Below are 54,440 nucleotides of genomic sequence, written 5' to 3'. Positions count from 1 at the left end.
TCGTCCCAGGAGACCGGCTCGTAGTGGGTGCCGCCCTCGGGCTTGTACATCGGCTCGGTCAACCGGCCCTGCTGGCCCAGCCACCACTCGCTCTGGGCGTGCAGTGCCGCGATGGGGTGACGGGCGAAGAACGCCCGGTCGACCCGGCGGGTGGTCGCCTCCCAGGCGACGGCCTTGGCCCCGCTCTCGCAGAACTCCGCCGTGTGCCGGTCCTCCGGGTCGGGGTCCGGCCAGGCGCACGACGGGCAGTCGAAACCCTTGTCCTGGTTGAGCTTGAGGAAGGTGCGCGCCGTGCGCGCGGCCCCCATCTGCTCCAGTCCCTGCTTGAAGGAGCTGGCGATGGCCGGCACCCCCGTCGCCCAGGTCTTCGGTGGGTGGACCTGGGGCTGCGCCTCTGGATCGACCATGGCCTGACTGTATGCCGCGCCGTCGCCTCCCGCAGGGGGTGCCCACCTGACCAGCGGATGGTCCGACCTGACCAGATCGGGACGAACTGCTTGCATGTTTCTGCTTGACCTAGTGGACTACGCAGGACAGAACATCTCGGTTCGCCGCTCGGCGGGGGACGTCAACAAGGAGGACACGACGGTGGGTGCGACCGCGGAAGCGGCGGCCACGAACGGCTCGGTCGCAAAGCTGGGGTTCGTCTCGGGGCAAGGAGTGCAGGAGTTCGGCTGGGACGAGGACGTCGACGACGAGCTGCGGCTCGCCATCGAGGCTGTCACCGGTGGCGAGCTCGAGGACGAGGAGTCGACCGACGTCGCCGACGCCGTCCTCCTGTGGTGGCGCGAGGAGGACGGGGACCTCGTCGACGCCCTGGTCGATGCGCTGACAAACCTGGCCGACCGGGGGTTCATCGTGCTGATGACCCCCAAGGCCGGGCGTGAGGGGCACGTCGACGCCAGCGATGTGGAGGAGGCCGCGCTCACGGCGGGGCTGCACACCTCGGGGACCGTCAACGCCTGCGCCGACTGGGCGGGCACGCGACTGGTCGCCCCGAAGTCGGCGCGCCGCTGACGGCTGGCACACTGGGCGCCATGAGCCCCTCGGACGTGCACGCCTTCCCGGTCGTGTCGGTGCCCCCTGCTGTCGGCGAGAGCGCACCCGACTTCCACCTCAAGGACCAGCACGGCCAGGTCGTGTCGCTCCAGGACTTCCACGGCAGCAGGAACGTCGTGCTGGTCTTCTACCCGTTCGCCTTCTCCGGCATCTGCACCGGTGAGCTGTGCGAGATCCGTGACAACCTCGCGGCCTTCCAGAACGAGCACGTCCAGGTGCTGGCGGTGTCGGTGGACCACATGTTCACGCAGCGGGCGTGGGCGGAGTCCCAGGGCTATGAGTTCCCGGTCCTGTCCGACTACTGGCCGCACGGCGAGGTGGCCCGGGCCTACGGCGTGTTCGAGGAGCAGGGGGGCTTCGCGCTGCGCGGCACCTTCCTCATCGACACCGACGGCATCGTGCGCTGGAGCCTCGTCAACAAGGTCGGCGAGGCGCGCGACTTCAGCGGCTACCACGCCGCACTCAAGACCCTGGTCCAGGCCTAGCGCCGGACCGGGTGGGGCCTGTAGCTCAGTTGGTAGAGCACCGCGTTTACACCGCGGGTGTCGTCGGTTCGAGACCGGCCGGGCCCACATGCAGGAGCTGACCCTCGCCGAGGTCGTCCACGCCCTCGACGGGCTCTACCCGCCGTCCACCGCGGCCTCGTGGGACCGCGTCGGCCTGGTGACCGGGGACCCCGAGCAGCCGGTGCGGCGCATCCACCTCGCCGTCGACGCGACGCTGGCCGTGGTCCAGGAGGCGCGGGACGCCGGTGCCGACCTGCTGGTCACGCACCACCCGCTGCTGCTGCGCGGGGTGCACAGCATCGCCACCACCACCGCCAAGGGCGCGACGGTCACGGCGCTGGTCGTCGGTGACGTCGCGCTCTACGTCGCGCACACCAACGCCGACGTCGCCACCCCAGGGGTCTGCGACGCGCTCGCGACCGCGATCGGTCTGCACGACCTCACCCCGCTGGCGCAGGTCGAGGGCCAGGCCCTTGGCCGGGTCGGTGAGCTGCCGGCCGAGGAGTCCCTCGGGGACTTCGCCCGGCGGCTGGCCGGGGCGCTCCCGGCCGCGCCTGGCGGCATCCGCGTGGCCGGTCCGGCGCAGGGCCGGGTCCGCCGGGTCGCGGTGGTCGGCGGCGCGGGCGACGACATGTTCGACGCGGTGCGGGCCAGCGGGGCCGACGTCTACGTCACCGCCGACCTGCGCCACCACCCCGTGCTGGAGGCCCGCGAGGAGGCCCGCGGGGGCACCCCCTACCTCGTCGACGCCGGGCACTGGGCCACCGAGTCGCTGTGGCTGGGCAGTGCCCGCGAGGAGTTGCTGCGCGCCCTCGGGGAGCGGGGCACTACGGTGGAGGTTCACATTTCCACACTGCGCACCGACCCCTGGGACTTCGTGGTCGGCGCCGAGTCGTCCGGAGGTACGTCCTGAAAGCCGACACCAGCCGTCAGTGGCGACTGCTCGACCTGCAGGCGCTGGACACGCGCCTCGACCAGATCGCGCACCGCAAGGCCACGCTCCCGGAGCTGAAGGAGCTGGCCGCACTGGAGGTGCAGACCGGCGCCCTGGACAGCGAGCTCGTCCGGGCCCGCACCGCGCACGGCGACGTGCAGCGTGAGGTGGCCAAGGCCGAGGCCGACGTGCAGCTCGTGCGTGACCGCGCCGCCCGTGACCAGGCCCGCCTGGACTCCGGGCAGGGCACGGCCAAGGACCTCCAGGCCCTCCAGCACGAGGTCGCCTCCCTGGCCCGCCGTCAGGGCGAGCTCGAGGACGTCGAGCTCGAGGTCATGGAGCGGGCCGAGGCCCTCGAGGCGCGCGTGCGCGAGCTCGAAGCCGCCCGCGCCGAGCTGACGGTCAAGGTCGACGCGCTGGAGGCAGCCCGGGACAAGGCGCTGGCCGACCTCGACGCCGAGGCCGCCCAGGTGAGCGCCAACCGCGCCAACGTCGTGCCCGGTGTCGGCGAGGACCTCGTCGCCCTCTACGAGAAGATCCGCGCCAACAGCGGCGGCGTCGGGGCCGCGGCCCTGCATCAGCGCCGCTGCGAGGGCTGCCGGCTCGAGCTCAACCAGGTCGACATCAACCGCATCGCCGCCGCGGCCGACGACGAGGTGCTGCGCTGCGAGGAGTGCCGTCGCATCCTCGTGCGCACCTCCGAGTCCGGCATCTGAGCCCGGTGGCGCGCAGGCTGGTCGTCGAGGCCGACGGCGGGTCCCGGGGCAACCCCGGAAACGCCGGCTACGGTGCCCTCGTCCGTGACGCGGCCACCGGTGCGGTGCTCGCCGAGCGGGCCGAGTCGGTCGGTATCGCCAGCAACAACGTCGCGGAGTACTCCGGGCTGGTCGCCGGCCTGCAGGCCGTCCTGGACCTCGAGCCCGGTGCGGCCGACGTCGAGGTGCGGATGGACTCCAAGCTCGTCATCGAGCAGATGGCGGGCCGCTGGAAGATCAAGCACGAAGACATGCGCCGGCTCGCGCTGGAGGCTCGTGACGTGGCCGCCCGGATCAGCGACGCCGGGGGCTCGGTGCGCTTCACCTGGGTGCCGCGCGCCGAGAACTCCGCCGCCGACAAGCTGGCCAACGCCGCGATGGACGGGGAGTCGATCAACCGGCAGGTGGGCGCCACGTCCACCGAGTCCGTCGCGGCGACCTCCGGGGAGTCCACCACCACCGCGCCGGACCTGGGCGTGCCGACCCGCCTGGTGCTGGTGCGCCACGGCGTCACCGACTTCACCGTCGCGGGCAAGCTTGACGGGCGCGGCGGCACCGACCCCGCGCTCAACGCCGCCGGCCAGGCGCAGGCCCGGGCCGCCGGGCGTGCCGTGGCCAACCTGGTGGGGCACGGCTCCGCCCGGCTGGTGACCTCCTCGCTGACCCGGGCGCGCCAGACCGGCGAGGCCATCGCCCGGACCCTGGGCATCGAGGCCGAGGTCGACGCCGACTGGGACGAGCAGTCCTTCGGCGACTGGGACGGCCGCAGCATGGGCCAGATCTCCGCCCGCTGGCCCGAGGAGCTGGGCCGGCTGCGGGGCGACCTCGACTACGCCCGCCCGGGCGGGGAGAGCCACGCGGCACTGGCCGAGCGGGTGCTCGCCGCCTACCGCCGGGCGGTCGAACCCGGCGGCGTGGTCGTCGTGGCGACCCACCGCAAGCCCATCCTCGTGGTGCTCACCGAGCTGCTCGGCATACCGCACGAGCGGATCTGGCGGCTGCTGACCGCACCCGGGTCGCTGTCCGCGGTCGAGGTGTGGGCCGACGGCGGCGCGTCGGTGGCGTTCGTCAACCACACCGCCCACCTGCGCCAGGGCTGAGCACGGGGGGCAGCTGTCCCACGTGCTGAGCCCGGCCATCCGCCATGCGGACGCCTGTGGCAGGGTGCGGCCATGGACGAGCGACTTGCCTACCGGGTCCTCACCGGACCGGACGACCGGGCCTTCTGCGAGCGGGTCAGCGCCGCGCTGGCCGAGGGCTACGAGCTGCACGGGCCGCCGGCCGTGACCTTCGACGGCCAGCGGGTCATCGTCGCCCAGGCCCTGGTCCTGCGCCGGGAGGGGGAGTGGCGGTGAGCTACGCCGGGGACGTCCCGCCGCAGGAGGCGTATGCCGCGCTGGAGTCCGACCCCGCGGCCGTCCTGGTGGACGTGCGCACCTCCGCGGAGTGGAGCTACGTCGGGCTGCCCGACCTGACCGGGCTCGGCAAGCGGGTGCTCCCGGTGGAGTGGCAGCGCTTCCCCGACGGCTCGGTCAACGAGCGCTTCCTGGACCAGCTGCGCGACGCCGGCGTCACCGAGGGCGCCCCGATCTACTTCCTGTGCCGCTCCGGGGTCCGGTCCGCGGCCGCCGCAGAGGCCGCGACGCGCGCGGGCCTCGGCCCGGCCTACAACGTGGCGGACGGGTTCGAGGGGCCGCTGGACGGTCACGGGCACCGCAGCGTGTCCGGCTGGAAGGTCGCCGGCCTGCCGTGGAGGCAAGGGTGAGCGAGCTGCGTCCGGACACCCTCGCGGTCCGGGGAGGGCTGGCCCGCAGCGGTTTCGAGGAGACCGCCGAGGCGCTCTACCTGACCTCCGGCTTCGTATACTCCAGCGCCGAGGAGGCCGAGGCGGCCTTCAAGGAGGAGGTCGACCGCTTCGTCTACTCCCGCTACGGCAACCCGACCGTGGCCATGTTCGAGGAGCGGATGCGGCTGCTGGAGGGCACCGAGGCCTGCTTCGCCACCGGCTCCGGCATGGCCGCCGTGTTCGTCGCGCTGGCCGCCCTCCTCGGCAAGGGCGACCGCGTGGTGGCGGCGCGCGGGCTGTTCGGCTCGTGCTTCGTGATCCTCGACGAGATCCTGCCGCGCTGGGGCGTGGAGACCGTCTTCGTCGACGGCCCGGACCTGGACCAGTGGCGCGAGGCGCTGGCGGTGCCGACGACGGCCGTGTTCTTCGAGTCGCCGAGCAACCCGATGCAGGAGCTGGTCGACGTCCGCGCGGTGTGCGAGCTCGCGCACGGCGCGGGCGCCCAGGTCGTCGTCGACAACGTGTTCGGCACGCCCGTCTTCTCCCGTCCGCTGGAGCAGGGCGCCGACGTCATCGTCTACTCGGCGACCAAGCACATCGACGGCCAGGGCCGCACCCTTGGCGGGGCCGTGCTGGGGACCGCGGAGTTCATCAACGGCCCGGTGCGCAACCTCATGCGCCACACCGGCCCGTCGATGTCCCCGTTCAACGCCTGGGTGCTGCTCAAGGGCCTGGAGACGCTGCGCCTGCGCGTGGAGCGGATGGCCGCCTCGGCGCTGGAGATCGCCCGGGCGCTCGAGGCGCACCCGCGGGTGTCCCGCGTCGTCTACCCCTGGCTGGAGTCGCACCCCCAGCACGAGCTCGCCCGGGCGCAGATGCTCGGCGGCGGCACGGTGGTCACGTTCGAGGTCGACGGCGGCAAGGACGAGGCGTTCGCGTTGATGAACGCCCTGCAGGTCATCGACATCTCCAACAACCTGGGCGACTCCAAGTCCCTCATCACCCACCCGGCGACGACGACGCACCGGCGTCTCGGCGAGGAGGCACGGCGACGGGTCGGCATCACTGACGGCGTGCTGCGCGTCTCGGTCGGGCTGGAGGACGTGCGCGACCTGGTCGACGACCTCGTGCAGGCGCTCCAGGCCTGACGCCAGGGCCCGGAGGAGGCAACGGCGTCGGCACCTGTGGCAGCACCGGTGCCGACGCAGGTGGGGCGGCTCAGGCCAGGCTGAGCGCCAGGACCGCCGCCGCCATGGTGGCCGCGGCGCACAGGGCCCCCTGCCAGGCGAACGTCCGGGTCGGGACGCTCACGCCGGCGCTGCGGCACCGCTCGCGCCACAGGATCGTCGCCAGGCTCGCCCACACGGTCACCAGCGGCCCGCAGTTGACGCCGATGAGCAGCGCCATGAGCCGGTGCGGCTCGGTGTCGGTGACCGACTCCAGGGCCAGGTAGGCCGGCAGGTTGTCGACCACGTTGGCCGAGGCGGCGCCCACGCCGGTGACCCGGGCCAGGGCCGGCAGGTCGGTGCCGCCGCCGACGGCCGAGGCGAGCAGGTCCTGCAGGCCGTGGCGCAGGGCGACGTCCACGACGACGAACAGCACGCACACGCCGGCGACGACGAGCCAGGGCACCTTCAGCTCGCGCAGCACCTTGGGCTGCCGGACCAGGGTGGTGCCGGCGAGCACGAGCGCGGCGACGGTGGCGGGGATGGCCGGGGTGATGCCGGTGACGAACGCGGGGCCGAGGGCCAGGCACACGCCGCCGGCGACGCCGAGCAGCACCCGGTCGTGCGGCTCCGGTGGGGCGTCGAGGGTGTAGCGCCCACGCAGCGCGCGCCGGTGCAGCAGGGCCAGGACGCAGACGGTGGCCAGGATCGCCGCGGCCGCCGGCAGGGCGGCCAGCCGGATGTATCCCGCGTGGCCGAGCCCCAGCGACTCGAACCGGTGCAGTGCGAGCAGGTTGGTCAGGTTGGACACCGGCAGCAGCAGTGAGGCGGTGTTGGCCAGCCAGACCGTGGTCATGGCGAAGGGCACCGGGCTGACGTCGAGCTGGCGGGCGACGGCGATGACCACCGGGGTGAGCAGCACCGCCGTGGTGTCCAGGCTCAGCACGACCGTCGCGCCCACCGACAGGGCCACGACGAGCAGCCACAGGGCCCAGGTGCGGTGCCGGCCGGCGCGGGCGGCCCAGTGGCCGGCGACGTCGAACACGCCTGCGGCCTCGGCGATCTCGGCCACGACGGTGATCGCGACGAGGAAGACGAGGACCGGCCCGACACGGGCGGCGAGGTCGGCCAGCTCGGCTCCGCTCATCTGGCGGTCGTCTCCAGCACCCAGGGCTGGCCGGCCCGCCTCGGCTCGTGCAGCGCGGTCTCGAAGTCCGCGGCGAGGACCTTCTCCAGGGCGGAGGGGGTGCGGGCGTCAACGCCGGCGACGCAGAGGGCGCGGGCCACCAGGCCCCGGGTGTGCTTGGCCATGTGCGTGGCGCCGGGCACCTTGACCTGCACCCAGCGGCGGGCGAGGTCGCCGCTGGGAGTCCAGGCGGCGGCATACGTGCTGGAGCGGCAGTCGACGATGACGCCGCGGCCGGCGGCGTCGGGGAGCACCCGGGCGAGGGGCTCGCGCCAGACCGAGGCGAGCGGGCCGAGGCCCTCGAGGTTGACCCCCATCGAGAGCCGGTAGGGGGCGACCTTGTCGCCGGGCCGGACCGCGCCGTAGAGGGCGGAGACGACCAGCAGCCAGCGCCGCGCACGGCGCAGGGCGGCGGCGTCCAGGGAGGCCAGGTCGAGCGCGTCGTAGAGGACCCCGGTGTAGAGGTCCGCGGCGGGCAGGGCCGGGGCGGTGGCCAGCCGGGTGTTGCGGGCGATGTCGTCGGCCAGGTTGGCGCTGACCCCCAGTGCCTCCGCCGCGTCCGGGCGGGCGCTGGCCCGGGCCACGGCGGCGGCCACCTGCTCGCGGGTGCCGGTCAGCTCGGGGAAGGAGAGGCGCTCCAGCCTGGTGGGTGCGCCGCGCGGGCGGCCGCGCTTGGACTCGGACGGCGGCAGCAGGATCAGCACGGGGGACAGCGTAGGAGGCGACACCGCTCGCCCTCGCTTCGGGCGCGCAGGCGGCCGCGCGTGCGTAGTGTGAGGGCCATGTCGATGCGCAGGATCACGCTCAGGCCGACCGACCGCGTCGAGGCCGCCGGGGTCGACGGGACCGAGCTGCGGGCGGCGTTCGACGCCGTCCGCGCCGAGCTGGACGTGCCGGCCGAGTTCCCCGCCGAGGTGCTGGCGGAGGCCGACGCCGCGGCGGCCGCGGTGCGGCTGCCGGAGCGGGACGCCACTGACGTCGCGTTCTTCACCATCGACCCACCGGGCTCCAAGGACCTCGACCAGGCCATGTGCCTCGAGCGCGCCGGCACCGGCTACCGCGTGCGCTACGCGATCGCCGACGTGCCGGCCTTCGTCGCCGCCGGGGGAGCCATCGACGCCGAGGCGCGCCGGCGCGGTCAGACGATCTACGCCCCCGACCGGCGCACCCCGCTGCACCCCGAGCGCATCGCGGAGGACGCCGCGAGCCTGCTCCCGGACCAGGACCGGCCGGCCTTCGTGTGGGACCTGCGCCTGGACGAGGACGGGGAGGAGGTCTCGGTCGAGGTCTACCGTGCCATGGTGCGCAGCCGTGAGCGGCTGGACTACGCCTCGGTGCAGCAGGCGGTCGACGCCGGGTCCGGCGGTGAGCGGCTGGCCCTGCTGCGCGAGGTCGGCGAGCGGCGGATCGCGCTGGAGCAGGGACGAGGCGGGGCCAGCCTGCCGCTGCCCGAGCAGGAGGTCACCGTCGACGAAGACGGCCGCTACCACCTGCGCTTCCGGCCGCCGATGGTGGTCGAGGACTGGAACGCCCAGATCTCCCTGATGACCGGCATGGCGGCCGCCGAGATGATGCTCCACGGCGACATCGGCATCCTGCGGACCATGCCCGAGCCTGACCACCAGGCAGTGGCCCGGTTCCACCGCCAGGCCCGGGCTCTCGGGGTGGTGTGGCCGGCGGAGTGGCTCTACGGCGAGTTCCTGCGCTCCCTGGACCGCAGCGACCCCCGCCAGCTCGCGCTGATCCACGAGGCGACGAGCCTGTTCCGCGGCGCCGGCTACACCCCGTTCGTGGGGGCCCTGCCCGAGGTCGGTATGCACGCCGCGGTGGCCGCGCCGTACGCCCACGTCACCGCACCGCTGCGCCGGCTCGTGGACCGGTTCGGGCTGCTGGTGTGCGAGGCGCTGTGCGCGGGGGCCGAGGTGCCGGGCTGGGTGCGCGAGGCCCTGCCGGCGCTGCCGAAGGCGATGGCCTCCTCCGACCAGCGGGCTGCCGCCGTCGAGCGCGCCTGCACCGACGCGGTCGAGGCCGCGGCGCTGCGCCACCGGATGGGGGAGATCTTCGACGCCGTCGTCGTCGACCTCAACGCGCACGGCGGCATGGTCCAGGTGGCCGACCCGGCCATCCTGGCGCCGTGCAGCGGCCGGGTGTCGCTGGGCGAGGCGCTGCAGGTGCGTCTCGTCGAGGCCGACATCGCCCGGCGCTCGGTGCGCTTCGAGCCCGTCTGACCCGAATCAGGTAGGCGGCCACCTGCAGCGTGCGGACCGCCGGTGCGCCATTGGGTGGAGGACTGCGCCGGTCTGCCAGAGCAGCGTGGGATGCGTCGGGTTGGACTTGCGACGAATGAGGGAAGCCATGGTGCACAGGAGGCTGGCGGCTCTGGCAGCGGCGACGGGGGTGGCGGCGGCGATGGTGCTGGGCGCCGCACCGGCACAGGCGTGGCCAGGGGACTCGACCGTCATGACGTACGGCGACGACGGGTGCGATGGTGACCAGCTCGCCACCATCTACGCCCTTGCCCCCAACGGTGAGTGGCTGTCGGGGAACTTCGGTCCGTGGGGTGGCTACGCCCTCACCTTCACGCATGTGCCCGCGCACGGTGAGTCGGTGCGCTTCGACGTCTTCTGCGGCACGACCGGCTACCACTCGACCCAACGCTGGGTGAACCGTCCGAACGTCGGGACCAGCCTGCACGTGGACCTCTAGCGCAGGCTGCCCGGCGGGCGCGGGATACGCGCCGCGGGCGCGGGAGTGTCCGGCGCGGCGGACTGATGGGTACCGTGGTGGGCTCCTGACGGTGATGGAGGCCCCATGGCAGAACCGGCACCCGGCACCACCTCGCGGCGCCAGCGCTACACCACGAGGGCGGTGCTCGTTGCCGTCGCCTTCGCCCTGGTGGCGGTGCCGTTCGCGCTGCTGGTCCTCCTGGTCGAGGACCGGTGGGGGCCGCTGTCCGAGGCTGACCTCGGCGCCCGGGACGGCCTGCACCGCTTCGCGTTGACGCAGCCGGCGTTCGTCTGGCTGATGCGCGCGTTCAGCGAGTCCGGGTCTGCGCTGGCGTGGCAGCTGGTGATGCTCGCCGTGGTGGTGTGGCTGCTCTGGCGCCGGTTGTGGCGGCTCGCGCTGTTCGTGGTCGTGACCACGGCCGTGTCCTCCCTGCTGAACACCGCGGTGAAGGCGATGGTGGACCGTCAGCGCCCCGTCGTGTCCCAGCCGTTCGTCCACGAGCCCGGGGCCAGCTTCCCCAGCGGGCACGCCCAGGCGGCTGTCGTCGGGTATGGCGTGCTGCTGCTCGTGTTCCTGCCGGTCCTCAAGGGGGTCTGGCGCCGGGTCGCGGTCACGGTGGCGGTCGTCATGGTCCTCGGCATCGGCTTCTCCCGCGTGGCCCTGGCCGCCCACTACGTCTCCGACGTGCTGGCCGGGTTCGTCCTCGGCGGAGCCTGGCTGGCTGCGATGGCCGCCCTGTTCAGCGCGTGGCGGGTGCAGCGCGGGCGCCCGGCGGTCCACCCGGAGCAGGGTCTGGCGCCGGAGGACAGCGAGCGGCTCAACCCCGCGGCCAGCGCACCGGTGCCACCGTCCCGGGAGTAGCCGGGAGAGCGCAGGGAGGTGCCCGTCCGACGGCGGGAGGCGCGCGGCATACCGCGTCCGGGGAAGCCGTTAGGATCGTCGGCGGATGAGTCGGTCAGACGGCCGCGTCGGTGCCCTTCGGGGCGCCGCCGAGGAACGTCCGGGCTCCACAGGGCAAGGTGGTGGCTAACGGCCACCCGGGGCGACCCGCGGGACAGTGCCACAGAGAGCAGACCGCCTCGGCGAACCACCCGGCTCCGGCCGGGCAGGCGCCGCGGTAAGGGTGAAACGGTGGTGTAAGAGACCACCAGCACGCCAGGTGACTGGCGTGGCTAGGTAAACCCCACCTGGAGCAAGGTCAGACAGGAAGTGTTCGAGGGCGGCCCGCCCGAGCTTCCGGGTAGACCGCTGGAGGTGTCCGGCAACGGGCACCCGAGATGGATGGCCGTCGCCCGCAGTGCCGGTAACGGCCGCGGTGCACAGAACCCGGCGTACCGACCGACTCATCCACCCCACCGTGAGGGCCGAGCCCGGTGGCGAACGACGCCGTCACGGACGTGACGCTGGTCTCAGGCCAAGGCTGTTTGCGCAGGTGACGGGCTTCCTGCGTGGAAGCAACCGTTGCCATGCTGAATACTCTGGCGGCGTATGACTTCCGCCACCGTCACCGACGCAGAGATCGCCGCCCGACCGAGGAGGCGACCACAAGCACGCTTCCGCAAGGACATCGAGGGGCTGCGGGCCGTCGCAGTCATACTCGTCGTTGCCTTCCACGCAGGGATCGGCTTCGTGGGCGGTGGCTTCGTCGGCGTCGACGTGTTCTTCGTCCTCTCCGGATTCCTCATCACCGGGCTGCTGGTGGACGAGGTCGGCCGCACCGGCAGCATCTCGCTACGCGGTTTCTATGCGCGACGTGTGCGTCGGCTGCTGCCCTTGTCGACGCTGGTCCTGGTTGCCACAGCGATCGCCTCGTTCCTTCTCGTGCCGCCGATCGACCGCAAGGGCATCGCCGGCGACCTCGTCGGTGCCGCTCTGTGGGGCGCCAACTGGCGGTTCGCCGCTGCCTCGACCCAGTACATGGCGGACACGGACAAGAGTCCTGTCCTTCACTACTGGTCTCTGAGCGTTGAGGAGCAGTTCTACGTCGTCTGGCCACTCCTGCTCCTGCTTCTGGTGTACACGCTGAGGTACTCGAAGCGGCGTGCGCCATTCGCGACGCGTCGTCGGGTTGCTGTGACGCTCGGGGTGGTGACGACGGGCTCGTTCGTTGCCTCCTGGCAGCTGACCGCGGCGGGGAGCCCGTTCGCGTACTTCGGTCTTCACACTCGTGCGTGGGAGCTCGGCATCGGCGCGGCTCTGGCGCTTGCGCGACCGGTCCTCGGGTTGTTGACGCGAAGGGCCGCTCTGGCCGGCTCGCTCGTGGGGCTCGGCATGGTGGTCGGCTCGGCGTTGCTGATGGACGAGACGACGCCCTTCCCCGGAACAGCGGCAGTGGTTCCCGTCCTGGGCGCTGCCCTGCTGGTCGCCGCTGGGGCAAGAGTGCCCGACGAGGGCATCTCGAAGCTGCTGTCCCACCCGGTCCCGCGTTACATCGGCCGGGTCTCCTACGCCTGGTACCTGTGGCATTGGCCGGTGCTCATACTCGTCAACGATCGCTGGGGCCAGACCGCGGCAGCTGATGGGACCAGCGCCCCGCATGCAAGCGGCCCGGTGGTGCTTGCGGCGGTTGTGGCCTCGTTCGGGCTTGCCGTTGCCAGTCACTACATCGTCGAGGAACCGGCCCGCCATGCCGCCTGGTTCCAGCGCTCCCGTGCGCGCTCCCTGCAACTCGGTGGTGGCCTCGTCTCTGTCTCCCTGGTGAGCGCCGCCTTGTTGGTGAGCTCAACTTCCCTGGCGTCGAACGAAGGAGGCGCCAGCAGCCTGGCGGCGTCGGCACGCGCAGACACGCCCACCAACTCTGCCTGCCATGCGGGTTTCAACGGCTCGGAAGTGCCGCCTGCGAGCGAGTGCCGAGTCGGCTCGGGACATGGCAAGCTCACCATCGCGGTCATCGGTGACTCGCACATGCAGGAGTGGCGACCCGCGCTGGACCGTGCCGTGAAGGAGCGCGGCTGGACGTACTACTACTTCGGCAAGAGCTCGTGCGATGTCAGCGATGTGCCTGTCTGGGTCGCGCAGCAGAAGAGCCGCTACCGGACGTGTGATGAGTGGCGCAACAAGATGCTCGACCGCGTGGCCTCCATCAAGGGACTCGATGCGATCGTGATCGGGAGGTGGATGGACTACCGCACGCTCGCCCTGAAACCTGACGGAAGTCGCGTGGACGTGGCCTCCATCGAGGACGTCTGGCGGGCCGGCTCCGCGCGTTCGTTTGCGCGCTTGCGCAAGGCGGCGCCTCGGATTGTCGTACTGCGTGACACGCCACGCCCGATGTCCGACGTGCCGGCGTGCCTGTCTCGCAACGGGGGCAGCGCGGCCGACGCGTGCTCGTTCGATCGACGAACCCGGACCCATCTGGACGCCCCCCTCGTCGCAGCGGAGAAGGCAGCTGCCCCGGCTGCAGTGCGCTTTGCCGACATGACGTCCGTGCTGTGCCCCACCGATCGGTGCCCGGTGACCACACCGCAGAACGTGGTCATCTACAGGGATGGGCACCACATCACGGCTCGGTACAGCGAGCTCGTGTGGCGGGAGTTCTCAGACGCGGTCGAACGCGCCATCCAGGGCCCCTGAACCCCGCCTGTCAGCGCTGAGGGAGTCGGCCACTCGCGCTGGGCTGGCTCCGTCGTGGAGTGGCCTGACGTGGTGGGGCGTCTCGATGCGGACCACAAGGCCGGCGCGGCTGGCCGGCTGTTCGGTCCCCGGCCTGCGCGGCGTCAGCGTGCGCCCGATCACAGTGACCCGACCCTGACAGGCCGCGGTGATGTTGTCGTGGCCGCCCTGCGTGTCGGCCCAGGACACGAGCTCCTCCGGCCGGGACGGCGATTGTCGGCGGTGCACAGAACCCGGCGTACCGACCGACTCATCCACCCCACCCCTCTGAGCTGCGGTCTCAGGATTCGGCCAGTGGCCGACTGGACGGCCTCACAGGCAGGGCGAGGTCTCCTGCGTAGGACCAGACACCCCACGACGGAGGGGTGCCCGCGAGCAGGAGTCCTTGTCCGGACACAGAGCCGCAGGTGAGGTGGTTGCCATCCCCGTCGGCCGGGTGGATGTTTCATGGAGGAAGCCGTGGCGACGAATGACTTCTGGTCATGCACCTGAAAGACCAGCTCGCGCCGTACGCCATCGCTGGGTAACGACTCGAGGAGCGGATCCATGGCCAGCCTGCAGCACTTCACCATCGCCACGGTCGCCGAGCAGAGCGGGGACTTCAGGCGTGTCCTGTGGACCGGGAAGCACACCCAGCTGGTGATCATGACCATCCCACCGGGCGGGGAGATCGGGCGGGAGACCCACCCGGACACCGACCAGATCCTGACGTTCGTCAGCGGAACCGCAGAAGCAGACGTGGCCGGCCAGGTCCGCCGCCTGGCCCAGGGCGACCTCGTGGTGGTCCCGGCCGGTACTCCCCACAACTTCCGCAACATCGGTGTCAACCCGCTCGTCCTGTACACCGTGTACGCGCCGCCGGCCCACGCCAGGGACGCCCTGCACGTCACCAAGGAGCAGGGGGAGGCCGCCGCAGCCGCGGGGGAGGACGAGCCACCCGTGGTCTGACCCGTGCCCGCCGGTGACGATCGGGCCCCGCACGCTCAGTCGTTGCCTGTCGTCAAGGCGAGCAGATCGCCGGGGCGTGGACTCCGGGATCGGGCTAGGTCCGCCAGCGGGCCCATGCTGCCTGCCTGGTGGTGCCCGAGAGGTCGGCCACCTGGCTCCAGGAGCCGTTGGCCGCCAGCGAGCGCGCCGCCTCAGCCAGGCACTGACCGACATGGGCGTTCATCGCCAGCAGCTCGGCGAAGGACTCCTGGCTGCCGCGGCTCGCCAGCGCGGAGAGAGCCTGGCGGGCCAGCTCGGCCAGCTCTGCCGCCGGCAGCTGTTCGAGGTCCGTCCGCTGACCCTGACCTGCCATGGCACCTTCCTGTTCAGCCCTGCCTGAGCTCGACGTCCGTGGTCTCGTCGGGGGCGTCGAACGTCCGCGTCCAGGTCTTTCCCGGCCAACGGTAGTCGACTCTGCCCTCGAGAGGCCGGTAGACGGCGGTGTAGAGCGTGCCGAAGCCTTCGGAGTACGAACGGCTGTGCAGCGGAGGGAGAAGGAAGGCCTCGGCCACCTCGTCCGGCTCGAGGGAACGCTTGAGGAGGTCGCCCAGGTGGCGGTGCCGTTCGACACTGCGGAACCGACGCGCGTGGTCAGGGTCCTCCGGTGTGCGCCCGCGGTGGTTCGTCGCCACGGGGGCCGGGGAGTGCTCCGGTGCGCGTCCGGGTGCGACGAAGGCAGTACCTGCCTCTCCCGTCGCGTCCGTCATGGTCAGGTTGTAGGCCATCGCGACCGGTATGCGGTCCAGGGCTGCACGCGCCTCGCGCACCGACCCGGCGACCTCCAGCAGGTAGCGGACCACCAGGGGGATCGCGAACCCCGGCGCCGACACGGGGACGCCGCCGAAGGCCAGCGACACGACGAGCCGTCCTCGTTTCATACCGTCCAGCAGTCCCCACAGGCAGTCGCTGGTGCCGATCACCTTCCGGCCGGTGAAGGCGCTGGAGAGGACGACCTGCTCGAACAGGTGGGGGCTGTAGTCGTAGTTGCGCACGAGGGCGGGGGACTCGCCGGTCACGACGGCCTGGGAGCACCCCGGCAGGAAGGCCGGGAGGTCCCACTGCGTCAGCATCCGTGCAGCGGTTTCGTCGCCTCCCGCGAGCGAAAGCATCGCCTCCCATGTGGGGACCAGCTCAGGCAGGTGCCGGGTCAGGTGGGACCGGGCAGTCGCGAGGTCGGGCCGCGTCTGGGAACCCTCACGCAGATACCAAGCCCGGTATGCCGGCCAGGTCGCCTCGAACAGCGCTTGCCAGCGAGGGCCCGGGGTGGCCTCCTTCAGGCTGTGCAGCGTCATCGGGAACGTCCCGTCTCGATGCCACGCTCGAGATCCTCCGCGGAGAGGGACTCCAGGCGAAAGGGGCCATCGGTGACTACCGACCCCTGCACGCCATGGACCAGGCGGTGCAGGACTTCCGGCCGGACCTCATCATCATCTCCACCCATCCGGAGGAGCGGTCCGTCTGGCTGAGCCAGGACATCGTCGAGAGGGCGAGGAGGAAGTACTCGGTCCCTGTACGGCACGTGGTTTCGTTCGTGCCAGCCGAGATCTTCGGGGCGTGAGCCTCAGGGACTCACCCGCTCGGACGCCGTGTCCGACGCCCTGAGGTTGGCCCGCTGGGCACGTTGCACGGCTCGCCGTTCGCGTTCACTGGACACGGTCGTCCGGTATGGCTTGAGCGGTGCCGAGGCGAGCGAATCGAGAAACACCGACGCCCATCGCTGCACGTCGTGGTGGGCGACCTGCCTGCGCAGCGCCTTCATCCGGCGCCGCCGATCGTCCTCAGGCGCCGTGACCGCGCTCATGATGGTCTGCTTCAGGCCCTCGATGTCGTGCGGGTTGCAGGTGAAGGCCTGGTGCAGCTCGTGCCAGGCGCCGGTGAACTCCGACAGCACCAGGGCGCCACGCAGGTCGTGCCTGCAGGTGACGTACTCCTTGGCCACGAGGTTCATGCCGTCACGCAGCGGGGTGACGAGCATGATGTCCGCGGCGAGGAACATGGCCACCATCTCGGCCCGCGGATAGGAGTGGTGCAGGTAGTGGACGGCGTCCGAGCCGAGCACGGAGTACTCGCCGTTGATCCGGCCGACGGTGCGCTCCACCTCCTCGCGCAGCAGACGGTAGGGGCCCACGCGTTCGCGGCTCGGCAGGGCCAGCTGGACAAAGGTGACCGTGGGCGGGCTGATGGCGCCATCCTGCAGCAGCTCCTCGTAGGCCTTCAGCCTGTGCCGGATTCCCTTGGTGTAGTCGAGCCGGTCGACACCCAGCATGAGGACCTCCGGGTTGCCGAGCGACGCCCGGATCTGCTCGGCGCGGGCGCCGATACCAGGGGTGCGCGCGAGGGCGTCGAGTCCCTTGAAGTCCACCGAGATCGGTATGGCGCTGGCCCGTACCGTCCTTGGTGGTTGTCCTGCTGCTGAAGCGAAGGTGACCGTGTCGCCCTTGATGGACATGCCCAGCAGCCGTCGGCAGGCCCGCAGGAAGTTCTCGGCATCCGCGGTCTGCTGGAAACCCAGGAAGTCGGCGCCCAGCAACCCCTCCACCAGGGACCGGCGCCACGGCAGCTGCGCGAAGAGCTCGACCGGCGGGAAGGGGATGTGGTTGAACCACCCGATGCGCAGGTCGGGGCGCAGAGCACGGACCATCGCGGGCACCAGCTGGAGCTGGTAGTCGTGAACCCAGACGGTGGCACCCGGCGACGCCACCTGGACGATCGCGCGGGCGAATCGAAGGTTGACCGAACGGTAGCTGTTCCACCAGTTGCGGTGGAAGGACGCCTGCACGATGACATCGTGGTAGAGAGGCCACAGCGTCCCGTTGCTGAAGCCCTCGTAGTAGTCCTTGACCTCCGCGAGCGACAGGCTCACCGGGTAAAGACAGACCCCATCGTCATGGAACGGTTCGAGCGCCAGCTCCGGCTCACCGGCCCACCCGACCCACGCCGCGGCACGGTCCCGCATGACGGGCTCCATGGCGGTGACCAGACCCCCCGGGCTCCGTTGCCACGAGGGGGCACCGTCCGGACCGACAACGCGGTCGACGGGGAGACGGTTGGCGGCAACCACCATTCCGAACGTCGGCCCTGCTCCGGTCACGAGACATCAGCTCCCGCCTGGACGGTGAAACCGCAAACGCGCGCCCCGCTCAGCCCTGCGGGCCGGGTGAGCGACCTCCGGACGGTGCGGGTTCGGCGGCGGGGTGGCCGTTGCTGACCGGGGCTGTGGTGGCCGGCGTCACCATCTCCGCGGATGTCACCGCCTCGGAAGCCACAGCGGCCGCGGCGCGTGCCCGGTCTGCCGGGGTGACGGCATGGTCCAGGAACCGCAACAGCTCCACGGGGAACGGCATCACCAGCGTGCTGTTCTTCTCCGCGGCCACCTCCACGACGGTCTGCAGAAGCCGGAGCTGCAGCGCTGCTGGGTCAGCAGCCATGGCCGCCGCCGCCTGTGCCAGCTTCTTGGAGGCCTGGTACTCACCGTCGGCGGCGATCACCCGGGCGCGTCGCTCGCGCTCGGCCTCGGCCTGCCGCGACATCGACCGCTTCATCGCGTCCGGAAGGGAGACGTCCTTGACCTCGACCCGCATGACCTTGACGCCCCAGGGCTTTTCGGTTGGCGCGTCGATGATCGAGGTCAGCTCGGCGTTGAGCTTCTCCCGGTTGGACAGCAGTTCGTCGAGGTCGGCCCGGCCGATGACCGCTCGCATCGAGGTCTGCGACACCTGGGAGATGGCGTACTCGTAGTCGCGCACGTTGACCAGCGCCTTGACCGGGTCGACCACCTGGAAGTAGACGACGGCGTCGACCCGGACCGACACGTTGTCGCGGGTGATGCAGTCCTGTGCGGGCACCCCGAGTGTCGTGATCTGCAGGTTCGCCTTCTTCAGGCGCTCGACCACCGGCACGATCACGGCGAGCCCGGGCCCACGCACGTGCTCCCGGACACGGCCGAAGCGGAAGACGACTCCCCGTTCGTACTGCTGGACCACCCGAAGGGCGAACAAGGCCCACAACACCACGACCACGACGAGAGCGATGAGGATGGCGATGATGGTGCTCATGGCGACGGTCCGTCCCTGGCCGTGCGGGCCAGCCGATGCAGTGCGCCGGGGGCGACGAAGGCGGAGCGTCCTCGTGAGGGGGTCCTCGGTGGTTCAACTCTACGCCTGGTCGAACTGAGGGGCTCCGGGCGCACGCGCCGGCCACCGGGGCCTTCGGGGTCCATGTCACCTCCTGGTGAAGACCCGGACGTAGTCGACGCTCACGGTCTGCGGCACCAGGACCGGAGGAGAGATCGTGCTCGACACGGCGAGGTTGAGGATCAGGTAGTGGGGGTGCGTCGCGGGCTGGGCCACGGACCCCTGGGACACCCCGTCGTAGTAGAAGGTCATCGACCCGGGCTCCCAGTCGACGCCGAACGTGTGCCACCCGGTCGCGGTGTGCGGCATGGAGTTGTGCCACGCGGACGTGAGGTTGGTGACCTCGTGGTGGTAGTGGTCCCAGCTGTAGTGCCACTGGACGTCGCTGCCCAGGCACTCCATGACGTCGATCTCCTCGATCGGGGCACCCTCGTTGCCGTTGACCCAGAACGCCGGCCAGTTCGTGCAGGCCCCGAACACGTCACTCGCCGGCAGGAACATGCGCGCTTCGGCGTAGCCGTAGGTGAACTGGAACGTCCTCGCCGTCTCGACCAGTCCAGAGGCGTACTGCCACTTCAGGCAGGGGCGCTTGACCGCGGTCAGGTGCAACGCGCCGCCGGACTCGGTGACCTGACGCGGGTCGTAGCAGGACAGCTCCGCCGTGTTGACCGGCTTGGTGACCGAGGAGTTGGAGGCACCGCCCCAGTTCGGTTGCCACTTGCCCAGGTCGACGCTGCTGCCGTCGAACTCGTCGGCCCAGTGGAGCGCCCAGGTGCCGGACGGGCCATGCGGCGCTGGGGTGCTCGGCGGTGCCACGGCCGCCCGTGGAGTGTTCGGGTGGCTGCAGCTCGCCGCGGCGGTCACCAGTACGGCGGCGACGACCAGGTGCGCGAGCCTCCTCATTGCTGGGTGACCCCCTTCCGCCGGCGTCATGGCCCCCGACCAGCATCGGTCCCCGGGCTGAGCGCTGCCTGAGGTCCGGACCGGTCAGGCCACACTCTCGTGCCCTGGCCGGCCACGTCGCCTCATCCGTCGGGGATGCCGCGGGCGGACGGGGTGCTCCGGCCCCGACCGGTGCCCCGCGGCGCGCCGACGAGCCGGCTCGGCCGTTCGGTCGTGGCGAGGGAGCACGATGAGCAGGTGCCCCTGTCGCGTGGAAGCGCGTTCCCGAGGGGGATGACCACCCTGACCTCGCGATGGAGGGGGACCGCCGGTGACCTTCATGCTCCTGTCCGTGGTCTGCCTGGCCGGGATCGCCGGGCCGTTGCTGGCGATCTCCCACCGGTGGGGCCTGCCCGTCGTCGTCGGCGAGCTGCTGGTCGGCGTCCTGCTCGGGCCGATGGTGCTGGGGGCCGCGCGGGCCACCGAGCCCACCTTCGCGTTCCTGGCCGAGATCGGGTTCGCGCTGGTGATGTTCGTCGCCGGCTCCCACGTCCCCATCGGCGACTCCCGGCTGCGGGCGGCCTTGCCGAAGGGGCTGCTCCGGGCCGCCCTGGTCGGGGTTGCCTCCGTCCCGGTCGCCATCATGCTCGCGCAGGTCTTCGGGACCGGCCACGCCGTGTTGTATGCCGTCTTGCTGGCATCGTCCTCGGCGGCCCTGATCCTGCCGATCATCGATGCCCTCCGCCTGTCCGGCGGCCCGGTGCTGGAGCTGCTGCCCCAGGTGGCCGTCGCCGACGCCGTCTGCATCGTCGCGGTCCCGCTGGCCATCGACCCCGCCCGCGCCGGTCGGGCCGCCCTCGGTGCGCTGGCGGTGGTCGGGTGCGCCGTCGTGCTGTTCGTGGTGCTGCGGGCGACCGAGCGGCGCGGCTGGCGGCACGACGTGCACCGCCTGTCCGAGCGGCGCAAGTTCGCCCTCGAGCTGCGGATCAACCTGGCCATCCTCTTCGGCCTCGCCGCCGTCGCCCAGACCACGCGGGTCTCGATCATGCTGGCCGGCTTCACCTTCGGGCTGGCGGTGGCCGCCATCGGCGAGCCACGCCGCCTGGCCCGTCAGCTGTTCGCGGTCACCGAGGGCTTCTTCGGCCCGCTCTTCTTCATCTGGCTCGGCGCCTCCCTCGACCTGCGCGCCCTCGGCCAGCACCCTGCCCTCATCGGGCTCGGCGTGGCCCTGGGGGTCGGAGCCCTCGCCACCCACCTGGTGCCCCGGCTGGCCGGGCAGCCGACCACTCTCGGCGCCCTGGCCTGCGCTCAGCTCGGTGTCCCGGTTGCGGCCGCGGCCCTGGGGGTGCAGTCACACCTGCTGGCCGCGGGGGAACCGACCGCCCTCGTCCTCGGTGCCCTCGTGACGATCGCGGTGGCCGCCGTGGCAGGTTCCCTCGCCGCCAGGAGCCGGGACACCGCGGCCGCCGCCGACAGCTCCCGCAGCTGAGGCCTGCCCTGTCCGCCGACTCGGTCATCGCGACCGCAGCCCGGCTGCCCGGTCGGCGGGCACGCTGAGATCCCCTGGCGCGGTCAGACGGGCGCGCCCTCCAGGTGCGACTTGAGCCCCGCGAGGGTGCTGGCGACCAGGCCGCGGATGACCCGGGAGCGGATGAACCCCGGCAGCGGGAGGTTGTGGTGGATCGTCAGCGCGTAGGTCACCTGGACGCGCCCGGATCCCAGCGGGGTCAGGGTGTAGAGGCCCTCCTGCCCGGTCTGCAGCACCCCGGAGAGCATCGTCCAGCTCATCGCGTCGTCGGTGTGCTCGTAGGAGAGCGTGTAGCGGTCGGTGCCGACCGTGGCCCTGGCCTTGAACCGAGCGGTCCGGGGCAGCCCGGTGTCGAAGGTCGAGAGAACCTCGGCCTCCAGGATCTCGGGGATCCACTCCGGCTGGCTGGCGACGTCACGGATCGTGGCGAGCACGTCCTCGAACGCCGCGTCGATCTCGACGCTCTGGGTGGAGCTGTCGGTCGGCATCCTGCCCCTCCTGTCCTGCCCGAGCGCGCCGGGTGAGCCGGCCGTTCAGGCGGTCCGCGCCACGCTGATGAGGTCGGCGACCTCGCGTTCCACGGCGTGCAGCAGCTTCTCCGGCTCGCGGACGCGGTCGGCGTCGGCCATGAACCCCACCCGCAGCGTGTCCGCGTAGGTGAAGATGCTGACGCCCAGCGTCTGGCGACCCGACCCGGGCACCCAGCCGAGGGCCCCGGAGATCCGGACGCCGCAGAGGTAACGCACGCTGGCCGGGCCGGCGACGTTGGTCGTCACGCCGATCACCTTGTCCGCGAAGAAGTTGACGACGTAGTGCTCGAGCTGGCGCGTCGTCCGCCCGATCGCGGTGATCAGCCCGAACGTCACGGTCGCCTCGGGGGACCGCTTGAGCCAGTCCATCCGCCGCTTGGTCTCGGCCAGGCGCTCCAGCGGGGGCTGGATGCTGGAGGGGAAGGTGAAGAACACCAGGGCGAACTTGTTGCCCAGCTCGCGCGGCAGCGGCTGGTCGAGCCGCCGGATGTTGACCGGCACCATCGTGGGCAGGTCGGCCGGGACCGCGCCGTGGTCGAGCTGGTAGCGGCACAGGGCGCCGGCGACGGCGCTGAGCAGGACGTCGTTGAGGGTGGCCCCGGCCAGCCGCCCGACGTGCTTGAGGTCGGCCAGCGGCCAGGGCTGGGACCACACCGCCCGCTTGTGGATGCCGGGCGTGCCGCTGAGCGGGTTGTCGGGAGTGCTGGTCAGCAGGAGGTCGTCGAACACCTGACCGGTGCGCAGCACCTGGGCCACGGCGCCGGCGACGCCCGAGGGGGTGGTCAGGGCGAGTATGCCGGTCATCGCCTGCCTGGTCAGCCCGGCTCCCGCGCGGGTGGCGGACAGCGCGGAGTCCACGAGGCCGGCCAGGCCCCCGGGCCGCGGCGGTGCGAGGGCACCCTCTGCCTCGCCGAGGTCATCGTCCGGGGCCTCGTCGGTGAGCGAGAGCATCACCTGGGTCAGCGCGATTCCGTCGGCCAGGGCGTGGTGGAACCGGCAGAGGAGCGCGGCCCCGGAGCCGTAGCCGTCGACGAGGTGGATCTGCCACAGCGGGTGGGCGCGGTCGAGCGGCACGTGCAGGTGCTGCTCCAGCAGGCGCTGCAGGGCCGCGTCGTCACCCGGCCGCGGCAGCCTCACGCGGTGCACGTGCCGCTCCAGCGAGAAGTCCGGGTCGTCCTCCCAGTGCGGCAGGCCCAGCGGTGTCCGCGGCGGCACGGGGCGCTGGTGGAAGACGGGGAACCGCTCGACCATGCGCCGGCGCACCACGTCGACGAGCCGGTCCCAGTCGGGGGCTGCGTCGAGGAACATCACCGACTCGATGACCATGAGGTTGTTCGGCCGGTCCATGTTCAGCCAGATGGTGTCGACTGGCCCGATGCGTCTGCGCTCGCTCATGGGGCCGCACCACCCGACCCGTAGTAGCCCTGCCGCAGCAGGTCGGTGATCTCCTGGACGAGCGGCATGCGCGGGTTGGTCCGGTTGCTGAGGTCCTGGAACGCGGTCATCGCCAGGTCGGGCAGCGCCGCCAGGAACTCCTGCTCCGCAACGCCCGCGTCCTGGAGGGTGCGCGGCATACCGAGCGTGTCGAGCAGGTCGTCGACCGCCTGGAACAGGCGGCGCCGGCTCTCCTCGGCGCCGCGCCCGCCGAAGATGACCCGGCCGAGCTGGGCGTACTTCTCGGGCGCGACGTAGGCCGAGTAGCCCGGCGCCGGCATGAACTTGCTGGGCAGCGCGGCGTTGTAGGCCAGCACGTGGGGCAGGAAGACGCCGTTGGCGCGGCCGTGGGCCAGGTGGAAGTGTGCGCCCACGGCGTGGGCGAGGGCGTGGTTGGTGCCGACGAAGGCGTTGGAGAAGGCCAGCCCCGCCAGCGTCGCGGCGTTGGCCATGTCGGTGCGCGCCTGCAGGTCGCCGGGGTCGGCGTGCACCCGGGGCAGGGCCTCGAAGATGAGTCGCGCGGCCTGCACGCAGAAGGCGTCGGTGTACGGCGAGGCGAACACCGACACCACCGCCTCGAGGGCGTGGGTGAGGGCGTCGACCCCGCTGTCCAGCGTCACCGCGTCGGGCATCGACAGGGTCAGCGTCGGGTCGACGATGGCCAGGTCCGGCACGAGGCTGTAGTCGACGAGCGTCTCCTTGCGGCCGTCGACCGTGACCACCGCGGCCGGTGACACCTCCGACCCGGTCCCGGACGTGGTGGGCAGTGCGACCAGCTGGACCGTGTGCGCGTCCGGGGGGTACTCGGCCACGCGCTTGCGGGGGTCGAGGAACGGCAGGGTCAGGTCGGCCAGGCGCAGCTCGGGGTGCTCGTGGAACAGGCGCATGGCCTTGGCGGCGTCGATGACCGAGCCGCCGCCGACGGCCACGACCAGGTCGGGCCGGGCCCGCCGCAACAGCTCGACGCCGCGACGGATGGTGGCCTCGTCGGGCTCGGGCGTGACGTCGCTGAACACCTGGACGTGCGAGGCCCGCAGCGTGCTGCGCACCAGGGCCACCACGCCCCGGTCCTCGCTCGGCCCGTCGGTGACGATGACCGCGCTGTCGGTCTCGACGTCGCGCAGGTTCTCGAGCGCACCGGCGTTGAAGTAGGTGTTCGCCGGCACCCGGAACCACTGCGGCGGGGTGCGACGGCGCGAGACGGTCTTGATGTTGAGCAGCTGCAGGTAGTTGACGTTCTCGGTGGTGCTCGACCCGCCCCACGTCCCGCACCCGAGGGAGAAGGTCGGCGTCAGGTTGTTGTAGACCCCGCCCAGGGCACCGACGGCGGTCGGCGCGTTGACCAGGATCCGGCCGGTGCGCACCGCCCGGCTGTAGGCGTCGACGACGGCGTCCTCGCGGGCGTAGATGGCCGACGTGTGCCCGAGACCGCCGTGCTCGGTGACCAGCACCGCGGTGTCGATGGCGTGCCGCTCGTCCCTGGCGCGCACCACGCCGAGCACGGGCATGAGCTTCTCCTGCACCAGCGGGTGCCTGCCCAGCTCGGCGAGGTCGGCCGGCAGGGGCGCGAGCAGGACCTTCGTGGCCGGGGCGACACGGAAGCCGGCCCGCCGCGCCAGCTCCGGGGCCAGCTGGCCCAGCGCGGCGAGGTTGGCCCGGTCACCGACGCCGAACGCGAACGTCGCGAGCTGCTCCTCCTCGGCGGGGGTGAGCAGGTGCGCGCCCATTCGCTCGAACTCGGCGATCGTCTCGTCGTAGATCTCGTCGTCGATGATGCAGGTCTGCTCAGCCGGGCAGATCACCGAGGCGTCGAAGGTCTTGGAGATCAGGATGTCGACCACCGCCCCCTTCACGTCGGCGGTGCGGTGCAGGTAGACCGGCGCGTTGCCGGGCCCGACGCTCAGGCCCGGCTTGCCCGCGGCGTTGGCGAGGGCGACGATCTTCTGCCCGCCCGTGACCCAGATGAAGTCGACCTGCGGGTGCGTGAACAGGTAGTGGGTGACCCGGTGCTCGGGGTCGGGGAGCACCTGAAGGGCACCGGGCGGCATACCGGCCTCCTCGGCGGCCCGCCGCAGGATCTCGACGCTGCGCTCGCAGCAGCGGGTCGCGAACGGCGAGGGCCGGAACACGATGGCGTTGCGGGTCTTGGCCGCCACGATCGCCTTGTAGAGCACCGTCGACGTCGGGTTGGTGACGGGCGTGATCGCCAGGACCACCCCGATCGGCTCGGCGACCCGCACGATGTTGCGCTCGACGTCCTCGTCGACGACCCCGACCGACCTCTTGCCGCGCAGGTAGTCGTGGAGGAACTCCGTCGCGACGTAGTTCTTGACCACCTTGTCCTCGAAGACGCCGAAGCCGGTCTCCTCGACGGCCAGGCGGGCCAGCTCGGTGGCCGCCCTCACCCCCGCGCGCACCATCGCCTCGACGATCCGGTCCACCTGCTCCTGGTCGAGCTCGCGGAAGGCCCGGGCAGCCTGCGCGGCGCGCTCGACGGCGACGTCGACCGTGGCCCGGCGAGTGCCGTCCAGCGCCTCGGTGTCCGTGGAGGGTTGGGTGCCCGTGGAGTCGTGCACGGGGGCCTTCGGCGTCACTGTCCTCGTCGATGCCATCGTCGCTTCCCTTGGACGGTTGCCTCGGCACCCACCGTGCCCGGGCAGGCGTGGGCCTGGAAGAGGCGTTGGTCCCCGGGGTGTGACGGTGCCGCGACGAGTCCCTGCGGCTCAGGCCGGCGTGCAGAACGAGGCCGACGCGCGCAGCCCGGGCGCGCTGAACGCCGGCAGCTTCAGGCTGGTCACCTCGATGGTGACGTCGGTGAGGACCACGTCACCGAGGTCGGCGGCCGGGGGAGGGGTGTCCGGCGTCCAGGTCACACTGGCCCCCGCCACGGTGGCCGTGACCGACCGGGCATACAGCGTCAGGCCGTTGGCCGAGGTCGACGCGCTGTCGGCCGGCGTGACCGATGCCGCCGTCAGCCCGGTCCCGAGGGCGGTGACGGGGGTGCACGGGGTGTGCAGCTCGAGCCCCGTCAGCGTGGCGGCGGTGCTGCGCAGCTCGATGGTGGACACCGTGCCGGCCGTGGTCGGGACGGTGACGACACCGTCGTAGGCCAGCCCGGCGAGCGTGGCCTTGGCAGCGGTGAGGGTCGCGACCGCCCCACCGGGGGTCCCGGGGGGCAGCGAGGCCTGGCCGAGGGCGATGCCCGGCGCCTGGCTCAGCACCAGGGCCACAGCCATGAGCGCGCCCGCGGACCAGCGGATGGACGGCTGCCGCCGCCCCACGGATGAGCTGCTCATGCCCGGCTGGGCTCCGGTCCGGTGCCACCGGCGGCGGGGCCAGGGTCGCGGTCGTCCGGCAGGTCGGGCGCAGCCGCCGGCGCGGAGTCCCCGGCGGGGGTCCGGTCGACGACGATCCAGGCGAAGCCGAGCGCGCCACCGACGATCGACAGCAGGCCGCCGAGCAGGAAGCCACCGACGTTGCTGGTGACGAACGACGCGACGCCGAGCAGGATCGCCAGCAGCCCATAGAGCTTGTTCTGGCTCGGTGTCATCCACATGAGCAGGCCCAGTATGGCGATCACGGCACCCACCAGGGCCGCGATGACGACCGAGGGGGTCACCAACATGATCTTGTAGGCGGTCAGCGGGATCGTGGCGATCTCCAGGCCGCCCAGGAGGGTGAACAGGCCACCCCAGAAGGGCCGCGAGCGCCGCCACCGACGGAACCGTCGTGGCCTGGCCGCCGGGGGTGGCAGGGCAGAGTCCACCTCCGGCGGCCGGTCATGCGATTCGCTGGGTCGTGACGCGTCGTCATCAGGCATGAGAAGTTCCCCTGTTCATGCGTGCCGGCCCGTGGGGACGCTGCGTCCCACCGGCCGCACGACTTCCTGGTGCCCCCAGCGATGTGTGGTCCGGGTCGGCGGCTGCCGAACCCTCAGCAGCTGGAGACGAACTCGGCGTAGAGCTTGAGTCCGCTGATGTTGAAGCTCCCGGCCTCCGTCCCCACGCCGACCTGCTTGATGCTCGTGAGCGTCACGCGGTCGGCGCCCTGGGCGAAGCTGCCGCCGATCGGCTGACCGGACAGCGCGCCATACGGGTCGGTGAAGTCGTTGTTCGGGGCGAAGCCCTGACCGGCCAGGGCCGAGCCCACGGACTCGCCGATGGTGAAGTTGTTGAAGTTCGCGCCGCTCGCGGTCAGCGCCGGGGCCTGGATGACCAGGTTCGAAGCCGTGGTGTCACCGGAGCCGGCGATGGTGACCCGGATGGCGTTGCCGAGCGGGGTCGGGGCGCAGATGCTCTGCGCGAGGTTGGAGATCGTCGCCGACCCGAGCTGGGTCACCGTGTCGGACGCATAGGTGCTCCCGCCCGCACTGGCGGTGTTGTTGATCGATCCGGACCCGTTGATGAGCGCGCCGGCACCGTTGTTGAGGGCGCTCGCGCCCGCGCTGCTGGCCAGCTTGTCCGGGAAGGCGTACTGCACGAAGTGGGTGCCGCTCAGGCTGTCCGCGGACAGCTGGAACGGAATGCCCGAGAACGAGAACGACAGCGCGAAGGCGCCGGTGGCGCCGAGGTACCCGATGAGGCCGACCGCGCCGACCCCCGCTCCTGCTGCCAGGCCGAACCGACGCCAGCGCGTGCGGCCAACCGTCGCGGCAGCTTCTGGAGAACGTGCCATGAGTGCCCCCAAACGTGGGCTCCGGATGGCCTGCACGGCCATCGACCTGCTTCCTTTCCCTTGTGGTAGCAGACGTTTTCGGCCACCGGATCCCCAATCGGCCGGGGCTAGTACCAAGGAACGGGGTCGAGGTGGTCTCACAATTCGCCACACAGGCACCGGTATGCCGTCAAAGCGGCTCCCCGGCGCGCGGCCGGCTTCCGTGGTGTCCGGGGCGGTTCGCCGCCCCTCCGGGTCAGGACCGGTAGCGGGTCCGGACGTGGTCGGGGACCTCGATGCCGGGCGTCAGGTCGGGGGCGGGACGGGGCCTCCCGGCCGTCGTCCGCAGCGGCAGCACACCTGCCCACACGTCGGCATCGAGGTCCGCCGGGTCATCCTCCGGCGGGCCGTCGCCGACCTTGACCGACCACTCCTGCAGCGGCAGGGCGAGCACCATCGTGGCGGCCAGCTCCTTGCGCTGCGGCGGCCGCAGGTGCTCCCAGCGCCCCGGCAGGAGGTGCTCGGTCAGCACCCGCAGCGCGTCCACGAGCTCCTCCTGCGGCACGACCGAGGCGCGCCCCAGGATGGTGGCGCTGCGGTAGTGCATCGAGGACTCGAAGGCCGAGCGCGCGTAGACCAGCCCGTCGAGGAGGGTCACCGTGGCACACGTCGGCGCGCCCGATGCCAGGGCGCGCATCAGCCGGCTGCCGGTGGAACCGTGCAGGAGCAGCCGGTCCCCGTCCCGGGCGCAGGCCATGGGCAGCACGAACGGCTGGTCGCCCTCGGTCACCGCGACGTGGGCCACCAGGGCCCCGTCGAGGACGGCGTCCAGCGCCGTCCGGTCCGTCACGGCCTTCTCGGGCAGGCGCCGGACCGTGGTGCGCTCGGTCGGCTGGCTCATGGTCGCGGCTCCTCGGGTCCGGGCGGCTGGGGCGTCACCCCGTATTCAGCCACACCGAGGTGACGCCGTGCCGACGACAGCCCGATGCCCGTGCCCGGGGACGGTGGCGGTGGGGCCTCAGGCCCGGTCCATCGCCCTGCGCGCCTCGTCGAGGAGCGCCGCGGCCCGGGTCAGCGCCGCGTCCGCCTCGTTGACCCGGGAGCGGGCCTGCGCCAGCTCTGCCCGGCGGGCGCCGAGCTGCTGGTGGAGCTCCTCGACCGCGGCGGACAGGGCGGCTTCGCCCTCCCGGGCCGCCTCGAGGTCACGCCGCCTCTGCTCGACGCCGGCCTCGGCCTCGGTGACGTCCTGTCGGGCCCGTTTGCGTGCCTCGGCTGCCTCGGTCGAGCCGGCCGGGCCGGTCGCGGCGGCACGGTGCGGCGAGAGCGCGGCGGCCGTGGCGGCGGTGACGTCGACGTCCCCGAAGCCGGAGTAGCTGAGCGACCGGGTGAGCACGCCCGAGGTGGCCGCCGCGCACGCCTCGTCCGAGACCAGGGCCGCGGTCAGCGTGGCGGCCAGCTCCTGACGGGCCGTGCCCTCGAGGAGGTGGCCCTTCTCCTGCGCCCGCGCTGCGGCCGCGGCGGTCAGCTCGTCCACCAGGTCACGGCGCCGCGCGGTCAGCTCGCGGATGCGACCGCCCGCCATGGCTGCCTGCGCCTCACGCATGGCCCGGCCGAGGTCGGCCAGCTGCCGTGCCCTCCCGGGGTCGGACCGGAAGAGCAGGTTGGTGGCCCAGGCGGTGAGGGAGGGGCGTCGCGCCGTGCCCACCTGCCTGGCGAGCTCCGCCTGGCCGGACTCCTTGAGCCGGCCCACCAGCGCAGCGCGGTGCGCGATGAACTGTTCCGGTGCTCGCTCGTAGAGCTCGGTCATCGCCTCGGCCAGGTCCATGCCGGCATCGTGCACCGCGCGGCGCCGGCTCACCACCGCGACGCCCCGTGACGTAGCCGCACCCCCTCCGGACGGTGGAGTCGACGGGTCCCGGGTCTGCCTAGGTTCGGGGGTGCGCCGCAGTCCCGGCGCACCCAACGATGGGAGAAGGCCATGGCATACGGGATCGTCCACTTCTTCCCGGGCGGCACCAAGGAGCAGTACGAGGCGTCCATCGCCGCGGTGCACCCCGGGCCGGACAAGCTGCCCGACGGCCAGGTGTTCCACGCGGCCGGCCCCTCCGCCGGCGGCTGGACCATCATGGCCGTGCACGAGTCGCAGGAGAGCTGGGAGCGCTTCCGCGACCAGATCCTCATGCCGCGCATGCAGGCCGGCATCGAGGGCGGGTTCCCCACCCCGCCGGAGGAGACGGCGATCGACCTCTACAAGGTGGTGGTCTAGCAGTCCCTCAGGCGCGGGCCGCCTTCTCCTCGTCGGTGGCCCGCCGGATGACCAGGCGGGTCCAGGCGCCGATGTAGACCCGCTGGTCCTCGTCGACCTCGTGGCGCTGCCCCGGCGGCAGCGGGTTCTCCGGCAGCGGGCCGCTCGCCGGTCCGACGTAGGTGCCGTTGGAGGACTGCAGGTCCTCCACCCACCACCGCTGGCCGTCGGTGGTCAGCTGCGCCTGCCGGCGGCTGACACCGGTGTCGGCGGAGCAGTCCACCTGCGGGTGGATGTTGCGGCTGACGGAGCGGCGGCCGACCAGCACCGACTGCGCCGTCAGCGGCACCACGGTCGGCGGGCCCGGTGACGGGCACGCGTCCTCGGACTCTTGGGCGGCGTACCAGTCGGGGTCGACCCACACCTCGGCGACCCACTCCAGTGCCACCGGCGGCGGGACGGGGGAGGCCATGGCCGCCGGTTGCTGGCCGTCCGGGGCCGCGTCCGGCCCGGGTGCGCCGTCGGGTGGCCGGGGCATGGCACCGGTGGTGAAGTCGTAGCCGCACGCCTCGCAGAACAGGGCGTCGGCGTCGTTCGGCGCCGAGCAGCTCGGGCAGGTGCGGGGGCCGGCCGGGGCCGCCGTCACGGGGGCAGGCGCACTCGGCGCGCCACCGGTGCCTGCGCTCGCGGACGAGCCGCCCGGGGCCGCCGCCGCGCTGCCGGAGCCGGCCGCCACCGCGCCACCGGCACCGGAGGGGCCGGCCGCGATCGGCGCCCCGCAGGTGTCGCAGTAGTCGCCGGCCTCGGAGGTGTGCCCCTGCGGGCAGGTGTAGGGACTCATGCGTTCCGCCGCCTCGCTCTCGGTGCGGGTGTCACTTCTTCACCCGGGTCGTCTTGGTCGACGAGGTGTCCAGGGCCATCTCGTCCAGCCGGTCGACGCTGCTGCGCAGGCGCACCTTGCCGGTCACCGCGTCGTCGACGTCGACGACCTTGCGCAGGCGGTCGGTGGCCTCGTCGTTGCCGGTCTCCGCGGCGAGCTGGACCGCTCGGCCGAGCTTGGCCGTCGCGGTCGCGTCGTCGCCGGCGGCCTTGGCGGCCAGCCCCTCCTGGATGGTCTGGGCCAGCTCGGCCTGGCCTGTGTAGTGGGCGACCGCCGGGTTGATGCGGGTGGTCAGGGTGTCGTCGTCGGTCCACATCGCCTTGACCAGACCCTGCGCCACGACGTCCCCGCCGACGGCGAGCTGCACCCGCGCGGCGAGCTGCTCCTGCCCGATGCTGCGGGCGGGGAGCCGCACGGCGACGTGGTAGTCCCGGGACTCATCGCCCCACGACCCGGTCGGGTAGGCCCCGGTGAGCGGGTTGACCGCGGTCCGCCGCCCGGTGAGGTCCTCCACCGTGGGTGCCACCTGGCGCACGAACAGCACCTGGGCGCCCTGCGGCGACCACACTCGCAGGTCGGCTCCGGCGACCCCGCGCCCCATCGACTGGCGCATCAGCGTCTCGAACACGGCCGGCATCTCCTCGGCCCGCGGGATGAGGTCGACGGTGCCCAACAGGGCGGTGGCGATGCGGCGCAGCTCGGCCACCACCCAGTCGGCGCCGACGCCCCGGCAGTCGCACTGGAACTGCCCCTCGGCCGCGCTGATCGCGACGGAGAGCTGCTCGGGCGTCTCGTGCTGGTTGTTGCCGTCGGTGAGCAGGATGGCGTGCTTCTGGGTGACCGGGACGGTGGCGAACACCTGCCGGGCCTTGGTCAGCCAGGTGCCCATCGCGGTGCCGCCGTCGGCGTGGAACGTCGCGATCGCCGCCTTGGCCGCGCGCCGCATCACGTCGTCCATGCGCACCATGCCGACCCCGGACTCGGGCGCGATCGGTCCGGAGGGGAACGCCAGGCGCGCCTCGTGGTTGCCCGAGATCACGGCGAACCACGTCCCGTCGAGCACCTGGTCCAGCGCCGCGGAGGCCGCGGCCTGGGCCGCGCGGATCTTGTCCTCGCCCATCGAGCCGGAGGTGTCGACGATGACGATCTCCGCGGCCTCACCGGCCCCGGATCGCCCGGCCTCACCGGCGCCCTGGCAGGTGACCGTCACGATCGCGTGCACGTCCGTGCCGCCGTCGGGCAGGAACTCGTTCTGGTAGACCTCAGCCGTGAACTCGGCCATGTCGTGAGCCTTCCTCTCGTCCGGGGCGGTGCGGGGACGGGTATGCCGGGTGGCCGGGTCCCCGGCCCGGCCGCGGCGTCAGCGGGTGTGCGGTCATGGCGACCCCACACGGGCCAGGGCCACGGTGATGTTGTCGTGGCCGCCCTGTGCGTTGGCCCAGGCGACGAGCTCCTCGGCCAGCGCCAGCGGGTCGGCATCAGGGTTGGCAACCGGCTCTGGATCGCGGTCGGCGACCGGGTCGGGCTCAGGGATGGTGACGTCCGGGGCGATGCCGGCCGGCGCGAGGGACGGCGACCGGACCGCCGCGCACCGGCGGACCAGTGCCGCCAGGTCCTCGGCCTCGGAGCAGTAGTTCCACAGGCCGTCCGAGCAGACCAGCACCCACCCCGGGCCCTCGAGCTCACGGCTGGCATGGCTCGGCGTCGGATCGGGCGCGTCGACCCCGAGCCAGCGCGTGATCGCGTGGGCCTGCGGCCCCTCCTCGGCCTCGCGTCGCGGGACGCCCCGGGCGATCTGCTCGGCGGCCCAGGAGTCGTCGACGGTCAGGGCCGTGGCGGGACCGGCATCGGGCAGCCAGTAGGCCCGGCTGTCACCCACCCAGCCGACGACGAGCAGCTCCGCGTCGAGCACCGCGGCCACCCAGGTGCAGGCGGCCGGGTTCTCCCCGCGGGCGACGGTGGTCGACTCGATGACCGCCGCGTTGGCGGCGGCCACCGCGGACTCGAGCAGCCCGGCCGTGGCGGCGACGCGCGCGGCCACGGTGCCGGCACCGCGTGGCCGGGAGCCGGTGAGCACCTCCCGGGTCGCCCGGGCCGCAGCCAGGCTGGCGCGGTCGGAGTCGGTCGAGGAGGACACGCCGTCACACACCACCAGCAGGGCCCGCGAGGCGGCCGCCGCGTCGGCCGCCAGGGCCATGGCGTCCTCGTTGCGGTGGTGCCGGATGCCGCGGTCGCAGACCCCCGCCACCCACGGTGCCGGCTGCTCGCGGAAGTGGTCGCGCGGCTTGACCGCCGGGGTGCCGCACGTCTGGCAGTAGCCGTCCTCAGCGACGACCCCACCGCAGGCGGCGCAGGCAGGTGCGGGCGGCGCCACCCGCACCGAGTCCAGCGGGCTGGCTGTATCCACCGCGTCCGGGACGGGCGCGACCGGCATACCAGGGTTGACCTCGTGCCCGCACGCTTCACAGAACCGCGCGTCCGGGGCGGTCTCGCTGTGGCAGGCGGGGCAGGTCACCACGTGGTCCACGGCCGGGTCCGGTTGGCGGAGTCGACGAGGCGCACGCGTTCCTCACGGGACTCGGTCACGCCGGCCAGGTGCCGGTAGGCCGACTCGAGGCCGGCCCGCAGGGCGCGCTCCCGGGCCGGGATGCCGTCGATGAGCACGTCGGGACGCTCGCCGTGGTCGATGACCTCCTTCAGGGCCAGCCCGAGCACGGTCGCCGTGAGGCCGAACCGGTCGGCCGCGTCGACACTGACCGCGTCGATGCTGCCCATCGCCTCGGCGAGGGCGGCCAGCCCCCGCCCCGAGCCGGCCAGCAGTCCGGCGCGCAGGCGTCGCGCCTGCGGGAAGGCCCGGCTGGTCGGGGGCACGAGGTCGAGCGCCGCGATGCCGCCGTCGAGGTCGTGCCGGGCGGTGTGGATCCGGGCCAGGCCGAACGCCGCAGGCGCGGTGTAGTTGGCGTCGGTGCGGGCACAGGTGGTGTAGAGCGACTCGGCCACGTCCGCCTCACCGCTGAGCTCGCAGGCCAGGGCGAGGGCCAGCTTCGGGGCCAGCTCACCGGGGACCTGGCCGTAGACCGCGTTGAAGGCGCTGCGGGCGGTCGCCGGGTCGTCCTGGGCGAGGGCGGCCAGGCCGGAGAGCCAGACCGCCCGCCACTCCCACGGGTCCTCAGTGAGCAGCGCGGTGACCGCGCGGTCGACCAGGTCGAAGCGTGACGCTCGCAGCGCGGTCCGGGCGGTCGCGAGGAGCACCTCGGCCGAGGGCTCCGGCGCCCGTGCCAGGACGGCCAGCCGGGCCTCCGGCTCCTCCACGCTCACGGTGCGCAGCCAGCCGGCCATCGGGTCGCCGTCGTCGACCCGCAGCGCGGGCAGCTGTCGCCAGTCCAGGGTCTCGCCGGCGGCCGAGGGCACGTCGAACAGCAGGGAGGACGCGGAGTGCGTGGCGGCGCCGGACCCGGCGCGTTCGGCGACGACCTCCCGCAGCACGCCGAGCAGCTGGACCCGCAGCTCGTCCGCGGTGGCGAACCGGTCCGCCGGCTCGGGGGCGCAGGCCTTGACCAGCAGTCGGTACAACGAGTCGTGGTGCTGGAACAGCGGCGTGTCCTCCACCGGCGGGAAGGACGCGACGTAGGTGGACTGGTAGCCGCGCAGCTCCATCGCCAGCACGGCCAGGGTCCGCCCGATGGTGAAGATGTCGGAGGCCACGGAGGCGCCCACCGTGGGCACCTCGGGGGCCTGGTAGCCGACCGTGCCGTAGATCGGGGAGTCGAGGTCGTCGGCGCGGCGCACCCCGCCGAGGTCGATCAGCTTGACCGCGTCGCCGACCTGGATGATGTTGTCCGGCCTGAAGTCGCAGAAGAGCAGGCCCAGGTCGTGCAGGTACTGGAACGCCGGCAGGATCTCGACGAGGTAGGCGATCGCCTGGTCGACCGGGATCGGGTCGTAGCGCCCGCCGGCCGCCCGCATCCGGGCCTTGAGCAGCGCCTTGAGCGAGGTCCCGCCGACGTACTCCATGACGATGTAGCCGGCGTCGCGGTGCGTGACGAAGTTGTAGATCTCGACGATGAGCGGGTGCTCGACCTGGGCGAGGAACTGCCGCTCGGCGATCGCCGCGGCCAGCGCGTCCGGGTCGCCGGAGTTGAGCAGGCCCTTGAGCACCACCCAGCGGTCGGAGACGTTCTTGTCGCGGGCGGCGTAGATCCAGCCGAGGCCGCCGTGGGCCAGCGCCCCGACCACTTCGTACTGCCCACCGACGAGTTCGCCGGGCTGCAGCTTGGGGGTGAAGGAGTAGGGCGCCCGGCACTGCGGGCAGAAGCCCTCGGTCCGGCCGGGGTGCCCTTCACGCGAACGACCTACGGCCGCACCGCAGTTGGGGCAGTTGCGCCGGTCCTCGGGTACCTGCGGGTCGACCATGATCGCCGCAGCGGCGTCGACCGCCGGCACCGGCGGCACCGTGGTCAGCCCCGCCCCGAGCCGGGCCCCGCGCAGCCGCGTGGAGGACGTCCCGACCCGGCGGGTGACGTGGGTGCCGCCGTTGGCCCGGGCGGAGCCGAGCGGCGAGGAGGGCAGCCGGTTGGAGGCGCGGGAGACCGCCGACGGTGACGGGGCGAGGCCGGCCGGCTGGGCGGCCGCCGAGGTCGCGGACACCACCGGCGCCGCGCCGGCGACGGCTGACGCGCTGACCACGCCGGCCGCGGCAGGGGAGCCGCACACGTCGCAGTAGCCGTCGAGGACCTGGCCGGTGCAGCCGGGCTGGGTGCAGGGGATCGTGCTCACGGCGTCCCTCCGTGTTCGGCGCGGCTGCCCAGGTAGGCCTGGTAGGCCGCGACGAGCGCGCGGCCGCGCTCGAGGTCTGCGGGCCGGCTGCCCAGCTCGTCCACGGCCCGTCGCCGCAGCTCCGCCAGGTCCCCGGCCGCGTCGGGGCGAAGGCCCGAGCCGGCCGCCTTGGCACCGTAGGCCTCCAGCCGTCCGAGCAGCTCGTCGCGCTCGTCGAGCGCCGACTGGTAGGCCGTGTGCGCCTGGGTGAGGGCGCGGCCCACCGCGTCCAGCCGTGCCAGGTAGGCGTCCACCGCCGCCGCGTCCTCCGGGACGGGCCCGAGCGCAGCGACGTCGGGGACGGCCAGGCGCGGGGCCGGACGCAGCTCGGCCACGCACCGGTCGGCGAGGGCGCGCAGGGCCTGCCCGCGGGCCTCCAGCTCTGCCCGCTGGGTGCGGGCGCGGGCGGCGTCACGTCGGGCCGCCCGGCGGGTGGCGGCGCCGACGATGAGGTCGCGCTCGAGGCGGGCCGCCTCGACCTCGGCGCCGGGGACCCGGCCGCCGACGTCGGCGCCGCGCTGGGCGTCCCCGACCAGGTCGGTGACCGTGGCGTCCAGCGTGGCCAGCCGGCGCGTGGCCCCGTCGTGGGAGGGCCCGGCCGGCTCCTCGCCGACCAGGTCACGCACCCGTTCGACCTGGGCGCGCAGCTGGCGCAGCCGGTCGGCGAGGTCGGCCTGGACCGGGTCGAGCGAGAGCCGGGTGCGCAGCGCGCCGACCAGGGCGTCGGAGAGGCGGCAGGCCTCCGGCAGCGAGACGCTGAGCCCGCCGGCCGGCAGCCGCCGGCCGGTCGTTGCCGGGTCGACGGTGGTGTCGAGGCGCCCCCAGATCAGGGCGGAGAGCCGCTCCCGCTCGGCGACCCCGGCCCGGCCCGAGTCCCACGTGGTGACCAGCAGGTCGTAGCGCTCGGACACCGACTGCCACAGCGCCATCGACAGCTGCACGTCCCCGGTGAGCGCGTCTCGCTCGGGGGAGGCCAGCGCCGCCTCGTCGAGGTGGGCGAGCTCGGCCCGGCGCTGGTCCCGCCAGGCGCCGAGGGCGTCGAGGTAGGCCAGGGCATCCTGCGCGGCGATGGGGACGCCGAGCCGGCCGACCGGCTCCGGTGCCGTGCTGGCCACGGTGGGCGCCGTCACGGCTGCCGCCCGTAGACCGGGGCCGGCGGGGTGGGGGCCGGGCCCAGCGCAGCCCGCAGCCAGGTGTTGTATGCCGCGGCCCACTGGCCGTCGGTGCGCATCTTCTCGAGCACCGCGTTGACGTAGCGCACCAGGTCCGGGTGGGCCTGGGAGATCCCGAGCCCGTAGGGCTCGGCGGTGAAGGCGGACCCGACCACCCGCGCATACGGGTCCTGGGCGACGAGGCCGGCCAGGACGGTGTCGTCGCCGGTGATGGCGTCGACCTTGCCCTGCTGGAAGAGCACCAGGCAGCCGGTGTGCGTGTCCGACCCGACGGGGATGACGCCGGCGAAGGTGCGCAGCTTGTCCATGCTGGTCGAGGAGTTCGGGGCGCAGACCCGCTTGCCCTTGAGGTCGCCCATCGAGCGGGCCGTCGAGCCGAGGGGGACCAGCACCTTCTGGCCGGCGCGGTAGTACTCGGTCGAGAACGCGACCTTCTGCCACCGGTCGCAGTTGATCGTGAAGGCCCGCGCGACGATGTCGACGCTGCCGTCGAGCAGGCTCGGGATGCGTTGGCCGGCGGTGATGACCTTGAGCTCGATGTGGTCGGGGCTGCCGAACAAGGCGGTGGAGACCGCCTGCAGCATGGAGATGTCGAAGCCCTCGATCCGCCCGCTCACCGGGTTGCGCGCACCCAGCAGCAGGGTGTCGGCCGACACCCCGGCGATGAGTCGGCCGCGGGCCTTGATCCGGGCCATCGTGCTGCCCGCCGGTGTCGCCAGCGGGTCGGTCGCGGCGGGGGCGTAGGAGGCCAACGGGTTCGCGCAGGCCGGCGCGGACGTGCTGGGGGAGGGAGAGGGTGCCGTGGTGGCGGTCCGGCTGGGCGACGGCACAGGGGTGTCGGCGTAGACACCGGCCGAACCGCAGCCGGCCAGGGCGAGCAGACCGGTGAGGGCGAGGAGCACGCCGAGACGGTGGTGCGTCGCGCGGGGGGCGCTCATCGGTACTCCTCCAGCCGCTTGCTGACGCCCCACCAGCAGGCCAGCGCGCCGAGCAGGCCGACGAGCAGGCCAAACGCACCGGCGAAGGGCAGGTAGGGCCGCGGCGCCGACAGCCCGTCGGCCGTGTCCCGGCCCACTGCTGTGAGGGCCCGGGAGGAGGCCGTGTCGAAGGCGTCGAAGGCGGCGTTGGAGGTGTTGGCGCCGGATCCGGTCGCGATGGCTACGGCGTCGTCCCACCGGCCGGCGTCGTCGACCGCGCGGATCGAGGCGTGGATGCGCGCGTAGTGCGCCCACGGGTCCGAGAGCCCGCCGGCGCGCGAGGAGTGGCCGGCCGCCTGGCGGGCCTGCGCCTGCACCACCCCCGAGGACGCCTTCCACGCCGTCTCGAACGTCGAGCCGGAGCCGCGGGCGATCAGCGTGAGGCTCTCGTTGGACTTGGCGTCGAACCCGGCGATCCGCGCCCGGGCGGTGGCCAGGGTGGCGGCGTACGGGCCGTCCCGCACGTCGGCGACCTGACCGCGGACCCCGCCCAGGACCAGGGCCCCCACGATGAAGGTGAGCAGGACCGCCACCGTCGCGGCGACCATGGGCAGGTTGAGGTAGCGGTGGGTGCGCCGGGCCAGCCAGACCATGCCGAACACGAGCACAACCAGGGACAGCAGCCCGACCAGCATCCACGCCGAGGCGCCGGCGGCGTTGTCGAGCTCGGCCCGCACCCGCAGCTGGTTGGCGGTCACCAGCGCGTTGACGATGGGCAGGGCGTTCGCGCGCAGCCCGGCGCTGGCGTTGCGCAGGTACTGCGCCCCCAGCGGCAGGCCCTGCCGGTTGTTGGCGCGGGCCTGCTCGACCAAGCCGGTGTAGGTCACCAGCTGGGCGTTGAGCGCGGAGAGCGCCCGGCCGTCGGCGGGCTGGGCGCGGGCCGCCTCGGCCACCAGACGGCTGGCCTGACCGATCGCGTTGTCGTAGTCGGCCCGCGTCGAGGCCGGCTCGATGCCGCCGACCAGGAAGGCGTTGGTGGCGTTGGCGTCGGCCTTGACGAGGTTGGTGTGCAGGGCCTGGATGCGCACCAGCTGGGCGGTGTTGGCCTCGGCCCGGGCCAGCGCGCCGTCCGTGGCGTTGAACGCCTGGCCGGCCGCGAGGCCGAACACCAGGCACGCCCCGGCGGTGAGCAGGGCCAGCACGCGCAGCCGTCCCGGGGTGCCCTCCAGCCTGCGGCGCAGCGCGGCCCGGGCGGCGGAGGTCCTGGTCGGCCTGGCGGGCGCGGGTTGGGCGTGGCCGGCCGGCGCCGGGGGTGCCGCGGCGCGGACGGCCGGCACGCCGCTCCCGGTGCTGACGGCGGGGCTCGCGGACGACGTCACGGCGTACCTCCTGGCTGGGGTCCTGCCGTTTCGGACGTCCGGTCGGGGGCGGACGGCTCCGTGTCCGTGGCGTCGTCCTCGCCGGGGTCGCGCAGGTCCTCGGGCAGCAGCAGTCGCAGCTGCTCGGTCGTGGGCGTGGCGACGTCCCGAAGCCGCCAGGCGTGCCGCCCGATCGCGCCCTCGAGGACGTTGCGCGCGTAGCGGCCGTTGCCGAACGCGGACCCGCGGGGGACCGCGCCGAGCAGCGCGGTGAACGCGTCGACGCAGCCGGGCCCGAGGGTGTAGTCGGCGCCGTCGGCCAGCCGGGTGAGGATCTGCCGCAGCTCCTCGTCGGTGTAGTCCTCGAAGGTGATCGTGGTCCGGAACCGGCTGGCAAGGCCGGGGTTCGCCGCGATGAACGCCTCCATCGGCGCGGGGTAGCCGGCGACGATGACCACCAGGTCGTCGCGGTGGTCCTCCATCTCCTTGACCAGCGTGTCGACGGCCTCCTCGCCGTACTGGTCCCCGGTGAGGCTGTAGGCCTCGTCGATGAACAGCACCCCGCCGATCGCGGAGGAGACGACCTCCGCGGTCTTGACCGCGGTCTGGCCGAGGTAGCCGGCGACCAGCTCGGAGCGGTCGACCTCGACCAGCTGGCCCTTGGTCAGCAGCCCCAGCGCCTGGTAGATGCCGCCCACCAGCCGCGCCACGGTGGTCTTGCCCGTGCCCGGGTTGCCGACGAAGACCAGGTGCCGCGTGATGGTGGGGCTGTGCAGTCCGGCCTCGGCGCGCAGCTTCTCCACCCGCATGAGCGCGACCTGCCGGTGCACCTCGCGCTTGACCCGGGACAGGCCGACCAGGGCGTCGAGCTCGGCGAGCAGGTCCTCCAGCGACCGCGCCGGGGCGGGCTCGGCGCTCCGGTCCGGGGCGCCTGTCGCCTCCGCCCGGGCGGCGACGTCCCCGGTATGCCGGGTGGTCGGATCCGCGGCCGGCCGGACATCCGCGGCCTGGAGCTGGGCGGCCGCGGCGACCGAGGCGTTGCCGATGACGCGCATCGTCGGCTCGCCCAGGCCGCACGCCGCCGACGAGACGTCGGCGAGCGCGAGGGCGTAGTCGGCGGCGTGGGGCGACCCCTCGGCGGCCAGACCGGACAGGGTGGCCGTGGCCGCCGCGCGCCAGCGGCGCCCACGCGCCGCGGCATCGAAGAAGTCGCGAGTGCCGGCGCCATCCCCTGCCACAGCCGCCCAGGCCGGCGCGGCCCCCGGGGCGGACTCGGCGACGGCGGCGGCCAGCGACAGGCCCTCCGCACGGGCCACCTCATCCGCCACCCCGGCGGCGGCGGCGACGTCGACGAGCCGGTCCAGGGCCTCCCGCAGGGTCGGTGACCGGTCCACGGTGCGGGTCATGCCGGCCCGGTCCCGGTCGGTGGCTCGAGCGCACCGGGCACCCGCGGCGTCGCGGTGCCGGCGTCCAGGGCAAGCCCGCCGCCGCCCGCGGCGGGCCCGAACTTCTCGGCCAGGAACCGCCCGTGCGCTACGAGCGCTGTGGCATCGGCACGGCATACGGCGTCGAAGACCTTGTCCATGGTGGAGCCGAGCAGGTCGAGCTGGTCGATGAGCACCATCAGCGAGGTGCGGCCGCCGTCCACCGGGCGGCTGTCGGCCCACTCGCGGGGCAGGCGCAGGTAGCCGCCGATGGCCTCGGGCAGGTAGTCCGTGGCCGTCGCCATGACCGAGTAGGCCTGGGGGCTGCCGGCGCCGAGGCTGGGCAGCCGGGGGATCGTGTCGCGCACCGTGGCGCAGACGCGGCCGACGCGGGAGGCCACCACCGCGGGGACCGCGCCGTCGGCCACCATCGCCTCGACCCGGTCAAGGGAGTCCAGAAGGTCCTGGCTGGTCGGCACGCGCGGCAGCTCCACGCGACCGGCCTCCTCGCGGTGACCGGTGATGCGTGCCAGCAGGTCGCCCAGCCAGGCCATGACGGTGTTCTCCCTGGTGTCGCCGCTCAGCGCCGGCCGCCGGGCAGGCCCAGGTCCAGCGAGCCGTGGGTGATCCGCTCGTCCTGGCGGGACACCCGGTCGAGGTACTCCCTCGACTTGGTGACCTCGTTCTCCAGCGTGCCGATGGTGGCGGCCATCGTGTCCAGGGCCTGCACCTTGAACGTGTCGATGGCATCCATGGTCTGGTAGATGTTCTGGAACGCCGCCTGAAGCTGCGGCAGGCCGATGGTCGCCGAGGCCGCCTGCTGCTGCACCTGCACCGAGTTGTCCCGCAGCATCTCCGAGGTCCGCTGGATCATGTCCGAGGTCGTCGTGTTGAGCGCGGTGATCTGGTCGAGCACGAGCTTCTGGTTGCCCAGCGCCTGGGCGACGATGACCGCCGTGCGCAGCGCCGCGACCGTGGTGGTGGAGGCCCGGTCGACGCCCTTGATCAGCTCGAGGTTGTTCTTGATGACGATGTCGATGGCCAGGTAGTTCTGGATCGACACGGCGAGCTGGGTCAACAGGTCCTGGTGCTTCTGGCGGACGTAGAACAGGACGTCGTCGCGGACCGCGGCGGCCTTGTCGGGGTCGCTGGCCTGCAGGTCCGCGATGGCCGCCGCCAACCGGGAGTCGAGCCGCTCGGCGACGTAGACGTACTGGTTGAGCCGGGCCATCGCGTCCCAGAGCTGCTGCTTCTCGAGGTTCAGCGCGGCGTTGTCCTTGCCGAGCTCGTCCTGCCCGTCGCGCAGGGCGTGCAGGATCGCCTCGAGGTGGCTCTGGGCGCTCTGGTAGCGCCGGAAGTAGTCGGTCATCCGGTCGCCGAAGGGGATGACGCCGAGCAGCCGGCGGGCACCCTGGGCCTGCTTCGGGTCCAGGTCCTCCACGGTGCGGCGCAGCTCGAGCAGCGTGGACCCGACCTTGGAGCCCTCGCTGAGCCCTCCCTCCTTCATCGCCCGCACCGGTGAGTTGAGCAGCCGGTTGGAGGTCTCGGCGGTGCGGCGGATGTCCTCGTCGCCCATGGTCCGCACGTCGGTGGCCTTGGCCGTGAACTCCGGGGACCGCGGTGCGGCGGCCATGAGCGAGCCCAGGTAGGCGTCGACCTTGGCGTCCAGGCCGGGCAGGGCTGCGGGCTCCACCGCTGGTGCGAGCCGCGGGGCGGCGGTTGCGGCCACCGGCTGGGGCGGCGCAGGGGCGGTCAGTGTCAGGACCGGCTCACCGGGCACGACCGCGGGCGGCTGGAGCGGGGCCTGGCTCGGTTCGGTCATCGTCGTCCTTGTCCTCGCGCGGTCACCGACCGCTGCCGATGTGCGATTCCCCCTGTAGACGCACAGTCAATCTACGCGGATCCCCTGCGGCGGAGGCCGTGATTGGCAAAGCCGCCGGGAGCCGTGCAGTCAGCGTCCGTCGCCGGGTGCCGACCCGATCCGGGACCTCCGTCCTTGATCAGGCCCGTCTACGTCATCTGGTGGAGAGCGGGCTCCTCGGTTGTGCGCACCATCCTTGGCATGGCTCCCTCGACCCAGACCCGCACCCAGACCCTGCGCCTCCGCCGTGTCGTCGCGCGCTACTGCGCGGCGTGCAAGAGCCCCTTCTCCCTGACCACCGTGCGGACCTCCGCCGGCTGGCACGCGACGTGCACGACCTGCGGGCGCACCACTCCGCTGGCCCGCTCCGCGATCTGAGCACCTCCGGCCGTCCGCCGGGCGCCTGCGACTGACCGGTCCGGGCGATCGCGCGGCCGCGACACGGCATACCTCTCCACCACTTCCCCGCCTGGGCGCGCGCCCCACCACTACGGTGGCGCGTCGAGGCAGACGAGGGGAGTGGGCCGTGGCCCAGCTGGTGATGGTCGAGGGGCTGCCCGGGTCGGGCAAGTCCACCGCGTCGGCGTTCGTCGAGGGCTGGCTGGTGCAGCGGGGCGTGCCGGCCCGGCGATACGCCGAGGGCCGCACCGACCACCCCGTCGACTTCGAGCAGGTGGCCGTCCTGACCGGCGCCCAGCTCGAGCAGGTGCTGGCGGACTTCCCCGACGAGCGCAGCGAGCTGGCGTGCGCTGCGCAACGTCGCGACGAGGTGTGGCTGGTGCGCGACCGCGAGCGGGCGCACTGGCCGGCCCGTCTGCGTGAGCGGCTGCGTGCCCTGGACGCCTACGACGGCGACGTCCCGCCGCAGGTCCACACCCGTGTGCTGCAGGACAGCTGGCGGCGCTTCGCCGACGAGGTCCGCGACGAGCAGGCGGTCTACCTCGTGGAGTGCGTGTTCCTGCAGAACCCGGTGTGTGCCCTGCTCGCCCGGCACGACCGTCCGGCCGCCGAGCTCGCTTCTCACGTGCGTGCCCTGGCGGAGGCCGCGGCACCGCTGGACCCCCTGCTTGTCCACCTCGACGCCGGGGATCCCGCCCCGGTCCTGGCGGCGGCCGCGGCGCAGCGGCCACCGGAGTGGCTGGACTTCGTCATCGACTACCACGTGGGGCAGGGCTATGGGCTGGCCCACGGCCTGGACGGCTTCGACGGGCTGGTCGAGTTCATGCGCCACCGGCGTGAGGTGGAGCTGGCGCTGCTGCCCTCCCTGCCGGTGCGAACGCTGACGCTCGACGTCTCCGACGGCGACTGGTCCGCGCGGTATGCCGAGCTGGTCGCCTTCCTGGAGGCGCGCCTCACCGTCACGGCCCGGACCGAGACCGCCGCGCGGTAGCCGGCGGGACCTCCGGCACTGGGTCGGGTCCCGCCCCCGGCACAGGCTGGGCCGCACACGTGTGGCCGACCGGTGAGGGTGTCATGTTGATCGACAACGAGCTCGGGACCTGGGAGCGCCGGGTGGCGCTGGCGCGGGTCGTCGAGGCGCCGCCGGAGGCGACGTTCGGTGCGATCCGGCGGGTGGACTTCCTCGAGTCGCCCGTGGTCGCCGTGCCCAACCGGGCGCGGGCGCTCTTCGACCGGGTCGTCCGGCCCGGGGCGGCTGATGCCACCGTGCCCGCGCGGTTCGGCTTCGAGCAGCTCGTGGCCGAGGACGGCGGGTTCCAGCTGCTGGCCGAGGAGCCGGGGGAGGAGCTCGTGCTGGGCTTCGTCGGGCGCTGGTGGGAGCGCGGGTACGGGCGCATCGACTGGACGCCGGAGGAGTTCCGCGAGCTGCGCCGACCGGGGTGCGCCGTCGGCGCCTGGGGCTTCACCGTGATGCCGTACGGCCCGGGCGGGTCGGTGCTCGTGACGGACGTGCGGGTGCGGTGCACCGACGACGAGGCGCGCCGGCACTTCCAGCGCTACTGGGCGCTGGTGGGGCCGTTCGTCACGGCGATGGGCCGGCCGGTCCTGCGACTCGTGGCGCGGGAGGCCGAGCGGGTCTCCGCCCCGGCTGCCGCCTGAGACGGTCAGGGACCGCCCAGCCGGCGGGCTGCCGGAGGCAGACGTGAGGTGGGCCACGGCGCCTGATCCGGGAACAACGGCCCCGGCTGTGGTGTTATGTCCTGTGCGCGGACCATCTCGGTCCGCCTCCGTCTGCCGGGCCTGGTTGTGGTCCCCGCCGCCGGCCGGCATCGACGGGTCAACGCGCTGAGTGTCGCCGGACCGGTTCGCCCGGGTCCTCGCGGTGGCACCGGAGCCTGCTCCCCGGAGTCCGGGGACGTATGCGTCGCCTACCGGAAGGATCGTGCATGTCGAAGACGAAGACTGACGCTGTTGAGGTCGAGGGCACCGTTACCGAGAGCCTCCCGAACACCATGTTCCGGGTCGAGCTGAGCAACGGTCACAACGTGCTCGCCCACCTGTCCGGCCGGATGCGGCGTCACCGCATCCGTGTGATGCCGGAGGACCGAGTGGTCGTCGAGCTCAGCACCTATGACCTGACTCGCGGACGACTCGTCTACCGGCACCGCTGAGCCCGGTCACCCCGACAGCCCGTCGCGCCCTGCGCGACGGGCTGTCGTGCGTCCGGACGTCCATGGGGGCCCCGTCGACGCCGCTGGCTGGCTTCACTGCGCGGCGTGGAGCCCTCGGACGTACTGCGCCTGCCCGAGGTGGGCCATGTCGTCCCCGATGACGCTGACCAGCCGCACCGCCAGGGTCACCGGCGGGTCCCACCTCGTGTCGACGACGCGGTCCAGGTCGGCTGCCTCCGGGCTGCCCAGGAAGCGGACCGTCCGGGCGTACACGGCGTCGTGGTAGTCCGCGAGCAGGCGACCCGAGGCGGGGCGCACCGCGGCGACCTGGTCGGCGTCGTGGCCGTAGCCGGTGTCCCGCCGGTCGAAGGGCAGCGCGAACCTCTCGTGCCAGCCGCCGGTGGTCCACACCTGGTCGGTACCGGCGACCCCTGCGACGTGGTCGTCCTGGATGCGGGTCAGGTGCCAGACCAGCCACGCGACCGGGTTCGCCTTCGGCCCGGGCCGCCAGGCCAGCTCCTCTGCCGTCATCCCGGTCACGAGGTCCGCGACCCCGTCCCGGACGCGACCGAACGCGTCGAGCAGCAGCTCCTGCGGTGTCATGTCGACCTCCTCGGCCTCAACCGTCCCAGATCCCGGTCAGCGGTGCAGCCCCGACGGCCCGGCCCACCGGGCGGGCGCCGGCGACGTCGCTGAGCAACCGCAGCACCCGGTAGTGGTCCACGCGCCCGGCGTAGGGTCCGGGGCGCACGTGGGCGCCGACCACCAGGGTGGCGATGCGGTTGTCGTGGTTGTCGTCGTCCTCGTCCCAGGTCACGACGAGGGCGCTGTTGTGCGTGCGAGCCCACTGCGCGTAGCCGCCGAGGTGGCCGGCCAGCCAGGCGTCTCCCTCGGTGACGGTGCCGTCGTGCATGTCGTGCGCGAGGTTGGGCACGACAAAGGCCACGGCGGGCAGCCTCGCCGGGTCGGTGGGGAACCGGGTCATCGGCTGGTTCGCCGCGGGCGGCACGGTGGTGAAGTCCACCCAGGGGTTGTGCTTGCGCGCGTAGTCCCCGGCCCTGCAGCCGGTGAACCCGGCCGAGGGCAGGTCCTCGGAGTACCCCGCGAACGTGCGCCCGGCGGCCCGCAGCGACGTCGCGAGGTTGGGCCCGCTGAAGGTCAGGGGGCAGCGGTCGCTGGCCACGCCCTGGGTGGAACCGGAGAACAGCGCGAGGTAGTTGGGCTGGCTCGGGTGCGCCACGGCATACGACTGGGTGAGGGTGGCGCCCGTGCGTGCCAGGCCGTTGATGAACGGCCCATCGGGGTTGCCCAGGACCGCGATCGCGGTGTGGTTCTCCATCACCACGACCACGACGTGGTCGAGCCGGGGGACCGCCTGGCGGGGAGGGGCCGTCGACGGTGAGGCGCCAGTGCCAGGGGACGTCGCGGCGGAGGTGGCCTGGTTCGCGGCGGGGGGAAAGGCCGGCGAGGTTGCCCGCGAGGAGACAGGCGTCGAGCTCGTCGCCGTGCCGCTGCAGCCCGCCAGCACCACCGTGCCCAGCGCCAGCCCCACCAGGAGTCCCACCCGCATCCCGGCACTGTAACTACGCGGCCGGCACGGCAACGAGGACCCAAGGGTCGGTGAAGTTGGCGCAAACGCCGGTGGCGCGCCGGTCCCGGGGGACATACTGCCGACGGGCGGGACTTCGGGGACACGTGTTCGTGGGAGGCGATGACGTGCGTACTGACCTTGCCCTGCTCGACAACCACCAGCTGTTGCTGGAGCTCGGCCGGGAGCGTGCCCGGGCCGAGCGGCGTGGCTGCCCGACCCTGGAGATCGACCGTGCCCGCATGCCGGCCGATCCCGGTCCGGGGTGCACCTGCCACCGGCTCCTGGCCATCGAGGCGGAGATCGAGCGGCGCCTGGGGGAGGCGCCGGCGCGGCCTACGTCATCAGGCGTAGGCCCCGTCCTGTCCTAGGACGTCTGGGGGAGGTTGGCCTCCTTCAGGGTGCCTACTTTCGGGAGACAGGGCCGCCCGGCGGCGGCTTGCGGGGAGGTCGCGCAGATGCCTGAGGAACACCGTCTGCTGAGCAACAGTCTTCTGAGCAACGGGGAGCTGCTCGTCGAGCTGGCCCGGGTCCGCAGGGAGCTCGAGCTGGGCCGGTGCCACGCCACGGAACCCGGGACGGCGCACTGCGACGCCGCAGCGCCGGGCCAGGAGTGTGCGTGTGCGCGGATGGCCGAGCTCGAGCGGGAGGTCGAGCTGAGGCTGACCGCCCGGATGGACGTCACGCCGGTCCGGCCCCACCGGGGCCGGGTCGCCCGTGCCGGCTGAGGTCGGCGCTATGTTGCCGGCATGCGACTGACCCACCTCGGACACGCGTGCCTGCTCGTGGAGACCGCTGACCAGCGGATCCTCATCGACCCCGGCTGCTTCAGCCCCGGGTTCGAGGAGCTGGCCGACCTCGACGCCATCCTGGTCACGCACCAGCACAACGACCACGTCGACGTCGAGCGCCTGCCGCGGCTGCTCGAGCTCAACCCGGGTGCGCGGTTGCTGGTCGAGGCCCAGACCGCCGAGGTGCTGCTGGAGTCCGACATCGCCGCGCAGCACCTCGTCCCCGGTGAGCCGACGCGCGTCGGCCCGGTCGAGGTCACCCCGGTCGGGCAGCTGCACGCCGTCAACCACGACCGGGTGCCGCGCGTCGGCAACACCGGTGTCGTCCTGCGCGCCGACGGCGAGCCGAGCCTGTTCCACCCCGGCGACGCCTACGACGTCGAGCCCGGGGACGTCGACGTGCTCGCCCTGCCGCTGTCCGCGCCGTGGTGCGCGGTGCGCGACACGCTCGCCTTCGTGCGAAGCGTCGCCCCCCGGTATGCCGTGCCGGTGCACGACGCGACCCTGAGCGAGGTGGGCCGCGCGCTGTACCTGCACCACGTGAGCAGCTTCGGCCCCGAGGGCATGGAGGTGGTCGACCTCGCGGGAGGGTCGCCCCGCGAGATCGGCTGACCCTCACGGGGCCTCGGGCCGACGGGCGCCGACCCACCGCCGGCCCGGGGCGACGGGCCACGGTCGGTCAAAACCCCTGAGCGGACAGGGGTTTGTTGTTAGCGTCGCCGTCATGGACCCCCACCCGCCGGACCCCGACGCCGCCCTGAGCCTGCGCGCCCTGACCAAGCGGTTCGGGGCCACCACCGCGGCGGACGGGCTGGACCTGGACGTGCCGCGCGGCTCCTTCTACGGCCTGGTCGGCCCCAACGGCGCCGGCAAGACGACCACGTTGTCGATGGCGACCGGCCTGCTGCGCCCGGACGCCGGCTCGGCGCACCTGCTGGGCGTCGACGTGTGGGCCGACCCCGTCCGGGCCAAGGCGCTGGTGGGGATCCTGCCCGACGGGCTGCGCCTGTTCGACCGGCTCACCGGCGAGCAGCTGGTGACCTACTCGGGGCTGCTGCGGGGCATGGAGCGCGACGTGGTCACCTCGCGTGCGCGCGAGCTGCTGGAAGCCCTTGGCCTGGCCGAGGCCGCCAGCACGCTGGTCGTGGACTACTCGGCGGGCATGACCAAGAAGGTCGCCCTGGCCAGTGCCCTCGTGCACGCCCCGCGCGTCCTCGTCCTCGACGAGCCGTTCGAGGCGGTCGACCCGGTGTCGGCGGCAACCATCCGGCAGATCCTCGCCGGCTACGTCGGCTCCGGCGGCACCGTCGTGCTGTCCAGCCACGTGATGGACCTGGTCCAGCGAGTGTGCGACCACGTCGCCATCGTCGCGGCGGGACGGATCCGGGCGGCCGGCACGCTGGAGGAGGTCCGGGGCGGCAGCTCGCTGGAGGACCGCTTCGTCGAGCTGGTCGGCGGGCGCACCGACGTGGGGGAGGCGCTGGCGTGGTTGCGTCCATCCTCCGGCTGAAGCTCACCCTGCTGCGCAACAGCCTGCGGCGCAGCACGGCGGTCCTGGTCGGCATGGTGCTGGGAGCCCTCTACGCGCTGTTCCTCGTCGGCCTGGCGGTCGCCGGCCTGGTCGCGCTGCGCTTCGCCGCCGACCCGGGCACCGCCCGCGCTGTCGTCGTCATCGCCGGCGCCGCGTTCATGGTGGGCTGGGTGCTCGTCCCCCTGCTCGTCTTCGGGGTGGACCAGACCCTGGACCCGGCCCGGTTCGCCACCTTCGCCGTGCCGCGACGCGACATGGTCCTCGGAAGCCTGCTGGCCGGGCTGGTCGGCGTGCCCGGCGCTGCGGGCGCGCTGTTGTGCCTCGCCACCGTCATCACGTACTCCCGCACCGTCGCCGCGGTCCCGGTGGCGCTCGCCGGGGCGGTCATCGGGTTGCTGACCTGCGTCGCGCTCAGCCGCGCCGTGACCACGGCGGCATCCGCGCTGCTGGAGAGCCGCCGTGGCCGTGAGGTCGGCGCCGCGCTGGGTGTGTTCGCCGCCATCGTGGTCGGACCGACGGTGTCGGTGGTCTCGCAACGGGCCGGCTCGTGGGGTGCCGTCACCGACCGCGTCGTGGCGGTCGTGGCGTGGACCCCGCTCGGGCTGCCGTGGGCGGCCGGGGGTGACGCCGGAAGCGGGCACCTCGCGACGGCCGTGCAGCGGCTCCTGCTCGCGGCGGCCGTCCTGGCGCTGGTGCTGCTCTGGTGGTCGCGTGCGTTGCAGCGGGCCGCGGAGGAGCCGCGGGTGAGCAGCGGCGGTGGCACCGTGCATACCGGTCTGGGCTGGTTCGCCCGGCTGCCGGCGACCCCCACCGGTGCCGTCGTGGCGCGCACCCTGACCTACTGGCGCCGCGACCCGCGCTACATCAGCGCGGTGGGCATCCTGCCCTTCCTGCCGCTGGCCATGGTCCTGCCCTCGCTCATCGGCGGTCACGGCCGTGGCCTGGTCCTGTTCATGGGTCCGGCCGTGGCCTGGCTGATGGGCTTCAGCCTCCACAACGACCTGGCGTACGACGGGACCGCCTTCTGGGCGCACGTCGCCTCGGGGGTCGGTGGGGTCGCCGACCGGGTCGGGCGCCTGGTGCCGATCGCCGCGCTGGCCGTGCTCCTCGTCCCGGCCTACTCGGTCCTGGGGGCTCTGCTGGCCGGGCGCGCCGACGTGTGGCCGGCTGTGCTCGGGGCCGCTGCCGTCATGCTGCTCGCCGGCTTCGGGCTGGCCAGCGTCGCCAGCGCGGTCAAGCCCTACCCGGTGCCGGCCGCGGGCGAGAACCCCTTCTCCTCGCCGGCTGGCGCGTCCGGCCTGGCCTTGCTGGTCCAGCTCGTGACGAGCGCGGCCACCGTGCTGCTGGCCTCCCCCGTGCTCGTGTTGGCCGCGTTCGCGGTCTGGGGTGGGCGTGCCGGCCTCGGCTGGGTGGCGCTGCTGCTCGCCATCGTGCTCGGCGCGGCATACCTGGTCGTGGGCGTGCGCCTCGGCGCGCGCCTGTTCGAGCGCCGTGCCCCGCTGCTGCTGGCGGAGCTGACGCGGGCCCGCTGACCTTCGCGGGTCAGTGGCCGGGGTTGGCCGCGTGCCAGGCGGCGCCGACGATGCCGGCGCGGTTCTCGAGCTGGGCCGCGACGATCGGGGCGCGCAGGTGCAGCAGGGGCAGGAACTTGTCGGCCTTCTTGGACACGCCGCCGCCGACGACGATGAGGTCCGGCCAGAGCAGGTCCTCCAGGTGCGCGTAGTAGCGCTGCAGCCGCAGGGCCCAGTCCTCCCAGGACAGGTCCTCGTTCTCCCGCGCCGCGGAGGACGCCCTCTTCTCGGCGTCGTGGCCGTCGAGCTCGAGGTGGCCGAGCTCGGAGTTGGCCACGAGCACGCCGTGGTTGAGCAGCGCCGTGCCGATGCCGGTGCCGAGCGTGGTCATGACGACGAGCCCGGCGACGCCGCGGGCCGCGCCGTAGTGCAGCTCACCCACCCCGGCCGCGTCGGCGTCGTTGACCACGGTGACCGACCGGCCGAGCTTGTCCGAGAGCAGGTGCGCCGCGTCGGTGCCGATCCACGACGGGTCGATGTTGGCGGCGGTGCGCACGACGCCACCAACGACGACGGCGGGCACGGTGACGCCGATGGGGGAGTCGCCCGTGGCGTCCTCGAAGTGCTCGGCGATCTTGGCGACCACCTCGGCGCACGCCTCCGGCGTGGAGGGCTCGGGGGTCTCGATGCGCAGCCGGTCGGCGGCGAACTCACCGGTGGCGAGGTCGACGGGGGCACCCTTGATGCCGCTGCCGCCGATGTCGATACCAAGCGGGTGGTGCGTGCGGGACATCGTTGTCCTTTCTCGCGCTCAGGGCAGGGTGAGGATCTCGGTGCCCGTGTCGGTGACCAGGATCGTGTGCTCGAACTGCGCCGACCGCTTGCGGTCGCGGGTGACCACGGTCCACTGGTCGTCCCACATCTCCCACTCGTGGGTGCCGAGGTTGAGCATCGGCTCGACGGTGAACGTCATGCCCGGCTCGATGACCGTGTTGTAGGCCGGCGCCGCGTCGTAATGGGGGACCACCAGCCCGGAGTGGAACGCCGTGCCGATGCCGTGGCCGGTGAAGTCACGCACCACGCCGTAGCCGAATCGCTTGGCATAGCTCTGGATCACCCGGCCGATGATGTTGATCTCCCGGCCCGGGACGGCCGCCTTGATGCCGCGCATCATCGCCTCGTGGGTGCGCTCGACGAGCAGCCGGGACTCCTCGTCGACGGCGCCGCACAGGTAGGTCGCGTCGGTGTCGCCGTGCACGCCGTCGATGAAGGCGGTGATGTCGATGTTGACGATGTCGCCGTCCTCGAGCCGGCGGTCGTCGGGGATGCCGTGGCAGATGACCTCGTTGACGCTGGTGCACAACGACTTCGGGAAGCCGCGGTAGCCCAGGGTCGAGGGGTAGGCGCCGTGGTCGAGCAGGAACTCGTGGCCGACGCGGTCGATCTCGTCGGTCGTGACGCCGGGCGCGATGACCTTGGCCGCCTCGGCCATGGCCTGGGCGGCGATGCGGCCGGCGACGCGCATCTTCTCGATCGTCTCGGCGTCCTTGACCTCCGGGCCGTCGTACTTCGCCGGTGCCGGCCGGTCGACGTACTCCGGGCGGGCGATGGAGGCGGGCACCGGACGACGCGGACTGATCGTGCCGGGTGCGACGGTTGCGTAGGTCAGCGGCATACGGTGGAGTCTAGGCACGGCCACCGCGGTCGGGCGCACACGGGAGGGTGACCAATGGCTTACTGGTTCAACGTCGACAAGGGCACGGTCGAGGACGACAGCAACAAGAGCCCCGGCGACCAGCTGCTCGGGCCCTACACGACCCAGGACGACGCCACACACGCGCTCGAGCACGCCCGGGAGAACACCGAGAAGTGGGACGCCGAGGACAAGGCCTGGGACGACGCCGGCCTGGAGGACTGAGCCGGCGCCCTACGTGAGCGTGTGGACGCTGACCGCGTAGCCGGCGTCCGCACGCCAAGGCTCCCGGTCCCACGTGGCGAACCGGTCGACCAGTTCCAGGCCCGCGTTGGCGCAGGCCCGGTCGAAGTCCGCCAGCGGGGTGACCGGGCAGCGCGGGGGCAGGTGGGCCGCGTCGAGGCCGAAGCCGGTGACCAGCAACCCGTCCAGCACCAGGTGGGCGCACAGGCGGGCCACCGCGGCTGTCAGGGTGCCCGGCGCCAGTAGCGGCACCACGTTGCCCGCCACGACCGTCAGGTCGAAGGGCTGGGCCTCGCCCTCGGCCGGCAGGTCCAGCGTGGCCAGGTCTGCGAGCACCCACGGCAGGGCGGGTGCGGTGCGCCGGGCCACCGCCAGCATCGAGGCGTCCACGTCGGTGCCGACGCAGTCGTAGCCGAGCCCGGCCAGCCGGATGGCCACCCGGCCGGTGCCGCAGCCGGCGTCGAGGACGCGGGCCGGCGGCGGCAGCAGGGTCGCGCAGAACGCCGCCTCGCCGTGCACGTCCTGACCTGAGGCGGCCAGCGCGGCGAACCGGGCGGCATACCCCTCGCCGGTGACGTCACCGGCGATCTCGGACCAGCGGGTGCGGGGTGTCTCGCTCACCCCGCCCACTCTAGGTGGCTGCCTCCGCCGCGGGGCCGGCCTCGCGCGCCTCCCGGACCCGGCGCTCGTGCACCGCGTGCTCGTCGGTGCGGGCGTCGTAGGCCCAGAACCCGCGCAGCCACGCCGCGGTCAGGGCGACGCCCGCGACGCACAGGACACCCCCGCTGGTGATCGAGGCGCGCACCCCGAAGCGGTCGGCCACGAGGCCGGCCCGGGCCTGGCCGCCGAGCGGGCCGAGGGAGTAGGACAGCATCTCGATGCCGGCGAGGCGCCCGCGCATGGAGTCCGGGATCGTCTGGTGCCAGATGGTGCCGCGGAAGATGCCGCTGACCATGTCGGCGGCGCCGGCGAGGGCGAAGCACGCCAGGACCAGCCACAGGTTGGTGGTCAGGCCGGCCAGCGCGACCGCGGCGCCCCACGTGGCGGCCGCGAAGACCACCGCGCGCCCGTGGTGGTGGACCCGGGCGGTCCAGCCGGACGTCGCCGTGGCCAACAGGCTGCCGACCGTGCCGACCGAGATGAGCAGCCCGTAGGCGCTCGGCGCATGCAGCACGGTGGCCGCCAGCGCGGGGTAGAGCACCGTCGGCATCGCCAGGAACATCGCCACGATGTCGATGAGGTAGGTGCCCATGAGGTCCTTGCGCCGGACCGCGTAGTGCAGCCCCTCGACGATCCCCTTCAGGCTCGGCGGGTTGCTGCGGTCGGTCGCCGGGTAGCGCCCGAGCCGGGCGAACAGCAGGCAGGCGATGACCATGCCCGTGACGTCGATGGCATAGCACCACGTCACGCCGACCGCCTGGATCATCACACCGCCGAGGGCCGGCCCGGCAAGCAGACCGATCTGCATGCCGAGGGAGGACAGGGCGACCGCGGCGGACAGCTGCTGGTGCCGGACCGTGCGCGGGATCAGGGCCTCGCGCGAGGGCCGCTGCAGCGACTGCGCCGCGGAGAGCATCGCGCCGATGAGGTAGATGGTCCACACCTGCGGGTGCGGCAGCGACGCGTTGAGCACCAGGCCCAGGGTCAGCACGGCCTGGGCGATGCCGGTGCCGAGGACCATGGTGCGCCGGTCGACGTGGTCGGCCAGCGCGCCGCCGTAGAGGCCGAAGACCACCAGCGGCACCAGCTCGATGATGCCGAGCAGCCCGACGGCGAAGTTGGAGTGGGTCAGGTGGTAGAGCTGGAACGGCACCGCGACGTAGCTGACCATGCCGCCGAGGTAGAAGACCGTGCCGGCCCAGAACAGCAGCCGGAAGTCGCGCGACTCGCGCAGCGGTGTCGTGTCGACCCGCAGGCGGGCCAGGCGTTCCCGAAGACTCACGGCCGCGATGATCCCAGAGAG

57 protein-coding genes, 1 tRNA gene, 1 other RNA gene and 1 pseudogene (1 of these 60 running past the window's edge) are annotated in these 54,440 nt (G+C 73.0%); 28 read left to right on the top strand and 32 right to left on the bottom strand.

Features of this window, described 5'->3' with window-relative positions; all coding sequences use genetic code 11:
- Positions 1-407, bottom strand: partial view of an FdhF/YdeP family oxidoreductase gene (locus tag ACXVGS_RS04645; RefSeq protein ID WP_458536673.1) — the 5' portion only. 1,864 nt of this gene lie to the left of the window's left edge; the window shows 407 of its 2,271 coding nt (coding positions 1-407); the start codon lies at positions 405-407; the stop codon falls past the left edge of the window.
- Between the two features lie 94 nt (positions 408-501).
- On the opposite strand from ACXVGS_RS04645, the gene ACXVGS_RS04640 reads away from it, so the two are divergent.
- The 9 genes and pseudogenes from ACXVGS_RS04640 to ACXVGS_RS04600 all read left to right on the top strand — a co-directional run bounded on the left by ACXVGS_RS04640 (position 502) and on the right by ACXVGS_RS04600 (position 6,188).
- Positions 502-1,017 (top strand): DUF3052 domain-containing protein, encoded by a 516-nt coding sequence (locus ACXVGS_RS04640; protein WP_458532934.1) that lies wholly within the window; start codon positions 502-504, stop codon positions 1,015-1,017.
- 20 nt (positions 1,018-1,037) lie between these two features.
- Positions 1,038-1,544, top strand: coding sequence for a peroxiredoxin (locus ACXVGS_RS04635; RefSeq protein ID WP_458528390.1), 507 nt, complete (start codon positions 1,038-1,040; stop codon positions 1,542-1,544).
- A 14-nt stretch (positions 1,545-1,558) separates the two neighbouring features.
- Positions 1,559-1,631 (top strand) — tRNA-Val (locus tag ACXVGS_RS04630).
- Between the two features lies 1 nt (position 1,632).
- Positions 1,633-2,478, top strand: a complete 846-nt coding sequence (locus ACXVGS_RS04625) for a Nif3-like dinuclear metal center hexameric protein (protein WP_458532935.1) — start codon at positions 1,633-1,635, stop codon at positions 2,476-2,478.
- A complete protein-coding gene (locus ACXVGS_RS04620) occupies positions 2,475-3,215 on the top strand; it encodes a zinc ribbon domain-containing protein (protein ID WP_458528401.1) in 741 nt (246 codons plus the stop codon). Before ACXVGS_RS04625 ends, ACXVGS_RS04620 begins: the two co-directional genes overlap by 4 nt.
- Before the next feature lie 5 nt (positions 3,216-3,220).
- A complete protein-coding gene (locus ACXVGS_RS04615; RefSeq protein ID WP_458531091.1) occupies positions 3,221-4,354 on the top strand; it encodes a bifunctional RNase H/acid phosphatase in 1,134 nt (377 codons plus the stop codon).
- 72 nt (positions 4,355-4,426) lie between these two features.
- A pseudogene (locus ACXVGS_RS04610) lies at positions 4,427-4,585 on the top strand (DUF1737 domain-containing protein); the annotation flags it as partial.
- Between the two features lie 20 nt (positions 4,586-4,605).
- Entirely contained in the window at positions 4,606-5,019 is a 414-nt protein-coding gene (locus ACXVGS_RS04605; RefSeq protein WP_458528387.1) for a rhodanese-like domain-containing protein, read from the top strand.
- Complete coding sequence (locus ACXVGS_RS04600; RefSeq protein ID WP_458528386.1) at positions 5,016-6,188, top strand: O-succinylhomoserine sulfhydrylase; 1,173 nt, start codon at positions 5,016-5,018, stop codon at positions 6,186-6,188. Before ACXVGS_RS04605 ends, ACXVGS_RS04600 begins: the two co-directional genes overlap by 4 nt.
- A 70-nt stretch (positions 6,189-6,258) precedes the next feature.
- On the opposite strand, the gene ACXVGS_RS04595 is transcribed toward ACXVGS_RS04600, so the two are convergent.
- Positions 6,259-7,353: an SLC13 family permease gene (locus ACXVGS_RS04595; RefSeq protein ID WP_458536672.1), complete on the bottom strand. Its 1,095-nt coding sequence runs from the start codon at positions 7,351-7,353 to the stop codon at positions 6,259-6,261.
- Positions 7,350-8,096 (bottom strand): YaaA family protein, encoded by a 747-nt coding sequence (locus tag ACXVGS_RS04590; RefSeq protein ID WP_458528384.1) that lies wholly within the window; start codon positions 8,094-8,096, stop codon positions 7,350-7,352. Before ACXVGS_RS04590 ends, ACXVGS_RS04595 begins: the two co-directional genes overlap by 4 nt.
- A 78-nt stretch (positions 8,097-8,174) precedes the next feature.
- Between ACXVGS_RS04590 and ACXVGS_RS04585 the strand changes: the two genes are divergently transcribed.
- The 6 genes from ACXVGS_RS04585 (at position 8,175) to ACXVGS_RS04560 (ending at position 14,679) form a co-directional block, all read left to right on the top strand.
- Positions 8,175-9,620, top strand: coding sequence for an RNB domain-containing ribonuclease (locus ACXVGS_RS04585; protein ID WP_458528383.1), 1,446 nt, complete (start codon positions 8,175-8,177; stop codon positions 9,618-9,620).
- 127 nt (positions 9,621-9,747) lie between these two features.
- Positions 9,748-10,098 (top strand): hypothetical protein, encoded by a 351-nt coding sequence (locus ACXVGS_RS04580; protein ID WP_458528382.1) that lies wholly within the window; start codon positions 9,748-9,750, stop codon positions 10,096-10,098.
- A 105-nt stretch (positions 10,099-10,203) separates the two neighbouring features.
- Entirely contained in the window at positions 10,204-10,980 is a 777-nt protein-coding gene (locus ACXVGS_RS04575) for a phosphatase PAP2 family protein (protein ID WP_458528381.1), read from the top strand.
- Between the two features lie 86 nt (positions 10,981-11,066).
- Positions 11,067-11,469, top strand: an RNA gene (rnpB, locus tag ACXVGS_RS04570) — RNase P RNA component class A.
- Positions 11,470-11,607: 138 nt separating this feature from the next.
- A complete protein-coding gene (locus ACXVGS_RS04565; protein ID WP_458531093.1) occupies positions 11,608-13,692 on the top strand; it encodes an acyltransferase family protein in 2,085 nt (694 codons plus the stop codon).
- Between the two features lie 585 nt (positions 13,693-14,277).
- Entirely contained in the window at positions 14,278-14,679 is a 402-nt protein-coding gene (locus ACXVGS_RS04560; RefSeq protein WP_458528379.1) for a cupin domain-containing protein, read from the top strand.
- A gap of 94 nt (positions 14,680-14,773) precedes the next feature.
- On the opposite strand, the gene ACXVGS_RS04555 is transcribed toward ACXVGS_RS04560, so the two are convergent.
- Positions 14,774-15,031 carry a hypothetical protein gene (locus ACXVGS_RS04555; RefSeq protein ID WP_458528378.1) on the bottom strand — a complete coding sequence of 86 codons (258 nt, stop codon included), beginning with the start codon at positions 15,029-15,031 and terminating at the stop codon, positions 14,774-14,776.
- A 13-nt stretch (positions 15,032-15,044) separates the two neighbouring features.
- Positions 15,045-16,010: a C45 family autoproteolytic acyltransferase/hydolase gene (locus ACXVGS_RS04550; RefSeq protein WP_458528377.1), complete on the bottom strand. Its 966-nt coding sequence runs from the start codon at positions 16,008-16,010 to the stop codon at positions 15,045-15,047.
- A 95-nt stretch (positions 16,011-16,105) separates the two neighbouring features.
- On the opposite strand from ACXVGS_RS04550, the gene ACXVGS_RS04545 reads away from it, so the two are divergent.
- Entirely contained in the window at positions 16,106-16,276 is a 171-nt protein-coding gene (locus ACXVGS_RS04545; RefSeq protein WP_458532938.1) for a hypothetical protein, read from the top strand.
- Between the two features lie 3 nt (positions 16,277-16,279).
- Here the strand turns inward: ACXVGS_RS04545 and ACXVGS_RS04540 are convergent, their stop codons facing one another.
- The 3 genes from ACXVGS_RS04540 to ACXVGS_RS04530 form a co-directional block, all read right to left on the bottom strand.
- Positions 16,280-17,782 (bottom strand): alpha,alpha-trehalose-phosphate synthase (UDP-forming), encoded by a 1,503-nt coding sequence (locus ACXVGS_RS04540; protein ID WP_458531146.1) that lies wholly within the window; start codon positions 17,780-17,782, stop codon positions 16,280-16,282.
- 76 nt (positions 17,783-17,858) lie between these two features.
- Entirely contained in the window at positions 17,859-18,773 is a 915-nt protein-coding gene (locus ACXVGS_RS04535; RefSeq protein ID WP_458534160.1) for an SPFH domain-containing protein, read from the bottom strand.
- A 165-nt stretch (positions 18,774-18,938) separates the two neighbouring features.
- Positions 18,939-19,754 carry a glycoside hydrolase family 16 protein gene (locus tag ACXVGS_RS04530; protein WP_458531097.1) on the bottom strand — a complete coding sequence of 272 codons (816 nt, stop codon included), beginning with the start codon at positions 19,752-19,754 and terminating at the stop codon, positions 18,939-18,941.
- Positions 19,755-20,073: 319 nt separating this feature from the next.
- Between ACXVGS_RS04530 and ACXVGS_RS04525 the strand changes: the two genes are divergently transcribed.
- On the top strand, positions 20,074-21,222 hold the full coding sequence (locus tag ACXVGS_RS04525; protein WP_458536677.1) for a cation:proton antiporter: 1,149 nt from the start codon (positions 20,074-20,076) through the stop codon (positions 21,220-21,222).
- Between the two features lie 83 nt (positions 21,223-21,305).
- Here the strand turns inward: ACXVGS_RS04525 and ACXVGS_RS04520 are convergent, their stop codons facing one another.
- From ACXVGS_RS04520 to ACXVGS_RS04485, 8 genes are all read right to left on the bottom strand, one after another.
- Positions 21,306-21,749, bottom strand: coding sequence for an SRPBCC family protein (locus tag ACXVGS_RS04520; RefSeq protein WP_458528373.1), 444 nt, complete (start codon positions 21,747-21,749; stop codon positions 21,306-21,308).
- A 45-nt stretch (positions 21,750-21,794) separates the two neighbouring features.
- A complete protein-coding gene (locus tag ACXVGS_RS04515) occupies positions 21,795-23,186 on the bottom strand; it encodes a wax ester/triacylglycerol synthase family O-acyltransferase (protein ID WP_458528372.1) in 1,392 nt (463 codons plus the stop codon).
- A complete protein-coding gene (gene adhE, locus ACXVGS_RS04510; protein ID WP_458536671.1) occupies positions 23,183-25,801 on the bottom strand; it encodes a bifunctional acetaldehyde-CoA/alcohol dehydrogenase in 2,619 nt (872 codons plus the stop codon). Before adhE ends, ACXVGS_RS04515 begins: the two co-directional genes overlap by 4 nt.
- A gap of 147 nt (positions 25,802-25,948) precedes the next feature.
- Positions 25,949-26,521, bottom strand: coding sequence for a hypothetical protein (locus ACXVGS_RS04505; RefSeq protein ID WP_458531100.1), 573 nt, complete (start codon positions 26,519-26,521; stop codon positions 25,949-25,951).
- A complete protein-coding gene (locus ACXVGS_RS04500; protein WP_458528369.1) occupies positions 26,518-26,991 on the bottom strand; it encodes a DUF6114 domain-containing protein in 474 nt (157 codons plus the stop codon). The genes ACXVGS_RS04505 and ACXVGS_RS04500 overlap by 4 nt, the downstream gene beginning before the upstream one ends.
- Positions 26,992-27,158: 167 nt before the next feature.
- A complete protein-coding gene (locus tag ACXVGS_RS04495; RefSeq protein ID WP_458528368.1) occupies positions 27,159-27,899 on the bottom strand; it encodes a DUF6230 family protein in 741 nt (246 codons plus the stop codon).
- 235 nt (positions 27,900-28,134) lie between these two features.
- A complete protein-coding gene (locus tag ACXVGS_RS04490) occupies positions 28,135-28,779 on the bottom strand; it encodes a pyridoxamine 5'-phosphate oxidase family protein (protein ID WP_458528367.1) in 645 nt (214 codons plus the stop codon).
- 117 nt (positions 28,780-28,896) lie between these two features.
- Positions 28,897-29,703 carry a hypothetical protein gene (locus ACXVGS_RS04485; RefSeq protein ID WP_458535746.1) on the bottom strand — a complete coding sequence of 269 codons (807 nt, stop codon included), beginning with the start codon at positions 29,701-29,703 and terminating at the stop codon, positions 28,897-28,899.
- A gap of 153 nt (positions 29,704-29,856) precedes the next feature.
- Here ACXVGS_RS04485 and ACXVGS_RS04480 point away from each other — a divergent pair, with 153 nt between their 5' ends.
- The gene (locus tag ACXVGS_RS04480) at positions 29,857-30,144 is read left to right on the top strand and encodes a hypothetical protein (RefSeq protein WP_458528365.1); all 288 of its coding nucleotides are present in this window, start codon (positions 29,857-29,859) and stop codon (positions 30,142-30,144) included.
- A gap of 7 nt (positions 30,145-30,151) precedes the next feature.
- On the opposite strand, the gene ACXVGS_RS04475 is transcribed toward ACXVGS_RS04480, so the two are convergent.
- The 10 genes from ACXVGS_RS04475 to ACXVGS_RS04430 all read right to left on the bottom strand — a co-directional run bounded on the left by ACXVGS_RS04475 (position 30,152) and on the right by ACXVGS_RS04430 (position 42,511).
- Positions 30,152-30,964: an FHA domain-containing protein gene (locus ACXVGS_RS04475; RefSeq protein WP_458531103.1), complete on the bottom strand. Its 813-nt coding sequence runs from the start codon at positions 30,962-30,964 to the stop codon at positions 30,152-30,154.
- A gap of 31 nt (positions 30,965-30,995) precedes the next feature.
- The gene (locus ACXVGS_RS04470; protein WP_458528363.1) at positions 30,996-32,285 is read right to left on the bottom strand and encodes a VWA domain-containing protein; all 1,290 of its coding nucleotides are present in this window, start codon (positions 32,283-32,285) and stop codon (positions 30,996-30,998) included.
- A 93-nt stretch (positions 32,286-32,378) separates the two neighbouring features.
- Positions 32,379-33,530 carry a PP2C family serine/threonine-protein phosphatase gene (locus ACXVGS_RS04465; protein ID WP_458531104.1) on the bottom strand — a complete coding sequence of 384 codons (1,152 nt, stop codon included), beginning with the start codon at positions 33,528-33,530 and terminating at the stop codon, positions 32,379-32,381.
- Entirely contained in the window at positions 33,515-35,779 is a 2,265-nt protein-coding gene (locus ACXVGS_RS04460) for a tetratricopeptide repeat protein (protein WP_458536670.1), read from the bottom strand. The genes ACXVGS_RS04465 and ACXVGS_RS04460 overlap by 16 nt, the downstream gene beginning before the upstream one ends.
- Positions 35,776-36,948, bottom strand: coding sequence for a hypothetical protein (locus ACXVGS_RS04455; protein ID WP_458528360.1), 1,173 nt, complete (start codon positions 36,946-36,948; stop codon positions 35,776-35,778). Before ACXVGS_RS04455 ends, ACXVGS_RS04460 begins: the two co-directional genes overlap by 4 nt.
- Complete coding sequence (locus ACXVGS_RS04450; RefSeq protein WP_458528359.1) at positions 36,945-37,928, bottom strand: glutamate ABC transporter substrate-binding protein; 984 nt, start codon at positions 37,926-37,928, stop codon at positions 36,945-36,947. The genes ACXVGS_RS04455 and ACXVGS_RS04450 overlap by 4 nt, the downstream gene beginning before the upstream one ends.
- Complete coding sequence (locus ACXVGS_RS04445; RefSeq protein WP_458536669.1) at positions 37,925-39,286, bottom strand: hypothetical protein; 1,362 nt, start codon at positions 39,284-39,286, stop codon at positions 37,925-37,927. Before ACXVGS_RS04445 ends, ACXVGS_RS04450 begins: the two co-directional genes overlap by 4 nt.
- On the bottom strand, positions 39,283-40,671 hold the full coding sequence (locus ACXVGS_RS04440; protein WP_458536668.1) for an AAA family ATPase: 1,389 nt from the start codon (positions 40,669-40,671) through the stop codon (positions 39,283-39,285). The genes ACXVGS_RS04445 and ACXVGS_RS04440 overlap by 4 nt, the downstream gene beginning before the upstream one ends.
- Positions 40,668-41,243, bottom strand: a complete 576-nt coding sequence (locus ACXVGS_RS04435; protein ID WP_458531109.1) for a hypothetical protein — start codon at positions 41,241-41,243, stop codon at positions 40,668-40,670. Before ACXVGS_RS04435 ends, ACXVGS_RS04440 begins: the two co-directional genes overlap by 4 nt.
- Positions 41,244-41,269: 26 nt before the next feature.
- Positions 41,270-42,511 carry a toxic anion resistance protein gene (locus ACXVGS_RS04430; RefSeq protein ID WP_458528355.1) on the bottom strand — a complete coding sequence of 414 codons (1,242 nt, stop codon included), beginning with the start codon at positions 42,509-42,511 and terminating at the stop codon, positions 41,270-41,272.
- 240 nt (positions 42,512-42,751) lie between these two features.
- Here ACXVGS_RS04430 and ACXVGS_RS04425 point away from each other — a divergent pair, with 240 nt between their 5' ends.
- The 4 genes from ACXVGS_RS04425 to infA all read left to right on the top strand — a co-directional run bounded on the left by ACXVGS_RS04425 (position 42,752) and on the right by infA (position 45,120).
- Complete coding sequence (locus ACXVGS_RS04425; RefSeq protein ID WP_458528354.1) at positions 42,752-42,928, top strand: hypothetical protein; 177 nt, start codon at positions 42,752-42,754, stop codon at positions 42,926-42,928.
- Between the two features lie 148 nt (positions 42,929-43,076).
- Positions 43,077-43,940: a hypothetical protein gene (locus tag ACXVGS_RS04420; protein WP_458528353.1), complete on the top strand. Its 864-nt coding sequence runs from the start codon at positions 43,077-43,079 to the stop codon at positions 43,938-43,940.
- Between the two features lie 83 nt (positions 43,941-44,023).
- Positions 44,024-44,608 (top strand): hypothetical protein, encoded by a 585-nt coding sequence (locus ACXVGS_RS04415; protein WP_458528352.1) that lies wholly within the window; start codon positions 44,024-44,026, stop codon positions 44,606-44,608.
- A 287-nt stretch (positions 44,609-44,895) separates the two neighbouring features.
- Complete coding sequence (infA, locus tag ACXVGS_RS04410) at positions 44,896-45,120, top strand: translation initiation factor IF-1 (protein WP_141787903.1); 225 nt, start codon at positions 44,896-44,898, stop codon at positions 45,118-45,120.
- A gap of 93 nt (positions 45,121-45,213) precedes the next feature.
- Here the strand turns inward: infA and ACXVGS_RS04405 are convergent, their stop codons facing one another.
- Positions 45,214-45,723, bottom strand: coding sequence for a mycothiol transferase (locus ACXVGS_RS04405; protein WP_458528351.1), 510 nt, complete (start codon positions 45,721-45,723; stop codon positions 45,214-45,216).
- A gap of 16 nt (positions 45,724-45,739) precedes the next feature.
- On the bottom strand, positions 45,740-46,690 hold the full coding sequence (locus ACXVGS_RS04400) for an alkaline phosphatase family protein (RefSeq protein WP_458536667.1): 951 nt from the start codon (positions 46,688-46,690) through the stop codon (positions 45,740-45,742).
- 146 nt (positions 46,691-46,836) lie between these two features.
- Between ACXVGS_RS04400 and ACXVGS_RS04395 the strand changes: the two genes are divergently transcribed.
- The 5 genes from ACXVGS_RS04395 to ACXVGS_RS04375 all read left to right on the top strand — a co-directional run bounded on the left by ACXVGS_RS04395 (position 46,837) and on the right by ACXVGS_RS04375 (position 50,562).
- Positions 46,837-47,079, top strand: coding sequence for a hypothetical protein (locus ACXVGS_RS04395; protein WP_458528349.1), 243 nt, complete (start codon positions 46,837-46,839; stop codon positions 47,077-47,079).
- Positions 47,080-47,166: 87 nt separating this feature from the next.
- A complete protein-coding gene (locus tag ACXVGS_RS04390) occupies positions 47,167-47,436 on the top strand; it encodes a hypothetical protein (protein WP_458528348.1) in 270 nt (89 codons plus the stop codon).
- Between the two features lie 21 nt (positions 47,437-47,457).
- Positions 47,458-48,111 (top strand): MBL fold metallo-hydrolase, encoded by a 654-nt coding sequence (locus ACXVGS_RS04385; RefSeq protein WP_458528347.1) that lies wholly within the window; start codon positions 47,458-47,460, stop codon positions 48,109-48,111.
- 112 nt (positions 48,112-48,223) lie between these two features.
- Entirely contained in the window at positions 48,224-49,009 is a 786-nt protein-coding gene (locus ACXVGS_RS04380; protein ID WP_458528346.1) for an ABC transporter ATP-binding protein, read from the top strand.
- A complete protein-coding gene (locus ACXVGS_RS04375; protein WP_458536666.1) occupies positions 48,985-50,562 on the top strand; it encodes a hypothetical protein in 1,578 nt (525 codons plus the stop codon). The genes ACXVGS_RS04380 and ACXVGS_RS04375 overlap by 25 nt, the downstream gene beginning before the upstream one ends.
- A gap of 10 nt (positions 50,563-50,572) precedes the next feature.
- Here the strand turns inward: ACXVGS_RS04375 and ppgK are convergent, their stop codons facing one another.
- Together ppgK and map are read right to left on the bottom strand one after the other, a co-directional pair.
- The gene (ppgK, locus tag ACXVGS_RS04370) at positions 50,573-51,334 is read right to left on the bottom strand and encodes a polyphosphate--glucose phosphotransferase (protein ID WP_458528344.1); all 762 of its coding nucleotides are present in this window, start codon (positions 51,332-51,334) and stop codon (positions 50,573-50,575) included.
- Positions 51,335-51,352: 18 nt separating this feature from the next.
- On the bottom strand, positions 51,353-52,216 hold the full coding sequence (map, locus tag ACXVGS_RS04365) for a type I methionyl aminopeptidase (RefSeq protein ID WP_458536665.1): 864 nt from the start codon (positions 52,214-52,216) through the stop codon (positions 51,353-51,355).
- A gap of 54 nt (positions 52,217-52,270) precedes the next feature.
- On the opposite strand from map, the gene ACXVGS_RS04360 reads away from it, so the two are divergent.
- A complete protein-coding gene (locus ACXVGS_RS04360; protein ID WP_458528343.1) occupies positions 52,271-52,459 on the top strand; it encodes a methionine aminopeptidase in 189 nt (62 codons plus the stop codon).
- Positions 52,460-52,468: 9 nt separating this feature from the next.
- Here ACXVGS_RS04360 and ACXVGS_RS04355 read toward each other — a convergent pair whose 3' ends face one another.
- Complete coding sequence (locus ACXVGS_RS04355; RefSeq protein WP_458528342.1) at positions 52,469-53,098, bottom strand: class I SAM-dependent methyltransferase; 630 nt, start codon at positions 53,096-53,098, stop codon at positions 52,469-52,471.
- Positions 53,099-53,108: 10 nt separating this feature from the next.
- A partial coding sequence (locus tag ACXVGS_RS04350) for an MFS transporter (protein ID WP_458538169.1) occupies positions 53,109-54,440 on the bottom strand: 1,332 nt, incomplete at its 5' end.

It is taken from the genome of Oryzihumus sp. (genome assembly GCF_054325275.1).
The sequence above is the reverse complement of the archived record's forward strand: the minus strand, read 5'-3'. Positions and strand labels throughout refer to the sequence as shown.

What these genes read in the sequence shown, in the direction of transcription:
- ACXVGS_RS04565 (WP_458531093.1), top strand. Translation starts at nt 11,608, where the DNA reads ATGACTTCCGCCACCGTCACCGACGCAGAGATCGCCGCCCGACCGAGG.
- ACXVGS_RS04390 (WP_458528348.1), top strand. Translation starts at nt 47,167, where the DNA reads ATGCCTGAGGAACACCGTCTGCTGAGCAACAGTCTTCTGAGCAACGGG.
- ACXVGS_RS04440 (WP_458536668.1), bottom strand. Translation starts at nt 40,671, where the DNA reads ATGACCCGCACCGTGGACCGGTCACCGACCCTGCGGGAGGCCCTGGAC.
- ACXVGS_RS04625 (WP_458532935.1), top strand. Translation starts at nt 1,633, where the DNA reads ATGCAGGAGCTGACCCTCGCCGAGGTCGTCCACGCCCTCGACGGGCTC.
- ACXVGS_RS04635 (WP_458528390.1), top strand. Translation starts at nt 1,038, where the DNA reads ATGAGCCCCTCGGACGTGCACGCCTTCCCGGTCGTGTCGGTGCCCCCT.
- ACXVGS_RS04525 (WP_458536677.1), top strand. Translation starts at nt 20,074, where the DNA reads ATGCTCCTGTCCGTGGTCTGCCTGGCCGGGATCGCCGGGCCGTTGCTG.
- ACXVGS_RS04595 (WP_458536672.1), bottom strand. Translation starts at nt 7,353, where the DNA reads ATGAGCGGAGCCGAGCTGGCCGACCTCGCCGCCCGTGTCGGGCCGGTC.
- ACXVGS_RS04640 (WP_458532934.1), top strand. Translation starts at nt 502, where the DNA reads ATGTTTCTGCTTGACCTAGTGGACTACGCAGGACAGAACATCTCGGTT.
- ACXVGS_RS04425 (WP_458528354.1), top strand. Translation starts at nt 42,752, where the DNA reads ATGGCTCCCTCGACCCAGACCCGCACCCAGACCCTGCGCCTCCGCCGT.
- ACXVGS_RS04470 (WP_458528363.1), bottom strand. Translation starts at nt 32,285, where the DNA reads ATGGCCGAGTTCACGGCTGAGGTCTACCAGAACGAGTTCCTGCCCGAC.
- ACXVGS_RS04555 (WP_458528378.1), bottom strand. Translation starts at nt 15,031, where the DNA reads ATGGCAGGTCAGGGTCAGCGGACGGACCTCGAACAGCTGCCGGCGGCA.
- infA (WP_141787903.1), top strand. Translation starts at nt 44,896, where the DNA reads ATGTCGAAGACGAAGACTGACGCTGTTGAGGTCGAGGGCACCGTTACC.
- ACXVGS_RS04585 (WP_458528383.1), top strand. Translation starts at nt 8,175, where the DNA reads ATGTCGATGCGCAGGATCACGCTCAGGCCGACCGACCGCGTCGAGGCC.
- ACXVGS_RS04450 (WP_458528359.1), bottom strand. Translation starts at nt 37,928, where the DNA reads ATGAGCGCCCCCCGCGCGACGCACCACCGTCTCGGCGTGCTCCTCGCC.
- ACXVGS_RS04515 (WP_458528372.1), bottom strand. Translation starts at nt 23,186, where the DNA reads ATGAGCGAGCGCAGACGCATCGGGCCAGTCGACACCATCTGGCTGAAC.
- ACXVGS_RS04520 (WP_458528373.1), bottom strand. Translation starts at nt 21,749, where the DNA reads ATGCCGACCGACAGCTCCACCCAGAGCGTCGAGATCGACGCGGCGTTC.
- ACXVGS_RS04550 (WP_458528377.1), bottom strand. Translation starts at nt 16,010, where the DNA reads ATGACGCTGCACAGCCTGAAGGAGGCCACCCCGGGCCCTCGCTGGCAA.
- ACXVGS_RS04485 (WP_458535746.1), bottom strand. Translation starts at nt 29,703, where the DNA reads ATGGACCTGGCCGAGGCGATGACCGAGCTCTACGAGCGAGCACCGGAA.
- map (WP_458536665.1), bottom strand. Translation starts at nt 52,216, where the DNA reads ATGCCGCTGACCTACGCAACCGTCGCACCCGGCACGATCAGTCCGCGT.
- ACXVGS_RS04400 (WP_458536667.1), bottom strand. Translation starts at nt 46,690, where the DNA reads ATGCGGGTGGGACTCCTGGTGGGGCTGGCGCTGGGCACGGTGGTGCTG.
- ACXVGS_RS04480 (WP_458528365.1), top strand. Translation starts at nt 29,857, where the DNA reads ATGGCATACGGGATCGTCCACTTCTTCCCGGGCGGCACCAAGGAGCAG.
- ACXVGS_RS04360 (WP_458528343.1), top strand. Translation starts at nt 52,271, where the DNA reads ATGGCTTACTGGTTCAACGTCGACAAGGGCACGGTCGAGGACGACAGC.
- ACXVGS_RS04415 (WP_458528352.1), top strand. Translation starts at nt 44,024, where the DNA reads ATGTTGATCGACAACGAGCTCGGGACCTGGGAGCGCCGGGTGGCGCTG.
- ACXVGS_RS04545 (WP_458532938.1), top strand. Translation starts at nt 16,106, where the DNA reads ATGGACCAGGCGGTGCAGGACTTCCGGCCGGACCTCATCATCATCTCC.
- ACXVGS_RS04540 (WP_458531146.1), bottom strand. Translation starts at nt 17,782, where the DNA reads ATGGTGGTTGCCGCCAACCGTCTCCCCGTCGACCGCGTTGTCGGTCCG.
- ACXVGS_RS04435 (WP_458531109.1), bottom strand. Translation starts at nt 41,243, where the DNA reads ATGGCCTGGCTGGGCGACCTGCTGGCACGCATCACCGGTCACCGCGAG.
- ppgK (WP_458528344.1), bottom strand. Translation starts at nt 51,334, where the DNA reads ATGTCCCGCACGCACCACCCGCTTGGTATCGACATCGGCGGCAGCGGC.
- ACXVGS_RS04530 (WP_458531097.1), bottom strand. Translation starts at nt 19,754, where the DNA reads ATGAGGAGGCTCGCGCACCTGGTCGTCGCCGCCGTACTGGTGACCGCC.
- ACXVGS_RS04495 (WP_458528368.1), bottom strand. Translation starts at nt 27,899, where the DNA reads ATGGCACGTTCTCCAGAAGCTGCCGCGACGGTTGGCCGCACGCGCTGG.
- ACXVGS_RS04475 (WP_458531103.1), bottom strand. Translation starts at nt 30,964, where the DNA reads ATGAGTCCCTACACCTGCCCGCAGGGGCACACCTCCGAGGCCGGCGAC.
- ACXVGS_RS04430 (WP_458528355.1), bottom strand. Translation starts at nt 42,511, where the DNA reads ATGACCGAACCGAGCCAGGCCCCGCTCCAGCCGCCCGCGGTCGTGCCC.
- ACXVGS_RS04580 (WP_458528382.1), top strand. Translation starts at nt 9,748, where the DNA reads ATGGTGCACAGGAGGCTGGCGGCTCTGGCAGCGGCGACGGGGGTGGCG.
- ACXVGS_RS04405 (WP_458528351.1), bottom strand. Translation starts at nt 45,723, where the DNA reads ATGACACCGCAGGAGCTGCTGCTCGACGCGTTCGGTCGCGTCCGGGAC.
- ACXVGS_RS04535 (WP_458534160.1), bottom strand. Translation starts at nt 18,773, where the DNA reads ATGAGCACCATCATCGCCATCCTCATCGCTCTCGTCGTGGTCGTGGTG.
- ACXVGS_RS04385 (WP_458528347.1), top strand. Translation starts at nt 47,458, where the DNA reads ATGCGACTGACCCACCTCGGACACGCGTGCCTGCTCGTGGAGACCGCT.
- ACXVGS_RS04575 (WP_458528381.1), top strand. Translation starts at nt 10,204, where the DNA reads ATGGCAGAACCGGCACCCGGCACCACCTCGCGGCGCCAGCGCTACACC.
- ACXVGS_RS04380 (WP_458528346.1), top strand. Translation starts at nt 48,224, where the DNA reads ATGGACCCCCACCCGCCGGACCCCGACGCCGCCCTGAGCCTGCGCGCC.
- ACXVGS_RS04490 (WP_458528367.1), bottom strand. Translation starts at nt 28,779, where the DNA reads ATGAGCCAGCCGACCGAGCGCACCACGGTCCGGCGCCTGCCCGAGAAG.
- ACXVGS_RS04560 (WP_458528379.1), top strand. Translation starts at nt 14,278, where the DNA reads ATGGCCAGCCTGCAGCACTTCACCATCGCCACGGTCGCCGAGCAGAGC.
- ACXVGS_RS04505 (WP_458531100.1), bottom strand. Translation starts at nt 26,521, where the DNA reads ATGAGCAGCTCATCCGTGGGGCGGCGGCAGCCGTCCATCCGCTGGTCC.